49 protein-coding genes and 3 pseudogenes (1 of these 52 running past the window's edge) are annotated in these 57,494 nt (G+C 61.2%); 25 read left to right on the plus strand and 27 right to left on the minus strand.

Going from position 1 to position 57,494, the window contains the following annotated elements:
• Together FIV39_RS34055 and mrdA are read left to right on the plus strand one after the other, a co-directional pair.
• Positions 1–127: pseudogene (locus FIV39_RS34055) on the plus strand (exodeoxyribonuclease V subunit gamma); the annotation flags it as partial.
• A gap of 103 nt (positions 128–230) precedes the next feature.
• Positions 231–2,123: a penicillin-binding protein 2 gene (mrdA, locus tag FIV39_RS28935; protein ID WP_090402027.1), complete on the plus strand. Its 1,893-nt coding sequence runs from the start codon at positions 231–233 to the stop codon at positions 2,121–2,123.
• A gap of 1 nt (position 2,124) precedes the next feature.
• On the opposite strand, the gene FIV39_RS28940 is transcribed toward mrdA, so the two are convergent.
• A complete protein-coding gene (locus FIV39_RS28940) occupies positions 2,125–2,526 on the minus strand; it encodes a GFA family protein (protein WP_090409870.1) in 402 nt (133 codons plus the stop codon).
• A gap of 99 nt (positions 2,527–2,625) precedes the next feature.
• Between FIV39_RS28940 and FIV39_RS28945 the strand changes: the two genes are divergently transcribed.
• Positions 2,626–3,093: an SRPBCC family protein gene (locus FIV39_RS28945; RefSeq protein ID WP_090402029.1), complete on the plus strand. Its 468-nt coding sequence runs from the start codon at positions 2,626–2,628 to the stop codon at positions 3,091–3,093.
• Between the two features lie 142 nt (positions 3,094–3,235).
• Here the strand turns inward: FIV39_RS28945 and FIV39_RS28950 are convergent.
• Positions 3,236–3,670: pseudogene (locus FIV39_RS28950) on the minus strand (TonB-dependent siderophore receptor); the annotation flags it as partial.
• Positions 3,671–3,758: 88 nt separating this feature from the next.
• On the opposite strand from FIV39_RS28950, the gene FIV39_RS28955 reads away from it, so the two are divergent.
• The 4 genes from FIV39_RS28955 to FIV39_RS28970 all read left to right on the plus strand — a co-directional run bounded on the left by FIV39_RS28955 (position 3,759) and on the right by FIV39_RS28970 (position 8,150).
• A complete protein-coding gene (locus tag FIV39_RS28955) occupies positions 3,759–6,116 on the plus strand; it encodes a DNA polymerase II (RefSeq protein WP_090402031.1) in 2,358 nt (785 codons plus the stop codon).
• A 70-nt stretch (positions 6,117–6,186) separates the two neighbouring features.
• Positions 6,187–6,765: a GNAT family N-acetyltransferase gene (locus tag FIV39_RS28960; RefSeq protein ID WP_090402033.1), complete on the plus strand. Its 579-nt coding sequence runs from the start codon at positions 6,187–6,189 to the stop codon at positions 6,763–6,765.
• A gap of 12 nt (positions 6,766–6,777) precedes the next feature.
• Entirely contained in the window at positions 6,778–7,410 is a 633-nt protein-coding gene (locus FIV39_RS28965) for a glutathione S-transferase N-terminal domain-containing protein (protein WP_090402035.1), read from the plus strand.
• Positions 7,411–7,574: 164 nt separating this feature from the next.
• On the plus strand, positions 7,575–8,150 hold the full coding sequence (locus FIV39_RS28970; RefSeq protein ID WP_090402037.1) for a DUF4174 domain-containing protein: 576 nt from the start codon (positions 7,575–7,577) through the stop codon (positions 8,148–8,150).
• Positions 8,151–8,186: 36 nt separating this feature from the next.
• On the opposite strand, the gene FIV39_RS28975 is transcribed toward FIV39_RS28970, so the two are convergent.
• The 15 genes from FIV39_RS28975 to FIV39_RS29045 all read right to left on the minus strand — a co-directional run bounded on the left by FIV39_RS28975 (position 8,187) and on the right by FIV39_RS29045 (position 28,022).
• A complete protein-coding gene (locus tag FIV39_RS28975; RefSeq protein WP_090402039.1) occupies positions 8,187–9,221 on the minus strand; it encodes an acyltransferase family protein in 1,035 nt (344 codons plus the stop codon).
• A gap of 22 nt (positions 9,222–9,243) precedes the next feature.
• Entirely contained in the window at positions 9,244–10,653 is a 1,410-nt protein-coding gene (locus FIV39_RS28980) for a lipid II flippase MurJ (protein ID WP_090402041.1), read from the minus strand.
• The gene (locus tag FIV39_RS28985) at positions 10,653–12,080 is read right to left on the minus strand and encodes an O-antigen ligase family protein (RefSeq protein WP_090402044.1); all 1,428 of its coding nucleotides are present in this window, start codon (positions 12,078–12,080) and stop codon (positions 10,653–10,655) included. The genes FIV39_RS28980 and FIV39_RS28985 overlap by 1 nt, the downstream gene beginning before the upstream one ends.
• A 2-nt stretch (positions 12,081–12,082) precedes the next feature.
• A complete protein-coding gene (locus FIV39_RS28990) occupies positions 12,083–13,186 on the minus strand; it encodes a glycosyltransferase family 4 protein (RefSeq protein ID WP_090402046.1) in 1,104 nt (367 codons plus the stop codon).
• The gene (locus FIV39_RS28995) at positions 13,177–14,394 is read right to left on the minus strand and encodes a glycosyltransferase family 4 protein (protein WP_090402048.1); all 1,218 of its coding nucleotides are present in this window, start codon (positions 14,392–14,394) and stop codon (positions 13,177–13,179) included. The genes FIV39_RS28990 and FIV39_RS28995 overlap by 10 nt, the downstream gene beginning before the upstream one ends.
• A gap of 8 nt (positions 14,395–14,402) precedes the next feature.
• Complete coding sequence (locus FIV39_RS29000) at positions 14,403–15,731, minus strand: GH39 family glycosyl hydrolase (RefSeq protein WP_090402051.1); 1,329 nt, start codon at positions 15,729–15,731, stop codon at positions 14,403–14,405.
• Positions 15,721–16,911 (minus strand): glycosyltransferase, encoded by a 1,191-nt coding sequence (locus tag FIV39_RS29005; RefSeq protein WP_090402053.1) that lies wholly within the window; start codon positions 16,909–16,911, stop codon positions 15,721–15,723. Before FIV39_RS29005 ends, FIV39_RS29000 begins: the two co-directional genes overlap by 11 nt.
• Positions 16,911–18,902 (minus strand): GumC family protein, encoded by a 1,992-nt coding sequence (locus tag FIV39_RS29010; protein WP_090402056.1) that lies wholly within the window; start codon positions 18,900–18,902, stop codon positions 16,911–16,913. The genes FIV39_RS29005 and FIV39_RS29010 overlap by 1 nt, the downstream gene beginning before the upstream one ends.
• Before the next feature lie 14 nt (positions 18,903–18,916).
• Complete coding sequence (locus FIV39_RS29015) at positions 18,917–19,693, minus strand: polysaccharide biosynthesis/export family protein (protein WP_090402058.1); 777 nt, start codon at positions 19,691–19,693, stop codon at positions 18,917–18,919.
• Between the two features lie 29 nt (positions 19,694–19,722).
• Complete coding sequence (locus tag FIV39_RS29020; protein ID WP_090402060.1) at positions 19,723–20,634, minus strand: glycosyltransferase family 2 protein; 912 nt, start codon at positions 20,632–20,634, stop codon at positions 19,723–19,725.
• 1 nt (position 20,635) lies between these two features.
• Complete coding sequence (locus tag FIV39_RS29025; protein ID WP_090402062.1) at positions 20,636–22,096, minus strand: mannose-1-phosphate guanylyltransferase/mannose-6-phosphate isomerase; 1,461 nt, start codon at positions 22,094–22,096, stop codon at positions 20,636–20,638.
• Entirely contained in the window at positions 22,096–23,535 is a 1,440-nt protein-coding gene (locus FIV39_RS29030; protein WP_090402064.1) for an undecaprenyl-phosphate glucose phosphotransferase, read from the minus strand. Before FIV39_RS29030 ends, FIV39_RS29025 begins: the two co-directional genes overlap by 1 nt.
• A gap of 442 nt (positions 23,536–23,977) precedes the next feature.
• Complete coding sequence (locus tag FIV39_RS29035; RefSeq protein ID WP_090402066.1) at positions 23,978–26,464, minus strand: TonB-dependent siderophore receptor; 2,487 nt, start codon at positions 26,462–26,464, stop codon at positions 23,978–23,980.
• Positions 26,465–26,569: 105 nt separating this feature from the next.
• Positions 26,570–27,520 carry a FecR domain-containing protein gene (locus FIV39_RS29040; RefSeq protein ID WP_090402068.1) on the minus strand — a complete coding sequence of 317 codons (951 nt, stop codon included), beginning with the start codon at positions 27,518–27,520 and terminating at the stop codon, positions 26,570–26,572.
• On the minus strand, positions 27,507–28,022 hold the full coding sequence (locus FIV39_RS29045; RefSeq protein ID WP_090402070.1) for a sigma-70 family RNA polymerase sigma factor: 516 nt from the start codon (positions 28,020–28,022) through the stop codon (positions 27,507–27,509). Before FIV39_RS29045 ends, FIV39_RS29040 begins: the two co-directional genes overlap by 14 nt.
• Before the next feature lie 160 nt (positions 28,023–28,182).
• On the opposite strand from FIV39_RS29045, the gene FIV39_RS29050 reads away from it, so the two are divergent.
• Positions 28,183–28,812: a LysE family translocator gene (locus tag FIV39_RS29050; protein ID WP_090402072.1), complete on the plus strand. Its 630-nt coding sequence runs from the start codon at positions 28,183–28,185 to the stop codon at positions 28,810–28,812.
• A gap of 57 nt (positions 28,813–28,869) precedes the next feature.
• Here FIV39_RS29050 and inhA read toward each other — a convergent pair whose 3' ends face one another.
• Positions 28,870–29,550: an isonitrile hydratase gene (gene inhA / locus FIV39_RS29055; RefSeq protein WP_090402074.1), complete on the minus strand. Its 681-nt coding sequence runs from the start codon at positions 29,548–29,550 to the stop codon at positions 28,870–28,872.
• Positions 29,551–29,639: 89 nt separating this feature from the next.
• Between inhA and FIV39_RS29060 the strand changes: the two genes are divergently transcribed.
• Complete coding sequence (locus FIV39_RS29060) at positions 29,640–30,608, plus strand: GlxA family transcriptional regulator (protein WP_090402076.1); 969 nt, start codon at positions 29,640–29,642, stop codon at positions 30,606–30,608.
• Here the strand turns inward: FIV39_RS29060 and FIV39_RS29065 are convergent.
• The 3 genes from FIV39_RS29065 to FIV39_RS29075 form a co-directional block, all read right to left on the minus strand.
• The gene (locus tag FIV39_RS29065; RefSeq protein ID WP_090402078.1) at positions 30,605–31,504 is read right to left on the minus strand and encodes an alpha/beta fold hydrolase; all 900 of its coding nucleotides are present in this window, start codon (positions 31,502–31,504) and stop codon (positions 30,605–30,607) included. The two genes, FIV39_RS29060 and FIV39_RS29065, sit on opposite strands and share 4 nt — an antisense overlap.
• A gap of 102 nt (positions 31,505–31,606) precedes the next feature.
• Positions 31,607–33,433, minus strand: coding sequence for a glycoside hydrolase family 15 protein (locus FIV39_RS29070; RefSeq protein ID WP_090402080.1), 1,827 nt, complete (start codon positions 33,431–33,433; stop codon positions 31,607–31,609).
• Complete coding sequence (locus tag FIV39_RS29075; RefSeq protein ID WP_090402082.1) at positions 33,426–34,226, minus strand: glucose 1-dehydrogenase; 801 nt, start codon at positions 34,224–34,226, stop codon at positions 33,426–33,428. Before FIV39_RS29075 ends, FIV39_RS29070 begins: the two co-directional genes overlap by 8 nt.
• Positions 34,227–34,479: 253 nt before the next feature.
• Here FIV39_RS29075 and FIV39_RS33780 point away from each other — a divergent pair.
• The 9 genes and pseudogenes from FIV39_RS33780 to FIV39_RS29120 form a co-directional block, all read left to right on the plus strand.
• A pseudogene (locus FIV39_RS33780) lies at positions 34,480–35,070 on the plus strand (HAD family hydrolase); the annotation flags it as partial.
• A 123-nt stretch (positions 35,071–35,193) separates the two neighbouring features.
• Complete coding sequence (locus tag FIV39_RS33785) at positions 35,194–36,417, plus strand: transaldolase family protein (protein ID WP_090409872.1); 1,224 nt, start codon at positions 35,194–35,196, stop codon at positions 36,415–36,417.
• Positions 36,414–37,142 carry a sulfotransferase-like domain-containing protein gene (locus tag FIV39_RS29090; RefSeq protein ID WP_090402084.1) on the plus strand — a complete coding sequence of 243 codons (729 nt, stop codon included), beginning with the start codon at positions 36,414–36,416 and terminating at the stop codon, positions 37,140–37,142. Before FIV39_RS33785 ends, FIV39_RS29090 begins: the two co-directional genes overlap by 4 nt.
• Before the next feature lie 10 nt (positions 37,143–37,152).
• On the plus strand, positions 37,153–37,878 hold the full coding sequence (locus tag FIV39_RS29095) for an SDR family NAD(P)-dependent oxidoreductase (RefSeq protein WP_090402086.1): 726 nt from the start codon (positions 37,153–37,155) through the stop codon (positions 37,876–37,878).
• A complete protein-coding gene (locus FIV39_RS29100; RefSeq protein ID WP_090402088.1) occupies positions 37,875–39,011 on the plus strand; it encodes a nucleoside-diphosphate sugar epimerase/dehydratase in 1,137 nt (378 codons plus the stop codon). Before FIV39_RS29095 ends, FIV39_RS29100 begins: the two co-directional genes overlap by 4 nt.
• Positions 39,012–39,018: 7 nt before the next feature.
• Positions 39,019–39,789: a class I SAM-dependent methyltransferase gene (locus tag FIV39_RS29105; RefSeq protein ID WP_090402090.1), complete on the plus strand. Its 771-nt coding sequence runs from the start codon at positions 39,019–39,021 to the stop codon at positions 39,787–39,789.
• Between the two features lie 10 nt (positions 39,790–39,799).
• Entirely contained in the window at positions 39,800–41,029 is a 1,230-nt protein-coding gene (locus tag FIV39_RS29110; RefSeq protein WP_090402092.1) for an MFS transporter, read from the plus strand.
• Complete coding sequence (cysC, locus tag FIV39_RS29115) at positions 41,026–41,640, plus strand: adenylyl-sulfate kinase (RefSeq protein ID WP_090402094.1); 615 nt, start codon at positions 41,026–41,028, stop codon at positions 41,638–41,640. Before FIV39_RS29110 ends, cysC begins: the two co-directional genes overlap by 4 nt.
• Before the next feature lie 96 nt (positions 41,641–41,736).
• Positions 41,737–42,435: a CGNR zinc finger domain-containing protein gene (locus FIV39_RS29120; protein ID WP_090402095.1), complete on the plus strand. Its 699-nt coding sequence runs from the start codon at positions 41,737–41,739 to the stop codon at positions 42,433–42,435.
• Between the two features lie 416 nt (positions 42,436–42,851).
• Here FIV39_RS29120 and FIV39_RS33635 read toward each other — a convergent pair whose 3' ends face one another.
• Complete coding sequence (locus FIV39_RS33635) at positions 42,852–43,046, minus strand: hypothetical protein (RefSeq protein ID WP_143513857.1); 195 nt, start codon at positions 43,044–43,046, stop codon at positions 42,852–42,854.
• A 23-nt stretch (positions 43,047–43,069) separates the two neighbouring features.
• Between FIV39_RS33635 and FIV39_RS33640 the strand changes: the two genes are divergently transcribed.
• Both FIV39_RS33640 and FIV39_RS29140 read left to right on the plus strand, forming a co-directional pair.
• A complete protein-coding gene (locus tag FIV39_RS33640; protein ID WP_244176265.1) occupies positions 43,070–43,621 on the plus strand; it encodes a hypothetical protein in 552 nt (183 codons plus the stop codon).
• A gap of 768 nt (positions 43,622–44,389) precedes the next feature.
• A complete protein-coding gene (locus FIV39_RS29140) occupies positions 44,390–45,166 on the plus strand; it encodes a type III secretion effector protein (RefSeq protein WP_244176266.1) in 777 nt (258 codons plus the stop codon).
• A 9-nt stretch (positions 45,167–45,175) separates the two neighbouring features.
• On the opposite strand, the gene FIV39_RS29145 is transcribed toward FIV39_RS29140, so the two are convergent.
• Positions 45,176–46,327, minus strand: coding sequence for an MFS transporter (locus FIV39_RS29145; protein WP_090402101.1), 1,152 nt, complete (start codon positions 46,325–46,327; stop codon positions 45,176–45,178).
• A 21-nt stretch (positions 46,328–46,348) separates the two neighbouring features.
• Positions 46,349–46,672, minus strand: a complete 324-nt coding sequence (locus FIV39_RS29150) for a hypothetical protein (protein ID WP_090402103.1) — start codon at positions 46,670–46,672, stop codon at positions 46,349–46,351.
• Between FIV39_RS29150 and FIV39_RS29155 the strand changes: the two genes are divergently transcribed.
• The 5 genes from FIV39_RS29155 to FIV39_RS29175 all read left to right on the plus strand — a co-directional run bounded on the left by FIV39_RS29155 (position 46,671) and on the right by FIV39_RS29175 (position 53,760).
• Positions 46,671–47,657 carry a diaminopimelate epimerase gene (locus FIV39_RS29155; RefSeq protein ID WP_090402105.1) on the plus strand — a complete coding sequence of 329 codons (987 nt, stop codon included), beginning with the start codon at positions 46,671–46,673 and terminating at the stop codon, positions 47,655–47,657. The two genes, FIV39_RS29150 and FIV39_RS29155, sit on opposite strands and share 2 nt — an antisense overlap.
• A gap of 310 nt (positions 47,658–47,967) precedes the next feature.
• Positions 47,968–49,986: a type VI secretion system Vgr family protein gene (locus tag FIV39_RS29160; protein ID WP_090402107.1), complete on the plus strand. Its 2,019-nt coding sequence runs from the start codon at positions 47,968–47,970 to the stop codon at positions 49,984–49,986.
• Positions 49,986–50,822, plus strand: a complete 837-nt coding sequence (locus FIV39_RS29165) for a DUF4123 domain-containing protein (RefSeq protein ID WP_090402109.1) — start codon at positions 49,986–49,988, stop codon at positions 50,820–50,822. Before FIV39_RS29160 ends, FIV39_RS29165 begins: the two co-directional genes overlap by 1 nt.
• Positions 50,815–51,597, plus strand: coding sequence for a hypothetical protein (locus FIV39_RS29170; protein ID WP_090402111.1), 783 nt, complete (start codon positions 50,815–50,817; stop codon positions 51,595–51,597). Before FIV39_RS29165 ends, FIV39_RS29170 begins: the two co-directional genes overlap by 8 nt.
• A 12-nt stretch (positions 51,598–51,609) precedes the next feature.
• The gene (locus tag FIV39_RS29175; RefSeq protein ID WP_090402113.1) at positions 51,610–53,760 is read left to right on the plus strand and encodes a lipase family protein; all 2,151 of its coding nucleotides are present in this window, start codon (positions 51,610–51,612) and stop codon (positions 53,758–53,760) included.
• A gap of 9 nt (positions 53,761–53,769) precedes the next feature.
• On the opposite strand, the gene codA is transcribed toward FIV39_RS29175, so the two are convergent.
• The 3 genes in view from codA to codB are tightly spaced (at most 27 nt apart) and all read right to left on the minus strand, a layout consistent with a single transcriptional unit that may run on beyond the window.
• A complete protein-coding gene (gene codA / locus FIV39_RS29180; protein WP_090402115.1) occupies positions 53,770–55,005 on the minus strand; it encodes a cytosine deaminase in 1,236 nt (411 codons plus the stop codon).
• 27 nt (positions 55,006–55,032) lie between these two features.
• The gene (locus FIV39_RS29185) at positions 55,033–56,238 is read right to left on the minus strand and encodes a PucR family transcriptional regulator (RefSeq protein ID WP_090402117.1); all 1,206 of its coding nucleotides are present in this window, start codon (positions 56,236–56,238) and stop codon (positions 55,033–55,035) included.
• Positions 56,235–57,494: the 3' portion of a cytosine permease gene (gene codB, locus FIV39_RS29190; protein ID WP_090402118.1), read on the minus strand. It continues 3 nt past the right edge of the window; only the last 1,260 of its 1,263 coding nucleotides appear in the window; the start codon falls outside the window, past its right edge — the gene reads right to left on this strand; the stop codon is at positions 56,235–56,237. Before codB ends, FIV39_RS29185 begins: the two co-directional genes overlap by 4 nt.

Raw genomic sequence — 57,494 nt, forward strand, 5'->3', positions numbered from 1 at the left:
GCTCCCTGGCAGCTTCATGTGGCAGCTTTACCGCATGGTACTGGGACGTGACGAAATCCCTCCAAAATCCCTGCTCGATAAAGCCCCGCTCACTTGGCGCCTGATGCGCCTGCTCCCGGAACTCATCCCGAAGTGTTTCTGCATTTTTGGTATGGTGCAGCACATTTCCCAAGGACTGATCTTTCATCGCAGGATGCGGCGTCGACCTTCTTCAACGAGATGCTGTAGAAATGCCCGAACCTATACCGATTAAAGATCACGAAAAAGAGAATCGGCTGGTCAACAAGCGCCTGCTCGCTTGTGCGTTGTTGGTGATCGGCATTACGTGTGCCCTGGTGGGGCGCATGTATTTCCTTCAAGTCATACAGTTCGACTACCACTCCACGATTTCTGAAAACAACCGCGTCCACGTGCTGCCCATCACGCCGACGCGTGGCCTCATCTATGACCGTAATGGCGTGGTCCTGGCCGATAACCGGCCCAGCTACAACCTGACCATCACCCGCGAGCGCACCACCGACCTCAAGGGCGAGCTCGACGCCATCGTCAACTTGCTGCACCTGCCTGTCGAAGATCGCGCACTGTTCGACAAGGCCCTGAAGCAGGCACGCCACCCATTCGTCCCCGTAACGTTGTTTTACGAGTTGACCGAAGAGCAAATTGCATTGCTGGCGGTGAATGAGTTCCGTCTGCCAGGAGTAGATGTAGAACCGCAATTCGTCCGTCACTACCCACTGGGTGCGCATTTTGCCCACTCCATCGGCTATGTAGGACGGATCAATGAGAAAGAATCCAAAGCCCTCGACTCGGTGGAATACCGCGGCACGCAGTCCATCGGCAAAACCGGTATCGAGCGTTTCTACGAATCTGAACTGCATGGCCATGTCGGCTACGAAGAGGTCGAGACCAATGCCCAGGGCCGTGTGCTACGTGTGCTCAAGCACACAGACCCGATCCCTGGCAAAAACATCGTCCTGAGCCTCGACGTGAAGCTCCAGGAAGCTGCGGAAGAGGCCCTGGGCGATCGCCGCGGTTCGGTGGTTGCCCTCGATCCGCAAACCGGCGAAGTGCTTGCCATGGTCAGCAAGCCGAGCTTTGACCCGAACCTCTTCGTCACCGGCATCAGTTTCAAGGAATATGCCGCGCTGCACGACTCCATCGACCGGCCGCTGTTCAACCGCGTACTGCGGGGGCTCTACGCGCCAGGTTCGACCATCAAGCCGGAAGTGGCCATCGCCGGCCTCGATAGCGGTGTCGTCACCGCACAGACCCGGGTGTTCGACCCTGGTTACTACCAACTTCCCGACTTTGACCACAAATACCGCAATTGGAACCACAGCGGCGATGGCTGGGTAGACATGGATGCCGCCATCATGCGTTCCAATGACACTTACTTTTACGACCTTGCCCACAAGTTGGGCATCGACCGCCTGCACGACTACCTGACGGAGTTCGGCCTTGGCCAGAAAGTCTCCCTGGACATGTTCGAAGAGTCCGCTGGCTTGATGCCATCCCAGGCTTGGAAGCGCGCCACACGGCGCCAACCCTGGTTCCCGGGCGAAACCGTGATCCTCGGCATTGGCCAGGGTTATATGCAAGTCACACCGCTGCAATTGGCCCAGGCCACGGCGTTGATCGCCAACAAGGGCGTGTGGAATCGACCGCACTTGGCCAAGACCATCAATGGCGAGCCGCCGGTGGACGAGAACCCGATGCCCAACGTCGTCCTCAAGGATCCGCGTGATTGGGAACAGGTGAACCACGGTATGCAACTGGTGATGCATGACCCACGCGGTATCGCCCGGGCCGCCGCACAAGGGGCGCAATATCGTATTGCCGGCAAGAGCGGTACCGCGCAAGTGGTTGCGATCAAGCAGGGTGAGCGCTACAACCGTGAGAAGACCCTGGAGCGCCACCGTGACAATGCGTTGTTCGTTGGCTTCGCCCCGGCCGAACACCCGAAAATCGTGATTTCGGTGATGATCGAAAACGGTGAGGCCGGTGGTCGCGTCGCGGGTCCGGTGGTGCGGCAAATCATGGATGCCTGGCTACTTGACCAGGCAGGTCACCTGAAGCCGCAATATGCGACGCCGGCTAAAGCGCCAGGTGACCCGCACGTCTAAGTCATGCCTTCCACTCGTCCCATTGCTCTATGCCTTGATGGGCAAGCCAGGGCACATCATGGGCCGTCCAGATGTGCGAGGTGGGCCTGGCGCCTGGATCATCGTCCAACGTCGCCACCCGCACGATCACATGGGGCTGATGTCCACGCTCTGCTATCAGATGTGAGCCACAGCGCGAGCAGAAATGCCTGAGCTTGGCCGGCGACGATTCAAAGGACGCCAGCAGTTCCTCCCCCTGCGTCCAGCGAAAATGTTCGCGCATTACTCCAGCAGTGGCGACAAACGGGGCCGCGTGTATTTTGCGGCAGCTCGCGCAGTGGCAATGGCTGATGGGCATGTCCAGTTGATCCACCTGATAGCGAACACCTTTGCAGAAGCAACTTCCATTCAATGGGTTAGTCATAAACATATTGCCGGTTCAAGGACGGGGTCATCATGATTGCTTACAACCTGAGGTTGCGCATTGTTTGATGTCGCCTACTGTCAACGGAGGAGGTGACTTATGCACGTATTAGATCGCATCGAGCGAAAAGTTCTACTGAACGCTTCACGCAAACAGGTCTGGGAAGCGCTCACCAATGCCGAGCAATTCGGTAACTGGTTTGGTATCGCCCTCATGGGCAAAGCCTTTATGGCAGGGGAAACCATAGAGGCGCCGATTACCTACCCAGGTTACGAACACGTGATCTGGAAAGCCAAAATCGAACGCATCCTGCCGCAGACGCTGTTCTCTTTCTGGTGGCACCCCTTTGCGGTGGAAGAGGGCGTCGACTACGACAAGGAAACCCCGACACTGGTGGAATTCACCATTGAGGATCGGGCGCCCGGCATTTTGCTACGGGTGGTTGAATCCGGTTTCGATACGGTGCCAGAGAAGCGTAGGCAAAAAGCCTTCAAGATGAACTCCCGTGGCTGGGACGAGCAGATGGGCAATATCGAAAACTATTTGAGCAAAGCCCGTCGGGCGTAAACCGGATAACGGGCATCATCACTGATGCCCGTCCTTGTCGTTCTCAGCTTCCATGAGTCGTGATGCAGGGCAACTGGCCTTGCGGCTAGAAGTCCACCGTCGCCGACAACTTGGCTACGCGAGGATCGCCCTGGCTCAAGAACCCACCGTTGATGCGCTGCTTTTGATAGACAAAATCACTCGATACGCGCAACGCATCGCCTCGGTAGTCCAGGCCGAGCGCAAACAGTTTCGACCGCTGGGTTTCCTCATCAATACCAGTAGTACCTTCGCGCTGGGACAGGTTTATCCGTGCACCAAAACGATTGTCTTCCAGCCGCCGGTCTATATCCAAATGCTCGCCTACGCGGCCATCGCCGCCGATCCCCGAGCCTCCCGGGGGCACGCCGTTGATAAACGCGTTGCGCCCCTTAAACACTTCCACGCGCTCCAGCGCGTCGGTAGAGATGATCTGACGCGGCAGGATGCCGTACAAACCATGGTAGGAAATATCATCGCCGTTCAGCGGCAGGCCACGGGTCATGAAGGTCTGCGCCTGGTTCGCATACCCCCGACGCCTTGCAACAAATTTGTCAGATTGCGGCCCGCGTGCGCGTTTACCTGCCGCGTTTGGGCGGATGCCGCGTAGAATCAACGCCTGAAAGCTATTCCTGAGGTGCGGTACGGTGGATTTACAGCAGGGTTTTGTCCTGACCCGGCATTGGCGCGATACCCCGACGGGCACAGAGGTCAGTTTCTGGCTGGCCACAGACCATGGCCCACGGTTTATCCGCCTACCCGTGCAGACCTCGGTGATGTTCATCCCCGAGGCCCACCGTAAGCCGCTGGATTGGCTGCTCAAGGGCGAACGCGATATCGAATTGCGCCCGCTGCAACTCTGCGACTTCCATCACCGCCCGGTTTTGGGCCTGTACACCCGCCAGCACCGCCAGTTGATGGACGTGGAAAAACGCCTGCGCGCCGCCGGTGTCGACGTCTACGAAGCCGACGTACGCCCACCCGAACGCTACATGATGGAGCGTTTCATCACCGCGCCGGTGTGGTTCGGCGGTACACCCGATGCCAGTGGTGCCCTGTGCGACGCGCAGATGAAGCCCGCGCCCGACTACCGCCCGCCGCTCAAGCTGGTGTCCCTGGACATCGAGACCACCGCCCAGGGCGACCTCTATTCCATCGCCCTCGAAGGCTGCGGCGAACGCCAGGTGTACATGCTCGGGCCGCCCAACAAAACCGACGCGGTGGACTTCAAGCTCGACTACTGCGACACCCGCGCCCAATTGCTCGAATGCCTCAACCAATGGCTCGCCACCCATGACCCCGATGCAATCATCGGCTGGAATGTGGTGCAGTTCGACCTACGGGTCCTGCACGAACATGCCCAGCGCCTCAACGTGCCGCTGATGCTCGGTCGCGGCGATGAGCCCATGGCCTGGCGCGAGCACGGCAGCCGCAACCATTACTTCGCTGCAGCGGCGGGTCGCTTGATCATCGACGGTATCGAGGCCCTGCGTTCGGCCACCTGGAGCTTTGAATCCTTCAGCCTGGAAAACGTCGCGCAAACCCTGCTCGGCGAAGGCAAGGACATCTCCACGCCGTATCAGCGCATGGACGAAATCAACCGTATGTTCGCCGAGGACAAGCCTGCCCTGGCGCGCTACAACCTCAAGGACTGCGAGCTGGTCACGCGGATTTTCGCGAAAACCGAGCTGCTCAAGTTCTTGCTCGAACGTGCCAGCGTCACCGGGTTGCCAGCCGACCGCAACGGCGGCTCGGTGGCGGCGTTTACGCACCTGTACATGCCGCTGATGCACCGCCAGGGCTTCGTTGCGCCGAACCTGGGCGATAAACCGCCCCAGGCCAGTCCCGGCGGGTTTGTCATGGACTCGCGCCCCGGCCTCTACGAATCGGTGCTGGTACTCGATTACAAAAGTCTCTACCCGTCGATCATCCGCAGCTTCCTGATCGATCCGGTGGGTCTGATCGAAGGCCTCAAGCACCCCGACGACAGCGACTCTGTGGAAGGCTTTCGCGGCGCACGGTTTTCTCGCACCCGGCACTGCCTGCCCTCCATCGTCGCGCGCGTCTCCGAGGGCCGTGAAGAGGCCAAGCGTGAACACAACGCACCGCTTTCCCAGGCGCTGAAAATCATCATGAACGCCTTCTACGGCGTACTCGGTTCCAGCGGTTGCCGCTTCTTCGATACACGGCTGGCTTCCTCGATCACGATGCGCGGCCACCAAATCATGCGCCAAACCCGCGAGCTGGTTGAAGCCCAGGGTTATGAGGTGATCTACGGCGACACCGACTCCACCTTCGTGTGGCTCGGCAGCGCGCATTCCCAGGAAGACGCCAGCCGTATCGGCCAGGCGCTGGTCAAGCATGTCAACACGTGGTGGCGTGAGCACCTGCACAGCGCGTTCGGCCTGCAAAGCGCCTTGGAGCTGCAATACGAAACTCACTTCAGCCGCTTCCTGATGCCGACCATTCGCGGCGCGGAGGAGGGCAGCAAAAAACGCTACGCTGGCCTGGTCACCCGTGCCGACGGCAGCGAAGAGATGATCTACAAAGGCCTGGAGACCGTGCGCAGCGACTGGTCGCCCCTGGCCCGTCGGTTCCAGCAGGAACTCTACCAGCGCATCTTCCACCGCCAGCCCCATCAGAACTACATACGCGACTACGTGCGCCGCACCCTGAGCGGCGAATTCGATGAACTGCTGATCTACCGCAAGCGCCTGCGCCGCCAGCTGGACGACTACGAGCGTAACGTGCCGCCCCATGTGCGCGCTGCGCGGCTCGCCGATGAATACAACGACCGCCTGGGGCGCCCGCGCCAGTACCAGCGCGGCGGTTGGATCAGCTACGTGATCAGCGTCAACGGCCCCGAACCGCTGGAAGTCCGCCAGACGCCGATTGATTACGACCACTACGTCACCCGGCAATTGCAACCCGTCGCGGATGCCATCCTGCCGTTCGTGAATGACGATTTCAGCACCCTGGTCGGCGGGCAAATGGGCCTGTTCTAAAACGCTTGATTCACTCCGGTGAGAGCCTGCACTCTTGGCCTCTGATGATCACCAGACGGCGTAGCGCTCCATGACCCTGCTCACCCTGACCGGCACCGCGGTCGAACTCCAACCCCTGCAACGCGAACACGCGGCCGCCTTGCTTGATGCTGCTGCCGATGGCGAGCTGTGGAACCTCAAGGTCACCCACGTGCCGGGTCCGGACACCGTAGATCAATACATCGAAACCGCCCTGGCCGGGCGTGACGCGGGCACCATGATTCCGTTCACCCTCGTGCGTCGCGACACCGGCCTGGTGGTCGGCAGCACGCGGTTCTGGAAGGTCGACCGGGTCAACCGCAAGCTGGAGATCGGCCACACCTGGCTGGCGCAATCCACGCAAAACAGCGCCATCAACACCGAAGCCAAGCTTCTGCTGCTGACCTACGCGTTTGAAGTGCTGGACTGCGTGCGCGTGCAATTCACCACCGACGAACTCAATGAAAAATCCCGCGCTGCGATCCTGCGCCTGGGCGCCGTACAGGAAGGCATTGTGCGTCACGAACGCATCATGCGCGACGGGCGCAAGCGCAACTCGGTGCGTTTCAGCATCATCGATTCAGAATGGCCGCAGGTGAAGGCCAACTTGCTGGCGAAACTGCAACGATAGGAGGAAAGGTCCATGTACACGCTCTATGGCATCGACGAATCTGGCTCCTGCATGATCGAAATCGCGCTGCAGCGGTGCGCGGCGCCGTGGCGACGGGTGGACGCCGCCTCTTGGGCCGACGGCGAGGGTAGCGACGAGCTCGCCCGTATCAACCCGCTCAAACAGGTGCCCACCCTGGTCACTCCCGATGGCCAGGTGCTGACGGAAAGTGCCGCGATCCTGATCCATCTGGGCCTGGCGTTTCCCGACGCGTATCTGTTGAGCGGCGACCGCGCCCAGATCATTCGGGGCCTGGTGTACATCGCGGCCAATTGTTATTCGGCGATCGGCATCATCGACTACCCGCAACGCTGGCTGGGCAATGCCGATGAAGCGCTGCAGGCGCAATTGGCGGCGGGCACGCGCCGTTATCTGCATCAGGCCTGGGTGGTGTTTGCCGAACAATTTGCCGGCCAGTTGTTCGCGCCCAACGGCGAGCCGAATGCGCTCGGTATCATGGCGGCGGCGGTGTCGCGTTGGGATCAGGCACGCGAAGCGTTGAGCGCCCTTGCGCCAGGCTTTGCCCAGACCTTGGCGCAGGTGGATGTCGACCCCATCGTGGCACCCGTGTTTGCTCGGCATTGGCCGGACTGGGAGGTCTCGTAATGTTTCCGCAATCAAAGGAAACAATGCTGGATGTCGCCTCCAAACCCTTGCGGAGCGGGCATCCTGGCCTACGCTTTCTTAAAGTGGCGTAGGAATCATCCTTGAATTTGACTGTCGCAGACATGAAACTCAAGAACCCTGCATGGAATTCAAAGGAGGTGCGCATGCTCATCCGGTCGCTGACCCTGGCTACCTTGATGGCTTTTACGGGGCCGCTGTTGGCTGCTGATGATATCAACCCGCTCAAGCAGGACCTGGGCAAAGCCCGGCCACTGGTGGTGGTGGAGCTTGATTCCGGCAACGACACACTGGCGACGCTCAAGAAACAACTGGACGAGCCTGCTACCAAGCAGTCCTTTGAAGAGCGCAGCATGGTGTTCTACACCGTGAAATTCGGCAGCATCGGTGCCGAAGGGGAGAAGTTCGCCAAGGACCCCAAGGACAACAAGAAGCTCACGCCACCTGAGACCAACGCGCTGATTCGCGCGCTCAAACTGGGTGCCGGCAGCGGCACCAAAGTGATCCTGGTGGGCAAGGATGGCGAGAAGAAAGTCGAGAAGACCGTGCCACCGGATACCCTCGATTTGAAAGAGTTTTTCAGCGCCATCGACCAGATGCCGATGGCTGAGAAAGAAACCGCCGCCGCACCGGAACCAGAACCCGCTGCACCGGCCCCGGCCAAGGGCGCCAAGCCTGCGAAACATGCCGGCAAGCCCGCTGCGCAACAACTGGATGACTGAACCCAATAGCCGGTAGGAGCACGCTCGCTCCTACCGTTATTTGGCCGCCTTGCGCAGCGGAAACGGAAAGTAGAAAAACCGCAGGAACGCCATCCGCTTGATCACTTCCCAGATCAACAACGGCACCACCACCGCCACGACAAAACCGATACACGCCGCGACAAACGCATGCAGCCCAAGACGCTCCATCAAATCAAACGTCTTGTGCTGGATCTCCCCATGGAAGATCAGCAGGACCAGGGTCGACTGGCCGATGTAGGTCATGGCACGGGTGATCAACGCCGAGGCCATCAGCACCCGCGCCAGCGCCCAGCACAGGTACACCCCAATCACCGCCAGCAGGCTGGTCCATAGCCAGTGGTCGTAGCGACGCTGCGCCAGGTCCATAGTGTCGTGGCTATAGATGAACACTGCCGCGAACAGCACCACCGAAACCAGCAAAGTCAGCAGTGACCCCGCATGGGTACGCAGCCAGTTCCGCAGCAGGTAGCCGTAGACGAAACACGCGCTGCTGATCAGGGTGATGTCCAGGCTGAACGGCAAGCCGGGCAGCACCCAGGTTTGCCCGCCGAGGGTCACCGGCAATTGCCAGAACCAGGGCAGCATCCAGATGCCGAGCAGCAGCGGTACCAGCATCACTGTGCAACTCACCGCCAGCGGCAGGCGCTGGATCAGCCGCAGTACCACCCAACTGAACAGGATCGCCACCCAGAAGTGCGGCAAAAACCACAGCGCCTGCCACGGGATGGTGTCCACCGAGGCGTACAGCACGCCGCCTATGTCCGGCAGCAGCGGTTGGCCGCGCAGTACATCACGCACGATCACATACACCAGCAGGGTGAAGAAAAACGGCTTGAGCAGGCCATCCGCCTTGCGCACCGCCATCTCGACAAACGGCTGCTCAGGCTTGAAAAACACCCCCGACAAAAAGAAGAACAACGGCAACACGAACGACGCCAGGATCGGGTACATCAAGTCCAGGGACGTGGCGACAAACCAGCTGTGGGCATACACGATCACCAGGATGCCGATGCCTTTGGCGATGTCCATTTGAATCCAGCGATTTTTCACCTGAGTGCTCCCGATCGATCATTCATGCCTTGCGCCACGGCTTGAGCCACAGCCCCATGCCGAGCAACACCACGGCGCCCGCCAGGGTGCTCAGCCCCAGTTGCAGCCACACGCCTTCAATGCGAAACAACGCCAGCGCAGCCAACCCCATCAGCAGCGCATTGAGCCACCAGTGCCGGGCCCAGGGCAGGGCGCCGAGCAAGGCCTGGCGCTGCATCAGCAACAGCGCGGTGCAGATCACGCCGGCCAGGGCGGCCAAGGGGATGCCGGCCAGGCCAAACACAAAGGGCAGGGCGGCCAACAGCAGCACGTTGACCAGGCTGCCGAGCAACTCGCAGCGCAGCGGCTGGCGCGTATCGCCGGCGGCGTAGGCATAGCGCGCGAGCAAGGCGTTCCAGGCGCCGAACACCAACGGCACGGCAAACCAGGCCAGCAGCAGCGGCAACGGCGAATCCGCCGATTGCTTGGGCAGCAGCACTGCCACCAGGCTCGGGGCTGCCGCCACCAGACCGACGCCGGCGGGCAGGGTCAGCACGCTGGCGGTTTCCAGGCCGCGCTTGAGCAGGGCCAGGCGCTCATCGCCCTGGCGGCGACTCATCATGCCCAGCAGCACCTGGTTGAGGCTCATCATCGCAATCAGCGGCAGGTTCATCAGCTTGCGCGCCAGGTTGACCCAGGTCACCGCACCTTCGCCCAGCAACGACGCCACCAGCCGTTCGATCAGCGCCAAGCCTTGGCTGGCGCCATTGCTCAACAACAGTGGGCCGATACGCTGGGCCAGCTCCCGCAAGGGCGCGACGGTCAGTTGCCAGCGCCATGGCCGCCAGCCTTGGCGCCACACCGAGGGCAACAGCGCTAGCGGCATCAACAGGCTGCCGGCCAGGCAGGCCAGGGCCAGCGAGTGCGGTTGGCTGGCGGTGCCCGCGAGGGCGAGGTACGTCACTGGCGGCAGGTTGAACAGCAACGAGCCCAGCCCCGCGAGGACAAAACGTTCGCTGGCTTGCAAGGGAACGCTGAACAGCGCATGCAGCATCAAGCCCGGCACACACCAGGCGACGATCTGCAGGTTGCGGCTGGCCAATGCCGTGGCGGTGGCGGCCAACCCCGGGCCGAGCACTTGCACCAGCCACGGCGCCAACAGTGTCAGCAGCAGGCTGGTGACCAACGCGATCAGCAGCAACGTCGGGAACAACACCGCCAGCCAGTCCAGGCGCTCGCCGTCCTTGCGCTGCTGGTACAGCGGCAGCGCGGCGGCGCTCAGCACACCGCCGGCCAATGACATGCGCAGCGCTTCCGGCAAAAACAGCGCGATCAGGAAGGCGTCACTGCGTTCTCCGGCCCCCCAGGCCGCCACCAGCAACCATTCACGCGCGAACCCCAGGCACAGGCCCAACAGGGTTGCCAGGGTCAGCCAGGCGGCAGAGCCAAGCATCAGGGACGTGCCTCATCAAGCAAGGGTTTGCGGTAGGCCACGGACTTCACCTGCGGCAGCCGCGTCGGAAACAACCGCCGCGCCTCCAGCACATTGATGCCCACCATCAGCCAGAACAACGCCACCATCACCACCGCAAAGCTGAAGTAGTGGTCGAACAGGCCGCTGACCAGCGCCGACAGAATCCCGCCGGTGGTGCCCAGCCACAGGGCATTGTCCTTGGTCAGGCGGATCGGGCCTTTTTCCGGGCGCGCTTCACGCCACCAGCGCACGGTCACCGCCACAAAGAACAGCATGCCGACCATGCCGGTCTTGTAGATGAAGTTCAGCCACAGGTTGGAGATACCCAGCAGGTGGGTGCCCGGCACCGGTGGGTCAACCTTGAAACCGATGCCAAACGGATAAGACACCACGGCCTGCGGAAACATGCGGTACTCGTCGAACCGCACTTCGGTACTGGCGTTGTCCGACGAGAAAATCGTCGCCAGGCGTTCCTGCAACGGTGGGTAGGCAATCACCAGCGCCACGGTCAACGCTGCGCCGATCATCAACAGGCGCCCGGTGTAGGGCACGCGGCGCGTGGCCATCCACAGCAGCACCAACGCCAGGCTGACCATCGCGCCGCGGCTGCTGGCCAGCAGCAACGCCGCCGCGCCCAGGCAGGCGACGCCCAGGCCCAGCGCGCGTTTCCAGCCTTGCTCGGTCACGCCGAAGCAGAAAGCCAGGGGCAGCAGCAATGCCATGATCCCGCCGATGGCATTCGGGTGCATCCACGGCGAGCCCATGCGCGAAGACATGGCCTCCAGGCCGAATTTCAACATGTCGAAGTTGCCGTAGTTGAACAGCGCCAGAATCGGCGCAATGCCGGCCCCGGAGCGTGTGCGCACGAACACCGCAATCGACAGCGCCAGCATCGCCAGGCTACCCAGCAACAGGGCGATCACCACGGATTCGCGCTGCTTGCGGTCCACCAGCAATTTGGCGCAGAGGAACACCGCCGACAGGCTCAGCAGCCAGCGTAGCCAGTTGGCCACGCCGCTGGTGTCGGCGTGGATGGTGACCTGGCCGACGAGGAACGGGAACACGCTGAACAGCATCAGCCACAACAGCATCTGGTCGGTGGGGCGACGGGTGAGGCTGGGCGTGTCGGGCAGGCGCGCCAGGAAGTTGTGCCACAGCACCGCGCCCCAGGTCAGGGCCAGGATCGCCTCGCTCACGGTACTGCGAATTCCCAGGTTGATGGTCGAGTACGGCATGAGCGTGGCGATCATGGCGAACAACAATAGCCCCCACAACGGGAAGCGCAGGATGGTCACCGCCCCCGCCAGGCCGATCACGGCGAGGAACGCCTTGGCCGGCGACAGCAACAGGGCGAGGGCGCCGAACAGCAGGCCGAAGAGGATCGCGACGAGGCTTGCCAGGTTCACTCTCACTTGAGTTCCTCGATCAGTTCGGCCAGGCGCCGGCGATAAGCGTGATGATTAAAGCGTTGCGCCCACAGCCGCCGTTGCTCGGCGGACCCTTCATCCGGGTGCATGCCCAGGCTGAGCATCAATTGCACCAGCGTCGGGCCATCGGTGGGGGAAAAGCGCGGTGCCGACGGCGGGGTGATTTCATCCAGTGACGTGCCGCTGGCCACCGCCACCGGCGTGCCGACGCTCAGGGCCTCGATCACCGGCAGGCCGAAGCCTTCGGCATAGGACGGCTGCCACAGGCGTGACGCCTGGCGGTACAGCGTATGCAGCTCGGCGTCCGACACGCCACTCAGCGCGCGAATCCCCGGCAATGTGCGCTGGGCTTCGGGCAAATGATCAAGGCTGCCCACCAGCACCAACTCCGGCACGCTGGGGGATTGGCGCCGCGCCTGCTGCCAGGCGTCCACCAGGAACGGCACGTTCTTGCGCAGCTCGCGGGTGCCCACCAGCAGCCAGTAGCGCTGCGGCAGTTGACGTGCGGACAGGTCTGCCGCCCGTTCGGCAAAGCCGTCGACTTGGTTGGGCAACACGCGAATCTTGCCCGCCGCCTTGGGAAACAGCCGCGCGGTTTCATCGGCGCTGTACTGCGACGGGGTCCACACACGGTCGGCGCTGTGCACTGCGTAGGCAATCGACAGGCGATCGCTGGTCTTGTAGATCAGCGCCTTCAAGCGGTTGGCGTGGTAGTTGTTCAGGGTGATCTGGAACAGGTCATGCAGCAGCACCACGGTGCGCAATCCCGTCGGCTTGGGTGGCAGCGGCAGGCCCATATTGAAGGTGCTGATGTACAGGTCGATGTGCTGCTCACGCAAAGCGCGTGGCAGGAAGCCGGCCTCGAAACGCAGGCGATGGTGCGGCTGGTGCATGGCGGTCTTGGCACAGCCCCACGCCGGGCAATGGGCCTGCAAGCGGGTCTCATCGTCCAGCGGCGCCACGGTAAACCGCTCAAGCTCGATGCCCGGCAAGGCGTGCAGAGCGCTTTCCAGTGCGTACACCTGGCGGCTGATGCCCGATTGCGGCGAGGTGCCGACGGTGCGGTAATCCAGGCCTACACGCATGCGGCTTCCCTCTGGCTCAGCGGCACGAGGGTGGCGTACACCTGCTCCAGTTGGCTGGCGGCGACGCTCCAGTCATGGGCGCGGCGCACATAGGCGCGGCCGGCCTCGCCCATGGGCGCAGCGGCTTTCGGACATTGCAGCAGGCGTACCACGGCATCGGCCAATTCGTCGGCGCTTTGCCCGCCGAGGTAGTCCAGGCCTTCCACCAGGTCCAGCCCCGACACGCCTTGTTCGGTGCTGGCCAGCGGCAGGCCGGCGGCCAGGGCTTCGAGCACCTTGAGCTTGGAGCCGCCGCCATGGCGCAACGGCGCCAGGAACACTGAACAGCTCGATTGCAGGTCGAGCAGGTTGGGTACGAAGCCTTGCCACTCGATACGCGGGTCTTTCCAACGCTCGCGCCAGCTGCCGGGCATGCCGAAGCCGCACACGCTCATGCGCGCCTCCGCACAGCGCGCCCAGACCTTCGGCAGGATTTCATCCAGGGCCCATTCGATGGCGTCGACGTTCGGCGCGTATTCATAGTTGCCGAGGAACAGCACGCGGCGTGTCGACGGGTCGGGATGGGCCGCAGCGAAGTGATCGCAGTCCACGCCATTGACCACCACCGGCACGGGTTTGCCGGCGATCTTTTCCAGGATGTGCGCATCGCCTTGAGTGACCGCCACCACCTGCGTGGCCTGGCGCATCACCCGGCGTTCCCAGCGGGTATAGCGCCATTGGTCATAGCGAATGAACGGCAGCGACCAACGCGGCAAACGGTCGTAGGTGGCCGCGCCCAGGGCCGACTCCACATTGTGTTCGGTCAGCACAAATGGCTGGGATTTACGCGCCAGCGCATCTTCGTAAGGCTGGAAACTGTAGCTGTGCTCGATCTGCACCACGTCCCAATGTTCACCCAACAACCCCGTGAAGGTGTCCTGCAATCCAGCCGACAGGCCATTCACACTGGCCAGCAGCGGGTAGGGGGCAAACAGCCCTGCCACCAGGGTCTTGAGGCTGCGCAAGGGGCGGCGCGGCAGGATGATCAACTGTTCGACAAACGCCTCCAGCACCTGGCGGTCGGCGAGGGATACCGGGTGCTTGTCATGCAGCAGCAGGGTGATCCGATGCCCGCGCGCGGCCAGGCTGCGCAGCAGGTGGAACTGGCGCGTCTTGCCGCCGCTGGTGGCGGGCCAGGGCGAGTAGGGCAGGATCCATAAAATGCGCATGGCGGGCCTCAGTCCCATAACAGGATTTGCAAGTTCGTTTTGACCGGCACGGTCAGGCCGTCGGTACCGGTTACCGGGGTTTGCGTACCGCGCAGCGGGTCATACAGCGTGGCGCTGGCCAGGTTGGGCAAGTGTGCGTTGCCGCCCTCGGCCGACCAGAAGAACCATAGCTTGCGCCCGTCGGCGCGGGTCCAGCCGATGCTGAACAGGCCGTCGGGCAATTGGTCGGCGCTGGGCGGGTCGCCGGGAATGAGCGTCGGACCGCTGACCTCGAGGAAATTTTTCAGCGCGGTGTAGACCGGCTTGGGATTGGCGTCGATGTCGAGCAAGCCGTAAGACTGGTCCCGCACACTGGCGCGCTGGTCCAGGTCGCTGAGGGTGAACAGGAAGACCCTGTCGTAATCCAGTGCACTCATCAGCGCCAGGCGGCGCACCACGTAATCGGCCTGGGCCTGTGGGGTGATGATGTCCTGGGCGTCTTTGGGACCGGTGTAGGTCGACCAGCCCCATTCGGTGCTCCACAGGGTCTGCACGCCGCCGTTGCGCAGGGCCTGGTTGAGCGCGGTGGCCCTGGCGATAAAGTCCAGGTTGGCCGGGTCGTTGCCTTCGGGCAATTGGGTATAGGGGTGGTACGAGACGAAGGTATTCAGGCTGGCCACGCCCAGGGCGCCGAGGGCATCGAACATGCTCTGGCCGTTGGGCATTTCGCTGAAGAACGCCATGCCGGCGGCCACCACCGGTTTGCTCGGGCTCATGGCGCGCAACGCGGCGGCGCTGGCAGTCAGCAACGCGGCGTAGCCGGCCGGGTCGGCCACCGGGCGCCAGAAGCCCAGCAGGTTCGGTTCGTTCCACACCTGCCAGGCGTCGACACTGGGGTAGCGCTGGGCCAACAGCGCCATGCGGTTGGCGAACACGTTCGGGTCTTTCGGCGGGTACTGGTCCTGATAGGGCGCACCCACCGGCGCCGTGGTGGCGAACGGGGCCGACCCCACCAGGTAGAACACCGACTTGAGCTGGTTGTCCTGCAGTTTGCCCACCAACTGATCCAGCGTCGCCACCTGGTACTGCCCTTCGACCGGCTCCAGTTGGTCCCAATGCAAATCCAGGCGTACCCACTCCAGGCCCAGCGCCTTGAGACGGTCGATCTGCTTTTGATAGCGCTCTGGGGCGAACCACAGGAACTGCGCGTTCACCCCGAGGAAATCCTTCCACGCCAGGGTTTTGTTGCCCTTGAGCACATGGCTTTCGGCATCGGCCTGGCGCCCCCACAAAAACGCGCTCAGGCCCAGGGCGGCGACCACCACCAGGGCAGCGACGTAGGTGCGTTTACGTGGCATGGCGGCTGTCCTCGATGACGTGTTCAAACAGCGCCTTGAACGTCTGCGCGGTCAACGGCCACAAGCGCTCGCGGCCGATTTCGCCGGCACGTTCGGCCCAGTCCCTGGCCAGCAGCGGCGTGCGTGCCAGGCGCAGCAGTTGCGCGCTGAGCGCGTCAACATCGCCTTCGGGGTAGATGGCGCCATTGCCGCTGGCGACTTCCTCGGCAAACGCGCGAGCGTCGGACGTGATCGCGCCGCGCCCGCACGCGGCGGCCCAGGACAGCGCGCCACTGGTGCCGCGCTGGCGCCCGAGCAGGCCGAGTTTTTTCGATTCGCGATAGGGCAGCACCATCACATGGTGGGCCTGGATGGTCTGGGCAATCTCTTCAGCCGGCAGGTTCAGCCGCCAGTCGATGGCATCCGTCAGCCCGAGCTCGGCGATTTGCTTGTTCAACTGTTCCAGGTAATTACCGCCTGCGCCGAACGCCATTTCGGCGGCGGTGCCACCGGCCAGCGTCAGGCGCACACGCCCACGCAATTGGGGGGCTTGCTTGAAAACAGCGGCCAGGGCCTGCAACAGGTCTTCGATGCCTTTGCCCCGGTAGATAAAACCGAAGTACAGCAGGTGCAGCGTATCCAGGGGCGGTAACGGCGCCGACGGAATCGCCAGGTTGGCATGGTGGATCACCGCCACTTTACCCGCCGGCAGTTGCATGCGTTGGCCCAGGCACTCGGCGCCCAGGCGGGTGAGGGTGATCAAGCGCGTCACACCGGCGGCGACCTGGCGCTCTTCACGCAAGGTCAGCGGATCGGCCAGCACCACCGCCGCCTGTGGCATTGGGCTGGGCAAGCGCTCCAGCAGGTTCAGCGGGAATGGCAACCGCTCGCGGCGCCAGACGATGCGTTCCGGATCATGCACCGTGGCGGTCAAGGGCAGTGCCGGGTAGGCCCTGCGCAACTCGCGCAGGGTCAGGAATTCCCCCAGCCGTCCGCCGCCCAGCTCGGCGTGGACGAGGTCTACGCTGTGCCAGTCGAACCCGCCGATGGCCTGTTTGATCGCCTGGTTATTGCCTGCCACACCGGCCAACGGCGTCAGCACCGTCACGCCGAGTTGTTCCAGGGCCGTGCGGAAATGGTTCGCGTAGTCGGCGATGCCGTTTTTCTCCGGCGGCAAAGGGGCGAGCAAGGCGATACGCATCAAAACGCCCCCCGGTACTTGGCGATGGTTTTAAGCACCTTGGCCGGCACCTCGAACTTGCGTCGGTTGATGATGATGCCATCCACTTTGCCGAACGCCGTGTTGAGGATCGACAGCGCGTGTTCAACCACCGGCACCGTGCTTTTGCGGGCTTCCACCACCAGGGCGATCAGATCGGCACGACGCAGGTTGATAAACGCATCGCGGTTATCCAGCAGCGCCGAGGCGTCCAGCAGCACCACTTCGCCCGGCGCTGCGGGTGCGACCCCGCCGACGCGCACCGTGATGCCGTTTTCCTGCAGCAACTGGCGCAGTTGTTCCACCACGAAGGTCACGCCCTCACCATGGCGCGCCGAGGTCAGGCCAAGGATCAGGCCCTGTTCGGCGATACGGTCCAACTGCAGCAAACCGTACAGGCGGTAGATGCTCGCGTTGAATGCGTTGGTGCCCTGGGCGGTGCTGGTGTCCAGCTCCGGCAGGGTGGTCCACAGCGGCAAGCCGAACTTGCGTTCTGCCAGGCCGCCGTCGTGGATGCGCTGGTCGAGCAGGTAGCACAAGTAGATCACCAGCAGGCCGACAACGAGCGCAAACGGGAGCGCCAGCACCAGCATCACCAGGGTTTTCGGGAAGATGCGGCCGGGGTTCAGGGTGGCTTCTTCGATCACCGCGATGTTGCTGATCTGGCTGTTATCCAGTTCACGGTCGATGCGCGATTTTTCCAGGTTGTCCACGTACAGCGCGTAGTTGCGTTCGGTGGCGCTCAACTCGCGGGCAAGGCGGGTCAGCTCCGGTTCAATCTCCAGGGCCTGCTTGCGCTGGGCTTCAAGGTTGGCCAGTTGTTTTTGCTGTTGAGTCAGTTGGGTACGTAGCGCCAGGTTGTTGCTCGACTCATCCAGCAGCACCCGCTGCAAGTGGATTTCGAGGGTGTTGGGGGCACGGTTTTCCGAGCTTTGCACGGTGTTGCTTTCATTGGCGACCTGGGCCTGCATCGCGCGGATCGATGCGTCCAGGGCTTTGACTGGCGGCGCGTTGTCCGTGTAGGTGCGCATCATGTCGGCCTTTTCCAGCAGCTTCTGGTTCAGCAGGCGACGCAGATCCTGCTGCTGCGGGTTCAGTGCGATCTGGCGCACTGTGGTCACTTCCTTGGGCTGGCTCTTGAGCTGGGTGCGGGTGCTCTGGATGGCACTGTCGGAGGAAGCGATCAGGCGCGTGGTATTGAACGTTTCGCCACGCAGCACGTTGATGCGCTCGGACAAGTCTTCCAGGCGATCAGTGATGCTCGCCGCGCCGATCTGGTTCAGGTGCGTGAGGATCTGCTCTTTATAACTCTTGATTTCAGTAGCGCTGTTCGATACCTGCCCTTCATAGAAGGCATACAGGCTTTTGCGGCCCAGGGCTTGAGTCCGTTCGTTGATATAGGTTTCAACCCAGTCCTTGACCACCGCCTGGGCAATCTTCGGGTCGCCCCACGTGAAGCTGATGTCCATCACCGTGGAGCCGGCGGCGTGGCTCACCTCGAAGCTCTTCTCCAGGCCCGCTGCCAGGCGTTCGACCGGCGTGGTTTTTTCAATCACGCCGAGGGTTTCCAGCACCGCGCGAATGCCTTCGAACACCGCGCCGACGCCACTCTTCACATAAACCTTGGTGCGCTTCCAGAAGCCTTCCGGCGGCGGTGCGTTGTTGATCACTTCCAGGTAGTGCTCCGCCACCGCGCGTACAATCGGGCGCCCGGTCAGCAGGCGCTCTTCATCGACAATCGGGTCGCGCTGGGTACTGGGCATCACCAGCGCCTGGCGGTTGCCGATCTCGATGGGCAGCGTCGAATCACGCCCCGGCTTGACCAGCAGGCGCGCGGTAGATTCGTACTTGGCAGGCAGCAAAAAGGCCCCCAGCAGCATGATCACCAGCGCAGCAATAGCGGCCAGTTTGAATTCGTGCTGGAAGATAAAAAACAGGCGTAGCAGATCACGAAAAGAACGGATCTCGATCATGGGATGTCGCTCCTTTAGTTACTGCCGCCGCTGGTGCGCGTGTAGTTGTAGCCGACCCCGACGGACTTGGTGAACGGGATCAGTTGGTTCATGTAGGTATCCACGCCCTGGATGCGCTCGCCCACGTTGGATTTGGGCACGAACACCACATCGCCGCGTTGCAGGTGCACCGGTTTGCGTCCGTTGGCGCCGGTCTTGAGGAGCTGGCTGAAGTCGAGGAAGTAGGCACGATAGGCGCCCTGGGCATCTTCGCGCAGCAGCGCGACCATGCTTGCATTGCCCGCCGGGCTGACCCCTCCGGCGCCGAGAATCGCCTGTTCCAGGGTGTTGGCCGTGGCAATCTGCACCGCCGTCGGGTTATTCACCGCGCCGCCGACGATCACCGAGTTGCCCGGCGCCTGGTTGATGTTCACCGTCACCCGGGGTTCGCGGTAGGTCGCCGCGAGCGCGTGGGTCAACTGGGTGGCCAGCTCCGATGGCTGGCGCCCGGCAACCGGGATCGGTCCCAGGAACGGGTAGTTGATCTTGCCGTCGGTCTGCACCGTGTACAGCGTCAGCTCGTAGATCGTGCTGACGTTGAACGCCGACAGTGTCGGCATCTCGCCGGCATCGCGGACGATGCGCAACTGGTCGCCGATACGGATGCGTTCCACAGCAGGAGGCAGCTGGGCCAATTGGTCGAGGGCGCGCTTGCCGTCCTCGACGGTGTTGCTGTCCGGCGGCTCGATGCGCGCCGGGGTATTGCAGGCGGCCAGGGCCAGCATGGCCAGGACGAGCACGCTTCGCTGCATCAAGGGGGGCTTCCTGTGGGTCATGCTGCTCACCTCCAATAACCGGGAAACATGCTGATGCGCCGCTTGAGGGCCAGGGGCAGGCGGCGCTCAAGATGGCCCAGGCGGTAGCCGAGCCATTTGAACGCACTGCGCACCAGCACTTCGGGCACGCGGTGCAAGGCGCCGGCTTTGCGCAGGGCCGTGAGTTCGGCCAGCACATAGCGTTTGCCTTCGCCCCCCGCGTCGCCAAAGGCCTGCTTGATCCACGGCTCGCGGCCGTAGAACACGCCAATGTCGAAGTAGCGGTGAAACTCGTCCATGAGTTTGTAATCGTGGGAGTGGTGTACCCGCGCGGTGGCGGCGTAGCGCACCTTGTAGCCCTCGAGCAGCATGCGTGCGGCCACAAAGGCGTCTTCGCTGCCGATCACGTCGGCAGGGAAACCACCCACTGCTTGCAACACGCTGCGCCGGTACACGGAAAACGAGTCGGAGCTGAAGCAGGTCTTGATCCCAAGCTCCGGTGCATCGGCCAGGCTTTTGCTGCGGCTGTGTTCCGGGTAGTTGAAGTACCGCGATTGCGCACCCAGCACACCCGCGTCGGGGTGGGGCAATTGCCGTCCGTAGGCGACGCCGTTGAGTGGGTCCTGCTGCAATTCAGCGAGCAGGTTGGCAAAGGTCTCGGGGGTTGCCGGGATGGCGTCCTGGGTCATCACGATCAGCGCGTCGCCGCCCACCTGTTCGCTGGCCCAGCGCCGAGTGCCGCCGTGGTTGAAGTCATGGGCATCGATCACCTCGACCCGCGCACCGAACGCGCGAAAGCGCGCCACGGTGTCATCGCTGGAGGCGCTGTCCACCACCAGCATCTCGTCAGGTTGCAGGGTTTGCATCTTCAGTGCCGGCAGCAGGCGTGCCAGGTGGCTGGAGGCGTTACGGGTGGGGATGATCAGTGAAGTGCGCATGTCATTTTTTCACCTCGGCAGGCGCGCGGCCGTAGATGTCGTCGAAGCGCACGATGTCGTCTTCGCCCAGGTACTCGCCGCTCTGCACTTCGATCATCACCAGGTCGATGATGCCGGGGTTGGTCAGCCGGTGTTTGTGCCCGGCCGGAATGTAGGTGGACTCGTTGGCGTTGATCAGGAACTCGCGGTCGCCATTGGTGATCTGTGCCGCGCCGCTGACCACCACCCAGTGTTCGCTGCGGTGGTGGTGCATCTGCAACGACAGCGAGGCCAGGGGCTTGACCACGATGCGCTTGATCTTGAAGCGGGTGCTTTCCTCCAGCACGGTGTAGGTGCCCCACGGCCGCGTGACGGTGCGGTGCAGGCTGTACGCCGGATGGTTCTGGCGCTTGAGCTCGGCGACGATGTAGCGCACATCCTGGCTGCGGTGGGCGTCGGCGATCAGCAGCGCGTCGGGGGTGTCGACGATGATCAGGTCGCGCACCCCCACGGCGCCCAGCACGCGCTTGGGTGAGTCGATGTAGCAGTTGTGCACGTCATGCAAAATCGCTTCGCCATTGACCTGGTTACCATGGGCGTCGCTGGGGGTGAGCTGGCGCAGCGCTTCCCAGGAACCGATGTCGCTCCAGCCAATGTCGCAAGGCACCACGGCCACTTGCCTGGACTTTTCCATCAGCGCCACGTCGATGGAAATATCCGGCGCGCTGCCGAACGCATCCGCATCCAGTTCACGTTGGCGCGACGTTGTGTTTTGCAGGCTCTGGCTGTGTTCCAGCGCAGCGCGCGCGGCTTCCAGCACGTCGGGTGCATGGGCGGCCAGTTCGTCCACCAGGGTGCTGGCCTTGAAGCAGAACATGCCGGCGTTCCACAGGTGTTTGCCGCCGTCCAGGTAGGCCTGGGCGGTGACCAGGTCGGGTTTCTCGACGAAGCGTTTGACCCGGTAGCCATGGCTCAGCGGCTCGCCTTGTTCGATATAGCCAAAACCGGTTTCCGGGTGGTCGGGCTGGATGCCGAACGTCACCAGGTAGCCGGCTTCGGCCAAGTCGCGGGCCTGGGTCACGGCCTCGGCGAACGCGACTTCATTGAGGATCAGATGGTCGGCGGGCATCACCAGCAACTGCGCGTCGCCGCCGAAATGCTCCTGCACATGCAGGGCCGCCACGGCGATGGCAGCCGCCGTGTTGCGCCCGAACGGTTCCAGCAGCAGGTCCAGGGGCAGGCGGGATTTGTTCACCCCGCGGTAGTCGTCGAGGGTACGAAACAACAGATCGCGGTTGGTCACCGTGAGCACGCTTTCCACGCCGGGCAGTTTGGCGGCGCGCAGGAAGGTTTTTTGCAGCAGGCTCTGGCCATCGCGCATGCGCATGAAGGGCTTGGGCATGTTCTGCCGGGACACCGGCCACAGTCGGGTGCCCGAACCACCGGAAACAATGCAGGGAATTAATCCGTTGAGGGTATTCATCAATAGACTTCCTTGGTGGAAAGGACGGCCGGGACCGTCATGAAAACGATGTACAGGTCAAACCACACCGACCACTTGGAGATGTACTCCAGGTCGTACTCGACACGTTTCTGGATCTTGAACAGGGTGTCGGTCTCACCCCGGTAACCGTTGATCTGCGCCCAGCCGGTAATCCCCGGCTTCACGCGGTGGCGCGAACTGTACTCGCTCACCGCCACTTCGAAGGGGATACCGGCGGCTTTGGTCGCCGTGGCATGGGGGCGCGGGCCGACCATGGACATGTTGCCCAGCAGCACGTTGAGCAACTGTGGCAGCTCGTCGATGCTGGTCTTGCGGATGATGCGCCCCACCCGGGTGATGCGCGGATCTGCGCGAGTGGTCTGGCGCTCGGCCGTGAAGTCGCTCTGGTCGGTGTACATCGAGCGGAACTTGAACACGCGGATTTCGTTGTCGTTGTAGCCAAAGCGGTTCTGGCGAAACAGTATCGGCCCTTTGGAGTCGAGCTTGATCGCAAGCGCCGTCGCGACCATCACCGGGGCCAGTGCCACCAGCGCCAGGCTGGCCAGCAGCAAATCCTCCAGGCGCTTGATTACCGGCGACCAGCCACGCAACGGCAATTGCGAGGTGTTGAACATCAGGATGCCGCCCACGTCGGTGATGCGGCTATGGCCGTAGCGCAGGGCGGCCATGTCGGGCACCAGCATCACGCTCACCGACATTTGCCGCAGGCGATTGACCAGCCCGTGGATGCGCTGCTCGGCGGCCCAGGGCAGGCAGATCATCACTTGGTTGACCTGCTCGGCGCGGATGAGTTTTTCCAGGTCGCGGGTGTTGCCCAGCAAGGGCAGGTTGCTCAATTCCTTGGGGATCCGCTCGGTGCGATCGTCGATGAAGCCGATCAGGCCGGAGCGGATGTCACCGTTGCGTTGCAGGTGATCGGCGACGTGCATCGCGGTGTCGGTAAAGCCCAGGATCACCGTGCGTTGCAGGTATTTGCCGGCGCGCATCAACTTGCGGTACAGGCGCAGCATCAGCAGGCGCTCAAGGCAGAACAAGCCCAGGCTGGCGACGTACCACGCCACCAGGTTGCGCGGAGTCAATTGCGGGAAAAACTGCAGGATCTGGTACATGAACAACAGGATGCAAAACGCCGCCGACCAGGCCTTGATCTTGGTTTTCAGGCGCAACCGGTTGCTGAACAGTTCTTCGGAATAGATGCCCAGGGCCTGGAACAGAATGATCGTCAGCACCGCGAAAAATACCAGCAGGCCGAGGAAATGACCGCGCAGCTCAGGGGCCATCGGGTCGATGAACATCACCAGGACCAGTGGGGGTAAAATGGCACTCAGGCCATGTATGAACTTGACGAAAACAACAAAGAATTCAACAAAACCGGCGCGCGTTAAAAACAGGCTGTCGACGGACGACTTTTCTCGCATAAGACATCCCTCATTGCACTCCAGAGGCAGTTGTACGGTGAGTGGTTCAATAAAGCAGCGGCGGCTTTAAAGGGCACTTCGAACTGCGGAAACTCTGGGTAATACGCAACTATCAATCCAAATGCATAATCCAGAATTGGCTATTCATTTGAATGGTCTTGCGGGGGTGGCGACTAAAGGCGTGTTCCCTTTATGTGTTAGTCAATTAATTGACAGTGCTGCGGAGAAGGCATTCCAGACAGGTTTATCAGTGATATTATCGGCATTTTATTGACATTCCTTGTCGAGGCATTCGGTGAAGGGGGTGTGTTTTTGAGTGTAGAAATAAATGTGGGATTTTTCCTGTTTAATGGAAAAACCTTTTCGGAAGGCAGTAGGAAAGGGGGACAAGGAGAGGCTGGCAGGGCGCACTAAGTGCCCTGCCAGCGGGACTTTCGCGGGATTAGAAGTTGCCTTTCAAACTCACCGTAAAATTACGCGGCTCGCCATAAAAGTTGCCCCAGGAGGCTGTGCCGACAGTGTTGTAGTAGGTTTTGTCAAACAGGTTGTTGCCATTGAGCGCCACGGTCCAGGTGTCATCCACGCGGTAGGCCAGGCGTGCATTCCACGTCGCGTAACCGGCCTGTTCGAGCTTGATGGTCTGCACGCGATAATTGCTGCTCTGGGCATTGACCCCGGCGCCCACGCTCCATTTCGACAGTGCGCCGTCGAGTGGGTAGTCGCCCCACATGCGCAGCATGTGTCGAGGTACGTAGGTGTTGGACGTGCCGCCCTCCACGGCGCTGTCGATGTTCTTCAGTGACTCGGTCTGGGTGTACGTGTAGCCGCCGAACAGTTGCAGGCGCTCGAGGACTTCACCGCTGATTTCCACCTCCACGCCCTGGGCGCGCACCTTGCCGGTGTCGGTGTAGCAATAGCCGTCGGCGGAGGTCGGGCACTGTGCGATGTAGTCGGATTCGGCCGCGTTTTTCTCGATGGCGCGGAACAGAGCCAGGGAACTGTTGAGACGCCCGTCGAACCATTCGCCCTTGATACCCAGCTCGTAGTTGTCGCCGATCTTGGGCTTGAGCGCGGCGCCGTCGACGGTGGCGTAGGAGCTTTGCGGCTGGAAAATATCCGCGTAGCTGGCGTACACCGACAGGTGCTCGTTGAGGTCGTAGATCAGCGCGGCAAACGGTGTCACTTCACCGGTTTCCCGGGTGCGAGCGTCCTGCAAGGCCCATTCGCCCCACGCCAGGTTGTTGGACTGGCGACGGTTCTCGTACCAGCTTACGCGGCTGCCCACGATAAACATCAACGGCTCGGCCAGGCGCAGGCGCAGGGTGGTGTAGGCGCCATACTGGGTGGCGGTTTCTTTGACCGTGCCGCCGCGATACATATTTGGCCAGAAGGTGCTGTTGGCCGGTTCCGGGAAGTGGTGGTCGGGTTGGTAGATGCCCTGGCGTTTGGGCAGGTTCTGGATCGCGTACACATCGTCCTGGGTACCACGGCTGCCACTCGCACCGAGGATCAGTTCGTGTTCCAGGCCGAAGGCTTCGAACTTGCCGTCTACATAGGCATCGAGGCCGAAGTCCTTGTGGTCGTAGTCCATCAATGCCGCGTAGGAGTTGGCCGTAGGCGTTGGGTTGTCGTAGGCGATGGTGCCTTCGCTGGCGGCGTATTTGGTGTCTTGCAGGTTGCGGCTGTGCACCGCTGCGACCTTGAGTTTCCAGTCATCGTTGAAGTGGTGGGTGAGGTCGGCGAAGAAGGTCGTGCGCCGGCTTTGCCAGTCGTTCCAGGACTGACCCAGGCAGGTGGAGCGGCTGAGGTTGGCGCTTTTGCCGTCGGCGTAGCGCGGCAGGCCGCCCCAGCATGGGCTGGCGTCGACGTCTTCATAGCTGGCGCCGAAACCCAGGGTGGTGTCGGCGCTGAGATCGACATCCAGGGCACCGTAGAACGCCTGGTCCTGGCGCTTGGAAATGTCCATGTAGGAACCGCGATTCTGTTGGCTGATCGCCGCGCGGCCGCGCACCGTACCGCTGTCATTCAGCGGGCCGCCGGTGTCGACGTCGGCGCGGTAGTTGTCCCAGGTGCCGGCGGACAGCGACAGGCTGGTGGTGGGCTTGGCCTGGGGCCGCTTGCGCACGAAGTTCACCGCACCGCTGGCAGTGCCGGCGCCCTTGAGCATGCCGGCGGCTCCCTTGAGCACTTCCACGCGGTCGTAGATCGCCATGTTTGCGCTGAAGCTGTCGGCCTGGACGTAGTCCTTGCCCATGTCCAGGGGCACGCCGTCGTACTGGTACTGGCCGAGCATCTTGAAGCCACGGGAATAGAAATACTTGCCGCCCATGGGCGATTCGTAGGTGGTGATCCCGGGGGTGCGTTCCATTACGTCATCGATGGTGGTGAGGTTTTGGTCATCCATCAATTGGCGGGTTAATACGCTTACCGATTGCGGCGTTTCCCGCAGGCTGTGTTCGCCTTTGCCGATGGTCACCGCACCCGTGGTGTAGGAACCGGTGCCATCGGTGGTGGCGCCCAACCGCTCACCGGTGACCGTGGTGGCGCCCAGGTTCAGCGCGCCGCTGTCGGCCACTTGCGGCAACAGCAGCCAGGTGCTGTCGCCCTGGCGCTGGGCTTGCAGGCCCTGGCCACGCAGCAACTGGCCGAGCGCCTGCTCGCGGTCCAGGCGACCACTCAGGCCCGGACTGGTCTTGCCGGCGACGCTGGTGGCGTCGTACGACAGGCTGATGCCGGCCTGGCGGGCGAACTGGTCCAGTGCCGTGGCCAGGGTGCTGGCGGCGATGTTCCAGTCGCGGGCCTGGGTGTCGCTGGCCGGCGTTTCGGCCCGTGCGAACAGCGGCGCGGCTGCGCAGTTCAGGCAGGCGCCGAGCAAGGCTGCGTGCACCGCGTGCTTGAGGGGTGAACGTTGGGAGGGGAACGCTTGCATGACCGCGGGATGCTCCTGAAGGAAGTGGACAGAACCGGCCTGTTGATCGGCCTTTCCTTACAGGTCGAGCGGCAATGAGAATTCACCTCATTTATTTTTGAGAAATCACACGCGCGGTGAAACGGTCACCCAATAGCGGCTGCGGTAAGTGACGTCGAGCTTGAGTGATTGCGCGACCAGGCCCAGCACTTGATCGGTGTCGTCCAACTGATAAGTGCCTGACACCCGCAACCCGGCCACTGCTTCGCTGCAGCGCAACAGGCCGTTGCGGTAGCGGCCCAGCTCGGTGAGGAAAGCGTCAAGGCGCATGTTGTGGGCGCTGATCACGCCGTCGCTCCAGGCCCAAGGGTCGAGGCCATTGGCGACGGGGGAATGAATGCCACTGCGGTCGAACAGCACCTGTTCGCCCGGGTGAATCACTTGGCGCGCGCTGGCGGCGTGGTTGTCGGCAAACACCGCCACCGTGCCTTGTTGCACAGCGAGCATTGTGCCTTGGGCGTCTTCGCGCACCAGCAAGCGCGTGCCGAGCGCGCGCAGGTAACCGTCGCGGGTCTGTACCCAGAAGGGCCGGTTGTCGGCACCGGTATTGACCAGTATTTCACCCTGGCGCAACTGCACCAGGCGCCGCTCCTGATTGAATGCCGTATCGAATGCGCTGGCGCTGTTAAGTTGGATCCGGCTGCCATCGTTCAACGCCACCCAACGCCGTTCGCCGGTGGCAGTGCGGTAGTCGGCCATCAAGGCGGGCAGCGGGGTGTAGTCGCGGCCGAGCCAGGTCAGGCCGGCCGTACCGGCCACCAGGCCGAGCAATTTCAACCCTTCGCGACGGCTGATACGTTGCCGCGCCCCGCGCAGGGCGTGGCGGCCAACCTGCGCGGGCAACTGGTTGAAATCATCATTCATCGTCGCCACCCGCTTCCAGACCTGCTGGTGTTCGGCGCTGGTGTGCAACCAGCGCTCGAACGCAGCGGTGCTGGCGTCGTCGGCCACATTGAAGCGCAGCGTGATCATCCACTGGATGGCCTGGTCTATCAGGCGCGGGTCAGAGGTCGGCATAGCGCAACCGATAGCAGGCGTGGAGCGCCTTGGACAGGTCGCGCTCCACCGTGGCTTTGGACACGCCCAGGCGCTGGGCGATTTGCGCACAGGTCAGGCCGTCCAGTTGCGCCAGCAGAAAGGCTTCTCGCACTCGCGGCTTGAGCTGGTCGAGCAGACGGTCGATGCGTTCCAGGCTGTCCAGAATCAGCAGTCGGGTTTCTTCCGACGGCACTTCGGCTTGGGGGAAATGCGCAAGGCTTTCGAGGTAGGCGCGCTCCAGTTCGCGGCGCCGGTATTGGTCGATCATCAAGCTGCGGGCGATGCTGCTCAGGTACGCGCGTGGCTGCTGCACGGCCTGCTGTTTGCGTGCGTTGAGCAGGCGCACAAAGGTTTCCTGCGCCAGGTCGGCGGCATGTTCACGGCAACCGGTGCGTCGGCTCAACCAGCCGCGCAGCCAGGAGTGATGGGCGTGGTAAAGCTGGCCGATGGCGGCATGGTCCAGTGGGTGGTCGCTCGACATGGGCATCCTGGCGCAGCAGTCTTAATTGATAATGTTTCGCATTCTAGACGCTGATCGTAGCCATTCGCAATTACCGGGGAGCAATGTATCCAGCACAATTTTTTGTTCACCCCAGGCGCAGGCACTAATCTCCAGGCTTTTCCCGGTGGAAGGCGCGAACATGATCGATCTTGCGACCCTGGCGATTTTTTCAGGTGCGGTGCTGTTGCTGCTGTTATCCCCGGGGCCGAACATGGCCTTTGTGATCAGCCATGGCGTCACCCATGGCTGGCGCGGGGGCGTGGCCTCGGCCTTGGGTATCGGTGTGGCCGACGTGCTGCTCACCGCATTGACCGCTACCGGGGTGACGGCATTGGTCGCCAGTTGGCCGCCATCCTTTGACGTGATCCGCTATGCGGGTGTGGTTTACCTGCTGTGGCTGGTGTTCAAAACAGTGCAGAAAAAACCTGGGCTGGACACTGCACACCTGCACCGCATGCCCCTTGGCCGGGTGTTTGTGCAGGCGATGCTTAACAGCCTGCTCAACCCCAAGGCGTTGCTGTTTTTTGTGGTGTTTTTGCCGCAGTTCGTACGGCCGGAAGCGGGCTCCATCGCCGTGCAGTTGATGCTGTTGGGGGGCGTGCTTACCCTGATCGCGGGGGTGTTTCACGCACTCCTGGGGATTTTTGGTGGTGCGCTGAGCCGCTTCTTCGCCAGTCGCTCAAAAGGCGCCTGGCTACAGAAATGGGGCTTGGCGACGGTGCTGACCGCGCTGGCGGTGCGCTTGGCGGTGATGTCTCGCCCGGCGTGATCCCTCAATGGGATGAGCTTTATGTGGCGAGCAGGCTCGCTCGCCACAGGTATAGGGTCAGCCCAGTCGTGCAGCCGCGCGCGCCACTATCTCACCCCGCGTCTTGCGCGACTCGGCGGTGCGCTTTTGGGCTTCTTCCAGCACATGCGTAGGCGCTGTATCCGGGCTACCCGAATCGAACGGCGGCGCCGGCGCGTATTCAATCTGCAACTGCACCAGTTGCGCCGCCGCTTCGCTGTATAACTCCGCCGCCAGCACCAGCGCAAAGTCGATACCTGCGGTAATGCCGCCACCGGTAAACAGGTTGCCGTCACGCACCACTCGCTCCTGTACCGGGATGGCGCCGAGCGGGGCGAGCATGTCGTGGTAGGCCCAGTGCGTCGTCGCCTTGCGACCGCGCAGCAACCCCGCCGCGCCGAGCACCAGCGAGCCGGTGCACACCGACGTCACGTAGCGCGCGGTCTGCGCCTGGGCCTTGAGGAAGTCCAGGGTCTGCGGGTCTTCCATCAAGGCGCCCACGCCGGAACCGCCGGGCACGCAGATCACATCCAGATTCGGGCAGTCGGCATAGGTCATGGTCGGGGTGAACACCAGGCCCGTGCTGGAGGTGACCGGCGCCAGGTCCTTCCAGACCAGGTGCAGCTTCACATCCGGCAGCGACCCCAATACGTCATAGGGGCCAGTCAGGTCCAGTTGCTGAATGCCGGGGAACAACAGAAAGCCGATCTGCAAAGTCATGAATGAAGCTCCGATCAAGGGGTAGACGGCTTCACTCTAGAGGCCTAGGCTTTGGCGAATACGCCATTGAGCCCACGAATCACGCCAATATGCCCAGAATTGTCCACGTACTCGCTTTCGATAATGCCCAGGTGCTCGACGTCACCGGGCCGTTGCAGGTGTTTGCATCGGCCAATGACCTGGCACGCCAGCGCGGCTTGCCGGTGCCTTACGCCGTCACGGTGATCGCCGACCAGGCCGGACCGGTGATGACCTCCGCCGGCCTGGCGCTGGTGGCCGAGCCGCTGCCCGCGGTCGACCAACCCTGCGACACGTTGGTGATCGCAGGTGGCTGGGGCGTGTACGGCGCCGCCGAAGGCCCGGCGCTGGTGGACTGGGTGCGCGAAAAAGCCCGGCATACCCGACGCATGGCCTCGGTGTGCACAGGCGCGTTTTTGCTGGCGGCCAGTGGCTTGCTCGATGGTTGCCGTGTCGCGACCCACTGGACCCGTTGCGAAGAACTGGCGCGCAAGTTTCCTGCGTTGACCGTGGAGTCCAACCCGATCTTTATCCAACAAGGTGCCGTGTGGACCTCTGCTGGCGTGACCGCCGGTATCGACCTGTGCCTGGCGCTGGTCGAACAAGACCTGGGTCGCGCGGTGGCCCTGGAAGTGGCGCGGCACCTGGTGGTGTTCCTGAAACGCCCTGGCGGCCAGTCGCAATTCAGCGTGACCCTGTCCCTGCAAAAGGGCGGCAGCCGTTTCACCGAACTGCATGCGTGGATGGCCGAGCATCTGAGCCTCGACCTGAATATCCCGACCCTGGCCGCCCAGGCCGGTATGAGCGAGCGCAGTTTCGTGCGCCACTACCGCGCCGAAACCGGGCAGACGCCCGCGCGCGCCGTCGAACTGATCCGCGTTGAAACCGCGCGCCGGCAATTGGCCGACAGCACGGCGTCGATCAAGCGCATTGCCGTGCAGTGTGGTTTTGGCTGCGAAGAAACCTTGCGCCGCAGCTTTATGCGAGTCTTGTCGGTGACGCCCCAGGCCTACCGCGAGCGGTTCTCGCCAGTGGCCTAGGCGAGCAATTCAAACAAGGCGGCGAGTGTGGCTTGCGGCGCTTCCTGGGGAATATTGTGGCCCACGCCGGGCAACACCTGGCGCCGGTAAAAAGCGCTGAAATGCCCCACATCGTCATCCTCTTCCGGCGGTGGGCCCACGCCGTCATCGGCACCGCACAGCGAAATGCTCGGCACCGCAATCGCCGGTTGCCGCGCCAGGGCCTGCTCGATGGCTTCCAGCGCCGGATCGCCAGGTGCATACATGAAACGGTGGCGATAGGAGTGAATCACCACCTCGACAAAATCCGGGTTATCGAACGACGGTGCGGTCTGCCCATACAGCCCCGGCCCCTCGGCCCAGGATGGCGACCACAAAGACCAGAGCAACTCACAGAGTTCGCGGCGATTGGCCGTCAGCCCATCCACACCGCGCTGGGTGTGAAAGTAGAACTGGTACCACAACCGATGCTCCGTCGCTGGCGCCCGTGGCGAGAGCGACCTGGCAATGTCCTGGATGTTATAGCCATCGCCGGTCACCAGCCCGCGCACCCGTTCGGGCCACAGCGCCGCGACGATACACGCAGCACGTCCACCCCAGTCATACCCCGCCAATGTGGCACGCGGGATCGACAGCGCATCCATGAAATCCAGCAGATCCTTGCCCAGCGCCGCCTGTTGGCCGGAACGCATCACCTGCGCGTCGATAAACCGCGTAGGGCCATAACCGCGCAGGTACGGCACCAGCACCCGGTAGCCGCGTTCGGCCAGCGCTGGCGCGATCTCGTCATAGCCGCGTGGGTCGTAAGGGAAGCCATGCAGCAGGATCACAGGCTCGCCGTCGGTGGGGCCGTGGGCTTCATAAGCCACGTCGAGCATGGAGGTGCGCACGTAGAGCAGGGAGGGAACGATGGTCATGATGGGCTCCTGTCAGGTGTTGAAACTCTAGTCGAAAGACGTGACGGGATGCCCTGCCTTTGAAGACAGGGCGCTGACGTGTCCAGGGCAATGGACTGGATCTCAGGGCTGCCAGGTAGTCTTCTCCCCACTGAGCTTGCGGTCCAGGAAGGTCGCCGCGCTGATCAACGCCAGATGGCTCAACGCCTGGGGCGTATTGCCCAGGTGGCGGGCCTGGCTGTCGAACTCTTCGGCGTACAGACCCAGCGGGTTGGCGTAGCGCAGCAGTTGTTCGAATTCCAGGTGGGCCTTCTCGACTTGCCCGGCGCGGGCCAGGCATTCGACGTACCAGAACGAGCAGGCGGCAAACGCGCCTTCGGTGCCTGGCAGGCCGTCGATCGCGTTGTCGTCGTTGCGGTAGCGGTAGACCATGCCGTCGCGCACCAGGCTTTTCTGGATCGCCTCAAGCGTGCTCAGCCAGCGTGGGTCGGTGGCGGCGACAAAGCGTACCAGCGGCATCAGCAGCATCGAACCGTCCAGCGCGGTGCTGCCGGTATGCTGCACAAAATGCCCGCGCTCTTCGTTCCAGAAGTTGCTCCAGATGTCGGCGTAGATCGCCTGGCGTGTCTGGTCCCAGCGTGCAAACGGCGCCGGCAACGAGCGCTTGGAGGCCAGGCGGATCGCACGGTCCAGGGCCACCCAGCACATCAGTCGCGAATGCAGGAAGTGATGCTGCTCGCCGCGCATCTCCCAGATGCCCACGTCTTTCTGGTTCCAGATTTCGCAGACCTGGTCGGCGACTTCCACCGTGTGTTTCCAGCCCTCGTGGGAGATGGCTTCGCCGTACTTGTTGACCAGGTAGACCGCGTCCATCAACTCGCCATAAATATCCAGCTGGACTTGGTCGACCGCGCCATTGCCGACGCGCACCGGCTTGGCACCGCCGTGGCCGCCGAGGTGCTCCAGCTCGGTTTCCGGCAGCTCCTGGCGGCCGTCGATGCCGTACAGGATATTGATCTTGGTCGGCTGGCCACAGCAATCGCTGACCCGGCCCTTGAGCCAACGCATATAGGCGTTGGCCTCCTCGACAAAGCCCAGGCGCATAAAGGCGTAGACGGTAAACGAGGCGTCGCGGATCCAGGTGTAGCGGTAATCCCAGTTGCGTTCGCCCGCGGGCGTTTCCGGCAAGCCGAAGGTGGCGGCGGCGATGATTGCGCCGTGTTTGCGCGAGGTCAGCAGTTTGAGGGCCAGGGCCGAGCGGTTGACCATTTCGCGCCAGCGCCCGCGGTAGTTCGACTGCGCGATCCAGCCGCGCCAGAACGTCAAGGTGTGGGCCAGCGCCAGGTCGGTGCAGCCACTGTCGACACGTTCATCGTCCTGGCCGCCGAGTACGAACTCGGCACCTTCTTCCTGATCCAGGGTGAAGCGGGCCACGGCGGCGTTATCTTCGATCTGCAACGGCTGGCTGCCGGACAGGCGCAGGCCCGGCTGGCCGTCGGCGTTGAAGCACACCGTGCCGTCATCGATGCTCGCGTGGGTGGGCGCGCGTGCATAGTCATGGCGTACGGCGCAGCGCAGGTGAAGGGTGGCCTTGCCGCTGACCACGCGTACGCGGCGAATCAGCAAGGGCAGGTCATCGATTTCTTCGCTGATGGCCAGCAGGTCAGTGATTTCCACCACGGCTTCATCGCTGAGCCAGCGGGTTTGCAGCACATTGGTGTCGGGCAGGTAGATCTGTTCGCGGCGGGCGTTGGGCAAGTTCGGGGTGAGCTGGAAAATACCGGCATCGGGGGTGTCCAGCAGCGAGCAGAAGATCGACGGGCTGTCGAATTCCGGCCAGCAGAAGAAATCGATGCTGCCTTTATCGTTCACCAGCGCCGCGCTGCGCATGTCGCCGATGATGCCGTGGGCATCGATGGCGCTTTGGGGTTCGTTTTTCAAATCAACCATTGTCACGAAACTCCGGGTAAAGGCTCATGCCGCCATCAATGAACAGGGTGCTGCCGACTACGTAATCCGAGGCATCACTAGCCAGCCACACCACGGCGTTGGCCACGTCTTCCACGTCGCCGACCCGGCCATAAGGGATCAACTTGAGCAGCGCCTGTTCCGCCGCGCCTTCGGTGGCGGCACGGTTGATTGCCGTACGAATCGCCCCCGGCGCAATGCCGTTGATGCGAATGCGCTGTTCACTGACTTCCTGGGCGAGGGTGCGCATCAGCATGTCCACGCCGCCCTTGGACGCCGCGTAATTCACATGCCCGGCCCATGGGATCAACTGGTGCACCGAGCTCATGTGGATGATTTTGCCGGCCGCACGGGATACGCCTTCACGAATGCCCTGGCGCTTGAAGAGGCGCACGGCCGCACGGGCACAGAGGAACTGGCCCGTGAGGTTGACGCCGATCACGGCGTTCCAGTCGTCGAGGGTCATGTCGACCACGGCGGCGTCCTTCTGCATACCGGAGTTGGCCACCAGGATGTCCAAGTGGCCGAAGGCATCCAGGGTCTGGGCGAACAAGCGTTCTACATCGGCTTCTTTAGACACGTCGGCGCCGATGGCAATCGCTCGGCCACCCTCGGCGTTGATCTGCTCCGCCAAGGCCTCGGCGGGCGCGGCCTGGCTGTTGTAATTGAGCACCACCGCAGCGCCGGCTTGCGCCAGAGCCTTGGCCGCACCGGCGCCTATACCGGAACTGGCGCCCGTCACCAGCGCCACCTGTTGCTCCAATGAGATACGCATTGCCCACCCGGCCTTAAATTCGTGAGTTCAAGTAGCTGACTGACGGCGCGCAACGGAAGTTCAGCCAGGTGAAATTAGCGACTACAACCATGGTGGAAAATGGAATAACAGAAGAATAAAAAATAACCATAAGATACTAAAAAACCGCTAAAAATCGTTTGACAGGTTTTTTTGCCCCGTGTCTTATAAGCACATCTCAACCCGTTCCGCTGGTAGTTCGTAAGTCATGCGGAGTCACCTATAAGAGATGCCTATGTGTTTATCGGCAGCTATAGGGGAACTACCAGAGCAGGGAGCTACGACGTTGCCTAAGTTAGTTATTTTCGATTGCGACGGTGTACTCGTCCAAAGCGAAGAGATCACCCTGTCTGTATTGATCGGCATGCTTAATGCTCACGTGCAGGACGGCAAGACACTTGATAGTGCGCATTTCATTGAGCACTTTCGCGGAAGAAAGATTGCCGATTGTCTGCGCGAGGCAGAGCAGTTATTGGGTACTTGTTTGCCCCGTGAGTTTGAACAGGACTTCCGAATTCGAGCGCTGCAAGCATTGACGCTTAATGTGAAAGCGACGGATGGAATACTTGACGTATTGGAAGTGCTGGAAATTCCCTATTGCGTAGCCTCGAGTGCGCCACGCAATAAGATCGAGCAGTGTCTGCGCCTGGTGGGGTTGTTGCCCTATTTCGAGGGGCGAATATTCAGTTGTTATGAGTTGGGGCGTTGGAAGCCCGATCCTCTGGTGTTTTTAACGGCGTGTGAAACTTACAACGTTGAGCCCTGTGATGCGCTGGTGATTGAAGACAGTGTCACCGGGATTCAAGCCGCTGTTGCAGCCACTATAAAAGTTTTGGGTTTTGGTCCGGTGTCTCGACATCGAATATTGGCCGAAGCCGGCGCGTTACCTTTTGCCGATATGCGTGAGTTACCGACCCTTATTGATAAAGTTACTCAAGGAGCAAGTGTTGTGGGCACACTGGGTTATATAGAGCGACTTAAACGCAATGATGCCGGTTCGGAAGTGTGGTGGGATTCGTCGCCCGTGGTGTACGCGCCGTATAAAAAACATTTGTTGGATAAGTACCCGGCAGCCGCCGCCCATATCGAACAGTTGATGCCGCAGGATTTCTCCCTGCCCTGGGGCTTCAGCAGTGTGACCACCAACCCCCGGCTGGTGACGGCGGCGATCCTCGATAAGAAAGAGTACTGGTCGTCGCGTTTTAATCTGGCGAGCCTGTCTCCCGGGGAATTGCGCAAGCAACTCTACAACGAAGTGATTGCAGAAGGCGCCTCGACGCTCAAGCCGCTGTGGGTCCAATCGGCTCAGGCCGACGGCTGGATCTGCGCCCAGGTCGACCCGTCGGATGTGCGGTGCAGCGAGCGCATGACCGCGCGAGGCGTGGAACTGCATCGCCTGGCGGCAAATGTGATGGTGAAAGTGCCGGGCAGCCTGGAGGGTTTCGCGACGATTGAGCACCTGGTGGCCCAAGGCGTTTCGATCAACATCACGTTCTGCTTCACCGTTTCGCAGTTCCAGGCCGGTATCCAGGCAATAGAGCGGGGCATTGCCAGCGCGCGCCGCAACGGTGTCGACACTTGCCGTTGCAAGTACGTGATCACCTTTATGATCGGGCGTTTTTCCTGCCAACCCGAGTTCGCCTTGCAGGCCGCCGAGCGTGGCCTGGCGCTGGGCCCGGAGGACATGCGTTGGGCCGAGCTGATGATTTACCAGCAGATACAGGCCCTGGTCGCGGCCTCGAAGGTCCCGGTCAAAACCCTGCTTTCCAGTATCAAAGTCGACGTTGACGAACGTGGCCACAAGCACTGCTGGCACCTGGAAAAAACCGGGCTGACCACCACGTGCTACACGCTGACGCCGGATGTGGTGGAGTTTCTGATCGAGCGTGAAAGCCACGGTAAACCCGTGGCACCCGCCCGCGAGCCCCAGCAGGCGCCGGCTGAGACGTTCGCCAGGCTCATCCGCATTCCGTATTTCTGCGAAGCCTATTTCATCGACAGCATCGAGCCCTACGACTTTGGCAATCATGAGGCGTTTATCAACGCCTGCAACGAAGCCAACAGTGCGCATCGGCGCCTGACCGATTACTGCGTGCGCCTGTGTCCGGTGGCGAAGCCTTTCGCACGCTCGCTCAATGCCATCCTGGCCGCTGAATACGGGGTGCTGGCATGAACAAGATGGTCGGGTTATGGGCGCACCCGCGTTCCCGTTCCACGGTGTTGGAGCGTGTGTTTATCGAGCGGGGGGATTTTGAGGTGTTCCACGAGCCGTTTGCGCATATGGCGTTTTCCGCAGATTCAGTGATTCCTTCGGATGAGTGGGATCACAGTTTTCCCACTACGTATCAAGGCATAAAAGAGCAACTGATCAAGGCCCGGGAAAGTGCCAATGTCTTTCACAAAGACATGTGCTACCACTGCCTGGATAACTTGAAAGTTGACCGCGACTTCCTGGCGCAACAACACAATATTTTTATTATTCGCGAGCCCGCCAGCAGCATTGTTTCCCATCATCGGGTACATCCCGATATGCCCGTGCAGGCCATCGGGCATAAAGCCTTGTACGAGATTTTTTGTGTGGTGACCAAACTTATCGGAAAAGTGCCTTATGTGATTAATGCCGATGACCTTGCCGCTGAGCCGGAGCGTGTCATTCGTAAACTGTGTGACTACTTGCAGATTGAATTTTTGCCCCACGCCATGACATGGAAACGCGAATGCCCACCTCAGTGGAAAACCTGGAGGAGTTGGCATGTGGCGGCGCAGAACAGTGAATGCATTACTTCGCCGGATAAACCGCGTATCGACATGGAGGCTTTCGATCAGTCGCCGAAATTAAAAGCCTTTTACGAATACCATCGACCTTTCTACGCGCGCATGAATGAATTTTGCCAATAAGGATTGTTGTATGAAAAAGTTGATTGTCACCGGCGCGGCCAATGGAATTGGTCGGGCTACCGTGGAAAAGGCTATCCAGGCAGGTTATTTCGTTATCGGTGCCGACAAGGATGCTGAAGGCATACGTGCGTTGCAGCGTGCTTACACGGCGGATGTATTGGAAGCGCATGTCGCGGACTTTTCGGATAATGCGGTGATCAAGGGTTTTATACCTGCACTGTACGAGCGCCACGTAACGATTCATGCGTTAGTGAATAACGCCGGCATTTACCACGGCAAAAGCGTCTACGCCTATTCCGATGCAGAAGTGGACGAAATCCTGACGGTGAACCTCAAGGCACTGGTTTATCTCTCCAAAGACTTCGCCGAACGGGAAATGCAACACGAGGCGCCGCGCAGCATCGTCAATATCGCTTCTGTGGCCGGCGAAGTGGGCAGCTGCGATGCCTTGTACGGCGCCACCAAGGCGGCGGTGATCGGCCTGACCAAAGCCAATGCCTGGAATTTCGCGCCGTTCGTGCGGGTTAACGCGGTGTCGCCGGCGCTGATCCATGACACCGCCATCTACGACACCATCCCTGAATACCGCCGCGCCGAGTACGCGCGCCAGGAAATCCTCAAGGATCCGATCCTGCCCGGCGGCGTTGCCGAGGTCATTTTGCTGGTGATCAGCGATGCCATGCGTCATATCACCGGCAAGGTCATTCCGGTGGACAACGGAGCCTACCCACGATGAGCCCGTCAGCCCGCAAAAAGAAACTGCTGCTGGTGGGCGCAGGCAACCTGTGCCTGCAGATCCTGAAGATTCTCGGGCCGAAAAATGCCTTTGAATTCGTGGTGCTGGGACGCAATGAAGACGCGACCTTGCGGCTGTGCAACCTGGTGGCACTGTCGTGTGCACAGTTGGGGCACGACATCGCGATCAAGCCGGTGATCGCTGACCTCACCGATATCGGCCGGGTGACCCAGGTGCTGCGTGCAGAGGCGCCGGACCTGGTGGTGAACTGCGCGTCGTTGCAGTCGTGGCGGGTGATCACCGGATTGCCCAAGCTCTCGTTCGAGCAGCTCGACCAGGCGCAGTTCGGCCCCTGGCTCCCCATGCACCTGACGCTGATGCATCACTTGATGCAGGCGGTAAAAGCTTCCGGCATCGTGACCCGGACGGTCAATGCGGCCTTTCCCGATGCGGTCAACCCGATCCTGGCCAGGGTCGGTCTGGCGCCGGATATTGGCGTTGGCAATGTGGCCAACCTGATCCCGGCGGTGCGTTTTTCCATTGCGCGGTTGCTGGAGTGTGCGCCTGCCGATGTGCAGGTGCGCCTGTATGCCCAGCACTATTTCAGCCACTACGTGCCGCGCGGCGGCTTGCCCCCGCGTGCCAGTTACCGCTTGTTGTATGAGATTCGTGACCGTCCGGCCGTGACCCGCCTGCCGGCCGAAGCGATTTTTTCCACGGTTAAATCCGAGTTCCGCCGCCTGGGCGGTGTCGATGGGCAGTTCCTCACGGCGTGCTCGGCCGTCACCGTGATCGAAGGGCTGTTTTCGCCCACGCCGGTGCGGGTGCACGCGCCCGGCCCGCTGGGGTTGCCGGGCGGGTATCCGGTGTGGTTGCAGGAGGGGCGGATCAACGTGCAGTTCAGCGCAGACTGCCCCCAGGACGAAGCGGTGCGCATCAATACCATCTGCCAGAGCCAGGATGGCATCGATGAAATTCATTGCGATGGCTCGGTCACCTACAACCCGCAATGCATGGCCGTGATGCAGGCGATGCTGGGGTACTCGAAGAAAACCATGTCGATCGAACAGTCCGCCGAGTTCGCGCACGAGCTGTCGAGCAAATACCTGTCTTTCAAACATTCAACCTGGTAGGTGTGTGATGAATCAGATGTCGGGGCACAAGCACAGCGAAGTCGCCAGTTACGCCACGCAATACTCAAAAAAATTCGTTGAACGCTGGGACGACTTAATCGATTGGGACAAAAGAAAGGCGGGGGAGAACGGGTTCTTTGAAAACCTGCTGAAGCAGCACGGCGTGAAGTCGGTGATCGACGTCTCCACGGGCAGTGGTTTTCATGCGGTCCAGCTTAAACAGGCGGGGTTCGATGTCGTCGCCACGGACGGCAGCAGCACGATGTTGACCAAGGCCCGGGAGAATTTTCGGCAACGCGGGTTGACGATCGAATCGCACTACAGGGACTGGCAGTCCCTCGATCCCGCCGAACTGGGGCGCTTCGATGCGGTGGTGTGCCTGGGCAGTTCGCTGTGCCATGTGTTTGCAGCCCATGAACGGTTGGAGGTGCTGGAGAAATTCAGGGCATTGCTCAATCCGGGCGGTTTGCTGATTGTGGATCAACGTAACTTCTTTGCCATTCGCGCAGGCAAGTTCAAATCCAGCGGTAATTACTATTACTGCGGTACGCACGCATCCGTCGGCTTGGGGCAGGTCGATGAACACGTGTGTGAGTTCATCTACTCGTTTGATAACGCCGAGCAGTACCGGTTGCAGGTCTATCCGCTGTTGCCGGGCGAGTTGAAGGGGGAGGTGCTCAAATCCGGATTTTCCACCCATGAGAGTTACGGTGATTTCCAGCGTGACTACGACATGATGAATTGTGATTTTGTCATCCACACGGCGCGTGCCGTTTAAGGAGTGCCTGATGAGCACACTGGTACAGAGTAGCGCCCGCCCGTTGGACAGCGTGGTGCTGGCGGTGGTGTTGACCGGGTTCGTGGCCAGTACCTATGGGTTTGGCGTCTACCTGTTCGCCAACCTGGTGGTGGACATGCGCCGCGACATCGGTTTCGACTACACCACGGTGGGCTTGATCACCGGCGGTGCGCAGATCGGCTTCCTGCTGTTTTCATCGGTCACCAGTTATATCAGCCGTTTTTTCGAAGGCTGGAAAATCAGCCTGGTGTCGACGCTGATGACGTCCCTGGCGTTGCTGGGGCTGAGTGTCAGCAACAGTATCTGGTTGTCCGGGGCACTGTTGATTTTGCTCGGTGGCTGCTCGGCTTCGGTGTATATCCCGCTGGCAGAGATTGTCACCAAGGGCTTCAGTCCGGGTAATCGCTCGCGGGTCATGGGGTTGATTTCCAGTGGTACCAGCTACGGCGTGTTTATCAATGGCTTGCTGGTGTCGTTTCTCACCCTGCAGGGCGGCTGGCGCTCGATCTGGCTCACCGCGGGCCTGATCTCGGTGGCCCTGTGCGGGGTGGCCTGGTTTCTGCTGCGCAACATGGTGGCGGGCAAAGACGCCGGTTTTTCCGGGCAGCGTTCGACGGCCTTCGACAGCCACGCACCTTGGTTGAGTCGCTCGCTGTACCTGACCTGGGCGATTGCCTTTTTGAATGGGATGGCGCTGTTGCCGTTCCAGACGTACCTCGCACCCTTCCTGCGGGATGAGTTGGGGGTGTCGGTGCAAGACGCCGGGTTTGTCTGGACCACCATCGGTGCGGTGGGCATGGCCTCGGGCTTCCTGGTGGGGTGGATCGCCGACAAGGTGGGCGTCAGGACGTCACTGGCAATGTGCTTTCTGAGTGCGGGGCTGGCGGCCACCCTGGTGTTCAGTTTCAACAGCCTCCCGCTGTTCTACCTGGCCGCGTTTTTGTTTGCACTGGCGTTCTACCCCATCTTCGGGCTTGTCCCCAGCTACATCGGGCAAATCGTGCCGGTCAGCCGACTGACCCAGGCATTTGGTATTGCCAATGTGCTGATCGGCTTGGGGGGCGTATGCGGCAACTTCCTGGGCGGCTTTTCCAAGGACCTGACCGGCTCGTTCTCGACCGTCTATTGGGTGGTTGCGCTGTTGTTGTTCGTGCAATGCGTGATGGTGTTCCTGTTGGGTAAACCGCCAGTTTCGGTGACGGAGGGTCAGCGACCATGAGTTATTTTCCGGAGCGTCCAGACCAGAACCTGCATGCGTTTGCGTTCAGCCATCTCAGCGCCGAACGCTCACGTATGCCGCAAAAGCCCTTGGTCATCTGGATGACGGGCATCTCGGCTTCCGGCAAGTCGACGATTGCCGATGCGCTGGATATGGCCTTGCAGGCCCGGGGGCGCCTGACCTGCATCATTGACGGCGACTCGGTGCGCAGCGGCCTGTGCCGCGACCTGGGTTTTACCGACAGCGACCGCGATGAGAATATCCGGCGGGTCGCGGAGGTCGCGCGCTTGATGCTGGACGCGGGGCTGGTGGTGATCGTGGCGCTGATCTCACCGTCGGCGGCCAGTCGACATTACGCACGCGCCATTATCGGCAATGAGCATTTTGTCGAAGTGCACGTGGATGCACCGCTGGAAACCGCCGAAAAGCGTGACCCTAAAGGCTTGTATAAAAAAGCCCGCCTGGGGCTGATCAAACACTTCACCGGTATTGATTCGGACTACGACGTGCCGATCTTTCCGGAAGTGCACGTGGACACCCAGACGCTGTCTGTCGAGCAGTCTGTCGCGACTATTCTCGATTGGGTGGCCCGCAACGACGAGTGCACATAGCCGCTGGTCTTTGCGCCGCGGTGGCGGTGCCTGCACGTTCAAAAAACAAGGTAATCTGCGCCATCGCAGCCATACCGCGTTTTTTCAGGAGCAGGCATGACGCATTTCACCGGCACTGCAAAATCCATCCGCCTGATTGGCGGGGCCCAGGTGTTGGACTTCATCAATACCACCAACGGCCGCCGCCCTGGTTCGCCACTCAAGGTAATGGAAGAGCGGCTCACCAGTTTTCAGTTCTTCTTTGAATGGGCGCTGCACGCCTCGTTGATCTCTGCCCAGGAGTTCGCTGAATACAAGGCCATGGTGTTCGAGTCGCCTATTTCCTACCAACCGGACCTGGACGCCATCATTGCGTTTCGCGAATGCCTGTACGCGGTTTTTTACCCGTTGTCCTTGCGCCAGGTTGCGGCCGATGAAGTTTTGCAGCAGATCAACCTGAATTTCCAGCAAGGCGCCGCCTGGCGGGTGCTGCGCACGGTTGACGGGACGCCGGCCTGGGCGTGGAAAACCTGCACCAACGCCCAGGAATTGACCGCGATGCTGATCGGGCGCCTGGCGATCGAGGCCACGCAATTGCTGGTCTCCGGCGATCTTCGCGCGCTTAAGTGCTGCACGGCCACCGACTGTGATTGGATATTCCTGGATATTTCCAAGAACAAACTGCGCAAATGGTGCCAGATGAGCGTGTGCGGCAGCCGGGAGAAATTGAGCCGCCTTAAAACCCAGGAAACGCGCCGCGAGGTCCACAGCGACGGTTCTGACCTGTATCGGTTGGGAGACGTCACAACTCTGTAGGAGCTGCGATTTTTTTCCCCGTTTCTTACATCCTCGCAGCGCCTATTACTGCTGATTCAGGAACCGTTTCCGACATAAGTGCCACTCATGGGGACGCTGATGGGCTTCGACGATACGTTGGAGCGGCAAGCTGAAGATCGCGCCCACCGTAATGGAGAAAATCATGTCGGTATCGATGTCCGATACACACGGCTCTGTCTCATCAACTTCTGGTTTTTCCCCGGCCACTTCTGCACCTGAGGTCAAAGTCGCTCGCCCGGAGCCGTCCGCCAACGGTCAGACGGCTACAACCGTCAGCTTCCTGTCTCGGCACAGCCAGGGCGGGCCAGTGTTCGCTGATCAGCAGCCGTTGGGAACCCGTCGGCATTCGGCTGATAACGAGGCGCATCACTACAGTGTGCCTGCTTCGCGGGGCTTCATCGATTCGGCCAAACACTGGGTGGGACATTGGTTCGCGGGGCATCGCCCACCCCATCATCCGGGCTGCGGTCACCCACCGCCACGGCCGAATCCTGGCTGTAGTCACCCGCCACCAAGACCGAATCCTGGTTGCGGTCATCCGCCGCCACGCCCCGATCCGTGCATGGGTAAACCGTACCCGACCCCGCCATGCCGGCCTCATCAGCAGTATTCGTTGAAAAACAACGAAGAGTTGGCCCAGCAGTTGCTCAATAACTTCGATGCCTTCAGGGACCGCAAAAATCCCGGATATGTCAGCGTTGACAGTATCCATGCGATGGCAAAAAAGGGCTGGTCTCCCAATCCCGTCACTAACGCCAACATTCGCCTGGCTAATGAGTTGTTGCGTCGTCCGGAGCTGATGAGTGCCCTGGACCGGCACACGTCTACCGGCGCGCTGGATGGCCTGATCGACCGGCAAAATGTGAGTTCGGTGATCAGGGGAGAAAACGGCTTCAAATACAAGTCCGACAAGGAACTGGCCGGTGAAATGCTGGAACATTTCGACGATCTGAAAAGCAATCCCCACGCGCAGGAGCTGAGTTTCAATGACCTGCGCCGGTGGGCGGCCCAGAAGCCGAATGGGCACGCGTCCAGGAATCATCTGATCCAGCTGGCCCAGGAAGTTCTCAAGCGCAGTGACATGTTGACGAAAATGGACAATCTCGCAGGTCGTGACAATGACGGCCGAATCAGTCGGCACGCGCTTCACTACCTTTCCCGCTGACCGAAGCCCAGGCACCGCAACTGAATGCCGGTGCCTGCCTCCCTTTTGTCTGGAACTGTTTAAGCCGATTGACCACCTAGGTCATATGCACCGGCCTTGATCAAACCGGTCGGCTTTCAGATTCAGAGTGGAGGGCTAGCCAATGACGTCAACCTCGTTTCACCCATCCCAGCCTGGCTATCGTGAGCTCTTTCTTAGTAACCGTGATGGCCATCCGAGCGTGTCCAGAGACGACATCACCACGTCAGAGCCCCTGGCCCCAGCGGATGTGCATGCTGTCGAAGCCAGACGCATGAGGGCCTTCGCCGGTCAGCGAAAATTCCGGGCACCCGTCGAGGCAGACTTTTCCAGTGGCATGCTCGCGACCGGACAGGTGCAGGGTGAGGACGCAAAGCCGCTCAAATACTTCAGGTTGATCAATAGCCTGACGAGCTGGTGGCGTCGGTAAAGCGGGCCCCATCGTCGCTTTTTTACATGCTGTCATCGGTCTCCGTCGAACATCCGGAACTGTCGTGTTGGTCCAACCACACATGAGGTACTTGTCTGAGGGAAATCCATTCGTGATGTCGAGCGTCACGGGGGCGATTACCGGGCAGGTATGTATCGGAAGAGTGTTGGAGAAATCCCATGTCAATCGAGGGTGTACTACCCCACGGTCTGCCCTTGGCATCGGGCGAGCCGGTTCTACGACCCACAGCGCCAGAGCCGTTCCCCCACTCTGAAACCTGGGAGGAGGTTCGTCCTGCGCGCCCCGATGGGGTGCCGCGGGTGCCCCTGCTACTGCGCGGGACATTGTCGGCGCTGCATCACCGAGCGCTGCAGAACCTGCCTGTTAAGCGCGAGAGCCTTGCCCTGCCCGGTGTAATGTCCACCGACAGCCAACTGGCGCGAGCCCTGGAAAAAGACTTTGGCAGGCTGCACCCATTCCTGAACGAAGGGCGTTTGACCTGGACGTCATTGCAGCGCGTTGCCGCCGAACGTATGGGGGAAAGCGAGGAGTTGGACCGAACAATTCAGGTGGTCGGCGAAATTCTGAAGCGCCCGCGGTTGAATGATGCGATTTTGAGCCGCGACGGCGATGTCACACGTGACAGTCTTCGGGCTGCTGCCCACAGTTTGCAGGGGAACAGCTCTCCGAGTGTGTTCAGCCAGGACCCGTTCCATGCCCAGGGCAATGCCCAGGTGGTGCAGGCCCTGCAGGGCCAGTTCGAACAATTGAGAGACAGTGCGCAGGATCGGACGTATCTCTTTGAACAGTACCAGTACGTCGAAATCGCCACGCTCAAGGCCGTCATGCAGGATCCATATGCGGTTGATCAACGGGGTGCGCCTGTGTTGGATCTTTCCACTGGCATGCATCAGCCCAAGTACGACGAGCGCTGTGTCTATATCGCAAAGAACATTCTTGAGCGGCCAGGTTTGTTGCCTTCACTGGAACGTGCGAACCGCACGCGACTGTTTGGTCCGCCTCAAAAGGAAGGCTGGCTCAGCAACAAAAGCCTCGATGTTTGGCTGGAGGAGGATCAGGTTCGCAAAGCGCGCTGATGCCCTGGGTCATACCTTGAGGATCTTGCCACTGAGGGACACACCCGCCAGCAACAGTGCGATCAGCACAAAGGCGCTGCTCAGGTTGCTGCCATGGGCAATAAAACCGATCACCGCGGGGCCTGCAAGAATGCCGGCATACCCCAAGGTAGTGATGGCTGGCACGGCGATATGCTCCGGCATTACCGTTTGCTTGCCGACGGCGGTGTACAGCACCGGTACGATATTCGAACAACCGGCACCTACCAGCGCATACCCCAGCAACGCGGTTTCCCAGGCCGGAAACAACGTTGCCAGCAACATGCCGGCAGTGGCCAGTGCGCCACCGATCACGATCACACGGGTTGCGCCCAGGCGCCGCACAATGGCATCGCCGGTCAGGCGTCCGGCAGTCATGGTCAGGGCGAAGGCGGCGTAACCCAGGCCGGCGTAGGCTTCGTCCAGGCCGCGTTCGGCACTGAGGAACACGGCGCTCCAGTCAAGCACTGCGCCTTCGGCCAAAAACACGATAAAGCACAGGCAGCCGATAAACAGCACCACGCCGTGGGGAATCGCAAAGGCCGGGCCCGAACTTTCACTGCCGTAAGGCAACAAATGTGGTCCGGCCTTGAGCAGCGCTACCGCCATGATGACGATCACCACCAGGGTCGCTTGCAGAGGCGACAGACCTAACCCCAGTAACCCGGCAACCCCTGCGGCGCCGACGATCCCTCCCAGGCTGAACAAACCATGGAAGCCCGACATCATGGTTTTGCCACTGGCGCGCTCAACAATCACCGCTTGCAGGTTCACCGTGGAGTCCACCGTGCCGAGGCCCGCTCCAAACAGGAACAACCCGGCGATCAGCAACGGAATCGAGCTGACGGTGGCCAGCATGGGCAAGGCCAGGCAGATCATGATCGTGCCGGCGCTCAGCACGCGTCGGCAACCGTAGCGAGACGCCAACGCACCGGCGGCCGGCATGGCGATGATAGAACCCACCCCCAGGCACAACAGCAGCAGGCCCAGCGTGCCCTCACTCAGTTCTGCGCGCGCTTTGGCGTATGGCACCAATGGCGCCCAGGCAGCAATACCGAAGCCGGCGATAAAAAATGCGATGCGGGTCGACATTTGCTCCAGCCGCCCGGGAACCACGGGTGCTGGGGTGGGGATGGCAGTCATGAAAAATCCTTGGTTTTGCGTTCAACAAACGATGTCCAGCGCGACATCGTTGCACATCAGGCCTTGGGGGGCGAGTCGGGTGCCCTCGAGATAGGCGGCGATGAATTTAATTTTCAAAACCTGGAACGTTATGGCAGTTGGTAACCACACATGGATGGTCTTTGCGGGAGGCGTTCTGGACGGTGCGTCATCCATGTGTGAACTGGTGAACCCCGGGCTCTCGCGGTGGATTACCGTCTTCCAGAACGCCTCCCACAAACCCTGCATTGTGTAATACGCTGCTGGCCAATCCTGTAGGCAACCGAGCGGATGCACCGATGAAGACTGCAAGGCAAACGGCGCCATGACCCAGTTCTATGACGCACGGGGTAACATTTACGGGGTCGCCAGCCCGGCGTTTTTACGACAGCAGGGTATCGAGGTGCCCAACAGCGCGGCGCAGGCCGCGGATACTCGTGAGGTTTGGGCTGCGTCGGCCATAAGCTCCGAATGCGAGTGGGGCTCGACGCCGCGCTCGGTGGATGCCAAGGCCCACCGCTGTGACGGCCTGCTGGTCGGCCCGTTCCAGGCCGAGCCACCGTTTGACCTGTTGATCGTGAATACCGATGGCTCCCTGGCCGAGCGCAGTGGCAATGGGTTGACGATTTTTGCCCAGGCGCTTACTGACCAGGGCTTGATGACTGAGGCCTGTGATTTGCGCGTGCACCATGACAAGCCTGACGTGGTGTCGCCGGTGGTGACTCGGGTCGCGCCTGCCGTCCATGAGCACCGCTCTGGATTCTGGCTGGCATTGGGTTTGCCCGGCTTCGGGCCGTCGGCCGTGGGGGCGCAAGGGGTGGAGCAGGTGTTCCTGGACGGCATTGAACTGAGCCATGTGAAGGCGTTGGCGGCGATTAACCCACAGTGGGCGTACAGTCAGTTTGTGCGTGTGGGCAATCCTCATTGTGTGACCTTGGTCGACCAGGTGTCAGCCTTGCCGGACAATCTGCAGATGCAGCAACCAGCGCTGTTCGAAGCGTTGCAGGCGATCGCCTTCGCCCCTCCGGCAGGAAGCGGCGAGCCCTGTTTGGCTGGCGTCAATTTGCAATGGGTCGCCAGGCAATCCCGCAACCGGGTGGTTGCCCGGGTGTTCGAACGGGGCGAGGGCCCCACGGCGTCCTCCGGGACCAGCGCCAGTGCCGTGGCCTGTGCGGCGTGGCGAGCGGGTTGGGTGGAGGGCGATGAAGTCGCGGTGGTGATGCCGGGCGGCACTGCGCCAGTACGCTTGCATACCCAGCTCGATACACTGCTGAGCGTCAGCCTCTTCGGAACTGCACGGCTCCAGGTATAAAGTCTTTTGGACGGCTGATGCCCTGAGTGGGTGTCAGCTGTTTCGCTATCAATTCATTTATTAGATGAAAGTTGGTGTAGGGCATTTCTGATGCTTAAGAAGTGGCACATTGGCTTGATTTATTATTTTGTAAAAGACATTTCAATTTCAGTCGTACGAAACTTCTTTTTTATTTTTCCGGAGCCGATTTTTTCCTGAGATCGCTAAGCTTTACGGCGTTCAGGCGCTTTTCCTCGGCAACTTATTCCATGTTTGGCGGGGGGAGTATTTCAGTTCGGTAATAACTATAGATATTGGCGGGTAACAACGGATGGTTAACGCGTTTGTTTCGTCACGTTTCAAATTAATCCTTCCAGGCATAAAGACTGACTTTCAAGTACTGGCGTTCAAAGGTCAGGAGGTTCTTGACCAGCCGTTTTTCATTCAGGTGCAGGTGGTCAGCGAAAACCCTTCACTGGATCTGGAGTCACTGCTCCACCAGCCCGCCTACCTGGCTTTCGGCGACGTCAATGAAGGCCTGCACGGGCAGGTTTACGCGATTGGCCGCGACGACCCCGGGCGGCGGCTCACCCGCTATCAACTGACGTTGGCGCCGCGTCTCGCCTACCTTGCCCATCGACGCGACCAGCGGATTTTCCAGCAGCGCAGCGTTCCGCAGATCATCGCGGCAGTCCTCGAACAGCACGGCATTCTGGCCGACCGCTATGCGTTTGAACTGGGACCGGTGGTCTACCCCCCGCTTACGTTCTGCGTGCAATACGCGGAAACCGATCTGCATTTCATCCAGCGGCTGTGTGAAGAGGAGGGCATTCATTACCACTTCCGTCATAGCGAGAGCCAACATGTGCTGGTGTTTGGCGACGACCAGACCGTATTTCTCCGCCTGCCCGCGCAGCGTTATTCACCTGCCGGCGGGCCGCAGGCCGAAATGCGGGTTATCCAGCGTTTCGACTTACGCCTGGCCACCCGCAGCCAGCAAACGGTGCGACGTGATCATGACTTCGAGCATCCGTCCTTGTGTCTGCAAGACGCCGCAGGTTCTGCCTCGGCGCAACCTCTTGAGGACTACCGCTACCCGGCTGGTTTTACCGGCCATGCACGGGGCGCGCGCCTGGCTCGCAGAGGGTTGGAGCGTCTTCAGATCGGCCGATATCGGGCATTGGGCAGGAGCGACCAACCGGTGTTGCGCAGTGGGCATTTCCTTGAGCTACACGATCATCCGGATCCGGCCTGCAATAATTTATGGTTGATCACTTCGGTCCGTCACGAGGGTTATCAACCACAGGTGCTGGAGCAAGCGGCAGGAGAGGTGGGTGCATTCCAGGGGTATCGCAACCGTTTCACTGCGACACCCTGGAGTGCGCCGTATCGACCGCCCCTCAAACATCCCAAGCCGACCCTCCACGGCACCCAGACCGCAACGGTGACCGGGCCTGCCGGTGAGGAGGTGCATTGCGATGCATACGGTCGGGTGAAAGTACGGTTTCACTGGGACCGACTGGACAAGACCGATGACAAAAGCAGTTGTTGGGTACGGGTGGCCTCTGGTTGGGCGGGAGACGGGTTTGGCGCAATGATGATCCCGCGGGTGGGCATGGAAGTGCTGGTGACGTTCCTGGAGGGCGACCCGGACCAACCGTTGATCAACGGTTGCCTGCCCAATGCGTTGCACATGCCGGCCCATTCCTTGCCGCAGCACAAGACCCGCAGTGTCTTGCGCAGTCGCAGCACCCCGGGTGGTGGCGGCTCCAATGAATTGCACCTGGAGGACCTCCGTGGCAAGGAACTCATCTACCTTCGGGCTCAACGGGACCTGGAGCAACAGGTGGGGCATGACAGTCGCCTGGAAGTGGCCGGTGAGCGGCGTGAAATCATCCGAGGGTTAAGTACGGTTCACCTGGAAAGCGATGAGCATCGTCACGTCAGCGGTGACCGCAAGGTTGTGCTCAAAGCCAGCGACCACCTGGACGTGCAAGGCGATAGCCAGACGTATGTCGGGCAGACCCTGGTGATTGAAGCCGGGCAACAGGTGCATCTCAAGGCGGGTGCCAGCCTGGTGATCGACGCGGGTGTACAACTGAGCTTCAAGGCCGGCGGAGAGCACCTGGTGATCCAGGCGGGTGGCATTTTCAGCAGTCGGCCCATCACCCTCGGCGGCACCCCGTCCGCGATCGGGTCGGCGAATGCCCTGTCGGTTGCGCAGAGCCCGAAAATCTCCGCCACACAGGGCGTCATCATGCACGTGGCCAGGCAACTGGATGCGGACTTCTGCCCGGTATGCGAGCGCTGTCGCGAAGGCCTCTGCACTGTCAGCGGGAGGGCAGCCTGATGGAAAACCTGCCAAACCAATGGATGACCCAACAGCTGCAGGCTGGGCACAGGCTGTGCCTGATGCTTGAGGGTAATAACGCAGCCTGCCAGCCAATGCTGGCGGTGCGCGGTTTCCCTGCGTACTGCCGCCTCTACGCACAAACCCCACTGGCGGAAATGGCCACGGCTGGCCCCGTGATGCTGTTGCTGGACCAGGTGGGTGAGCCCGCGCTGCTCGATCTTCTCCAAGAACCTGAGATGAATTGGGGGTGGTTGGGCAGTTTGCCAAACGCGGACCTGACGGACATGTCCCGGCATTGGCGCGACCGGCTGCTGGTCGGGCCGGAGAATAACCGGACGCTGTACCGTCTTCACGACAATCGTACGTTGGCGCGCGCACTGAACCATCTGGGTCGTGAGCAATGGCCAGCATTCCTCGGGCCACTGATCAGTGTGTGCTACTGGCATGAAGGCCGTTGGCACTGTGCTGACAACCCTGCTCCCGGAGCCTATCCGATGCCCGAGCCAGCCCCTTGGCTGAACACGCCCAACCCGAATGCCAGCGCCATCCTGCACGCCAATATCCTGCGTTACCTGCTGGCTGAGCACAGTGAAGACCTGGCGGCATTGGTTGAATTCCAAGACCCCAAGGCCTGGTTGACCCAGGTGCTGGAACAGGCTCGCACTTGGCGATGGAGCAGGCCGGAACAGTTGGAGTTTCTGGTCGTGCGACGGTTGGAAGAGGCCACTCGCATTAGTGTGATTCGGTGGCAGCCGATGGCGGGGGAGGCACCGGGTGATCACTTTGAACGGGTGCTGCAGCAATGGCACATGTTGGAGAACAAGGATGAGTAAGCGTGTATGGGGCGTGCTGCTTGCGCTGGCGACGGCGGGACTTTCGGGGTGTGCGATGAAGCCGGTTGATCGCTTTACGTTGGAGATGGATTTACCGGCGGAATTTAAACTTAAAACAGCCGCCAACTACGGGCCCGCAACGGGTGAGACCTGCACCTTGCCAAGGCGCCGAGGCAAGAGGCCGGAGCGGAAGGTCTTTTTTACCGAGTACAAGCCGGTGGCGAGTCGGGCGAGTTATGAATTGCCGCTGAGTGAAACGGTACAGGGGTGTCCGTTGGTGCTGCGCAGTGTGGACTTTGATCTTTATGCGAAGTGGGGCGAGCGGGATTCTGATGTTGGCGGGGATATTGGGGGGATTTCCATTCGGGATCGCCTGGAGGGGGATAGGCCAGGAATGCTTGATTCTGGAGTTCAGGAGCTGTCTTGGCAATGTCAGTGGTTGTTTCGGACTGCGGGGCCGCAGCACGCAATCATAAAGGTCCTTAAATGCAGATATTCACGCGACAGTGGGGCGCCACCTAAAGCGAGTGCGAGAGGTGGTTTGCTGCGAGATGAACTGGGAGGACAAAAGGTACTGATAAAAGTAGGGCTCAATCCCGAAGAGCGACCTTACATGGGCGATAACTGGATTCGTGTTCCTAGTGGGTGGAAGCGCTGTCTAGGGAAGGATTTTGATGATCTGTATGCGTTCTGTAACGGGAATACTACCGACTTCAAGCCCATCAAGATGCCCGATGGGCGTATATGCGACATATATCCAACTTGTACTGAATAAGGATATCCAGGCATGACGATGGAACAATGGAAGCACCCTTTTTTTAATGAAAGTATGCCCGCTTGCGTATTGCATGGAGGTTGGCTGAGTTTTTGTCTAGTAGACGAATCAGGTGATGGAAAAGCCTATGGTGGGCTGAGATATGAGATTTTTGACAGCTCAGGGCAACGGCACAAAGGGCATTTGAATGGAGAAGGTTTTGCCCGCTTGCAGGGGCAGTGTCGCGGTCCTGTCGTGCTGGTTTTAGATGCTCCATATGAGGCGCAGAGGGGCTACTATTCAACGTTGTTGCAGCGAGACGGCTATCCATTGCCCATCACCGATCTTCAAGTCCGAGCTGAACAAACGCGCTTTTCAAGTTCCAACGGCCGGCGAACCGAAAGCAATCCTCGACGACAGAACGCAGATCGGTTTTACCAGGTTGAAGTGAGCGACTTGGTTCGACATATTGCGCATCTTCCCCCTGTGGAAAAAACGCCCCACCGCCCCCCAAGGCATGCATTGAAAATGATGGCTGACCTGGGGTTTGGCCCGCCCCAGCCCACCTTGTCGGGTATCGTGCTGTTCCCCGGCAACCATACCGTTCTCGAAGTTCGACCGCTGCGAGCCCTGCGTCCAATGCTCTGCACCGACGATAAGTTCTGTGCTTTGAACCTGTATCAGTTAGCCTTATTTGCAGCGTTGAGTTACTGCGATTTTGGACAGGAGCCCTCGGAGAAACCCGTTGATAAAGTCCATTTTCCGCTGGATCCCAGCGTTGGAAACCTGTTTGCCAAGCAACTGTCTGGATACCGTGAAGCCTGGCGAGTTGATCCCGAGCAAACTCAGCGCTTTTACCCTCTTTATGAAGATGTCCCTTACTCCAGACGCTTCGAAATCCTGCCCTTCGATCCTGAGTTGTACCTGCAAAATCGCCCGGAGTTGGGGGAGAAACAGGAGCACCCTGCAAGCTTGCACTTCTTTGATGATGAAAAAGACGGCACTGACACCCAGGCGTTCATCACCCACCACGATGAGGTGATCCTGATTTCCGTGCGCGGGACGTTCAGCACGGCCGACGCACTACGGGACGCAAACGCCCATCAGGTTGCATTCGCCGACGGTATCGGCAACGCACACGAAGGTTTCTATCAGGCTTACCGGGCTATGCGTGACTTCGTACTGCGTTACCTCAGTCAATTTCACATAGGCCAACGAATAGTCATTTGCGGTCATAGCTTGGGCGGCGCAATTGCATTGTTACTGGCAGAAGGGTTGCGTCGTATTCCTGCGCGTAACTACAACATCCTCCTCTACACCTACGGCGCCCCCCGCGCCGCCGATGCAGCGTTCACTACCGGCGCCTCCACGTTGGTCCACCACCGCATCGTCAACCACAACGACCCGGTCCCCAGCGTCCCGGCTCCTTGGATGAACACCACCGCCAAACTCTGGATCCCCGGTGCCGTCACGCTATTCAGCGCCCCCACGACCGGTGGCCTGTTGTTCGCCGCCGGCCTGGTGCGTATCGGTGGCAACCCCTACCGACACCACGGCGATCAACAGCACTTCATGCCGATCGTACTGGCGGACGGTACGCATTCTTCTGTGCTGTGGAAGCCCGGCTGTGAATCCATTGAAGAGGCCGGCCGCAACCGAGCATGGCAAGCGCAGGGTGACATGCCTGATCGCGACGGCCTGATCAAACAGTTGGTGCAATACGAACAGCATTTCATGACCGCCAGCTACATCCCGGCCGCCTGGGCGACGTTGCGTCGCTGGCAACAAGCCGTGGATAGCAACGGTCCTCTGGTGACCCAAAGAGAGTTTGAACTGCTCGACCATGCCCTGGCGACCATGCGCAAACAACTGCAGGACAAGCGGCGTGAACTGACCCGACATCGCCCGGCCAACGACCGTGGCTATGAATACCATGAGCCGCTGAACGCCGAGATCGACCGCTTGCACACCAGTCGCGAACGCCTGCAAACCCTGCGCTGGCGTCGTCTTGAAGCGCGTGATGTGTACGGCAGTCATAGCCACTCTTCCAACCTGCAACCCAGTCTCAAGCGTTGGTTCCGTCATCGCGAAAACCAGCAACTGCCTCAGGTCGCCAGTATCCCTCCCGCCACGCAGAGCGAGTTGGGGAGGGCGCAACCGCTGGATCTCGACTCAATCGTGTGACCGGCGTACTTATACAAACTCCACCTGCGCTGGCTGGCGCTTCATCAACACCTTGCCGTTGCGAATCGAGTACAGCGGCAGCCCTTGGCTGCGGACCATTTCGTAGTCACTGTCTGCCGAGAGGATCAACAGGTTGGCTGGACGCCCGGCCTCAAGGCCATAACGGTCACCCAGGGCCATGGCCTTGGCGCTGTTGTCGGTCACCAGGTCGAGGGCGCTTTGCAGGTTGCGGTAGCCGAGCATATGGCAGATGTGCAAACCGGCTTCCAGCACGCGCAGGATGTTGCCGTTGCCCAGCGGGTACCAGGGATCGACGATGGAATCCTGGCCAAAGCACACGTTCATGCCGGCCTCCAGCAACTCGTTGACCCGGGTGACGCCGCGGCGTTTCGGGAAGCTGTCGAAGCGGCCCTGCAGGTGGATGCTTTCGGTGGGACAAGAGACGAAGCTGATCCCGGAGTGCCCCAGCAGGCGGAAGAGTTTGGCGCAGTAGGCATTGTCGTAGGAGCCCATGGCCGTGGTGTGGCTGGCAGTGACGCGGGCGCCCATGTCGCGGCTGCGGGCTTCTTCGGCGAGTACTTCGAGGAAGCGTGAATGTGGGTCGTCGGTTTCGTCGCAGTGCACATCCACCAGGCAGCCGGTGCGTTCGGCCAGGTCCATCAGGAACTTGACTGAACTCACGCCTTGGTCGCGGGTGTATTCAAAGTGGGGGATGCCGCCGATCACATCGGCGCCCAGGCGAATGGCTTCTTCCATCAGCTCGCGGCCGTTGCGGTACGACTCGATGCCTTCCTGGGGAAAAGCGACGATTTGCAGGTCGATCAGGTGCGTGCTTTCTTCGCGCACTTGCAGCATGGCCTTGAGCGCCGTGAGGTCGGGGTCGGTCACATCGACATGGGTGCGTACATGCTGGATGCCGTGGGCGGCGAGGGCCTGGATGGTTTTTTTGGCGCGGGTCCTGGTGTCTTCCTCGGTGATGGTGGCCTTGCGTTCGCCCCAGCACTCGATGCCTTCGAACAGGGTGCCGCTCATGTTCCAGCGCGGTTCGCCGGCGGTGAGGGTGGCATCAAGGTGAATATGCGGTTCGACGAAGGGCGGTATCACCAGGTTGCCGGCCGCATCCAGGTCATCGGCCGCCATTACCGGCGCTGTTGTTTGTGGGGTGATACTGGCGATCCGGCCGTGTTCCAGGTGCAGATCATGCAGGCCTTCACGGTTGCGCAGGCGGGCGTTGATGATGTGCATGGGCAAGTTCCTCTTGGCTAAAAACAATCAGGCAGACAGCCGCCAGATCATCAGGGCGATACCGATGTCCAGGCGGTCATAGGCATTATCCAGCGTCAGCCCGCACAGGGCTTCGATGCGCTGGACACGGTGTGTCAGGGTATTGCGGTGTACGGCCAGGCGCTGGGCGGCGGCCACAAGGTTACCATTCTCGTGAAACCAGGCTTCCAGGGTCGGCATCAGGCTGGGCCCGTGGTGCAGGTCATGACGCAGCAGCGGGCCCAGGCGTTCATTGAGGAATTGGTCGAGCAGGGCGCGATCACGCACGCCGCTGAGCAGCTTGAGCACGCCCAGTTCGTCATACACGCACAGGCCGGCACGTTCGCTGAACCGTCGCGCGGCGGCCAATGCCTGGCGCGCTTCGTCCTGCGCCTGGGCCAGGCGTGCGGGTGGGTGTGCGGCGGCACTCAGGCCGATAAACAATTTCAGTGGCGCCAGGCGCAGGTTGAGCGGGTTCAGCCAGTTGGCCAATTGCTGGCGGTTGATCAAGGCCGTGACGGCATCCGGTGCCGGCAGCAGCAGGGTCCATTGCCCGGCGCGCCCCAGTACCGGCAATACTGTCGATAGTTGACGCAAGCGCCGGCTGATACCGTCGTGTTGCCGCGCCAACTGCGCCTCCACCTGTGCCGCGTCGCCTTGGGCAAACAGCAGTTCACTGCCTTCCAATTGCAATTGCACAACCTGCCAATGCCCGTTCAGCGGCATACCCAATTGCACGGCCCGATGCAGCAGCAAATCCAGGGATTGATAATCCCCGGTCAGCAAGCGCTCGAGCACGTCGTGCCGCGAGCGCCCCAACTGCTCGGACTGGATCAGCGCCGAACCAATCGCCTGGGTCACCAGCACCATTTTCAGCGAGTAGGGCTGCTCGATCAGCGGCATGCCAGCGGCTTCGGCGGCGTCGAGCAATCGCGGGGGGATCGCCTGGATGTACGTCGCTCCTGTCAGGATCACCAATCCGGCCACTTGGCGCTGGCAGGCTTCGTCCAGCAGTAGCAGGAGATTGGCCTCATCCCGTGGGTGGTTGATGCCGGTGACGAACACCAATTCACCGCCCAGCACCCACTCGGCGATCCCGCTGTTTTCCGCCACATACGGCCAACGCACGACGTTATCCAGGGCGGCTGCGCCGGCGCGCAGGCGCATGGATTCCAGGCCCGGCAACGCCAGTACATCCGCAATCGTCAGGCTCATGCCCGGGCATCAGCCAGAGGCACGCGCAGCACGGCGGTAAGTGCGATGTAGGTCAGCGACGCAGCAGCGATACCCACCAACGGCGCGACCCACGGCGAGTTGAACGCCAGCACGGTACCCACCGCGTACGCCACCAGCCCGGCCCAGTTGAAGGCCGGCAGGCGCGCATCCGCCAGGCGCGGGTAGTGGCCGCGCCAGCGGTAGAAGAAGTCCGCCATGATCACCCCGCCAATCGGCGGAATCACCGTGCCCAGCAGGATCAGGTACGGCACCAGCATGTCGTACATGCCCAGCAACGCCAGCAAGGTGCCGATCACCGCACCCGCCAAGGTCACGGTTTTGCGGCGCTGGGTGCGCAGCAGGTTGCAACCGGCCACGGCGAAGTTGTAGATGGTGTTGTCCTGGGTGCTCCAGATATTGAGCAGCAACATGGCCATTGCCGCCATGGCGAAGCCTTGCAGCAGCAACACTTCGACCACGTCGGGCTGCTGGTAGACGATGGCGCCATAGGCACCGATCAGCACCATCAAGCCATTGCCGATAAAGAACCCGATCAGGCTGGCCAGCACCGCGACCTTGGCCGAGCGGGAAAACCGTGTCCAGTTGGTGGCCTGGGTGGCGCCGCTGACAAAGGTGCCGAACACCAGGGTGATCGCCGTCGACAAGTCCAGCTCGCCGGTCGGCACCACCGCCAGCAGCCCATCCAGCCCGCCGACTTTCACCGTGGCGACCCACATCGACAGAAACAGCAGCAGGCCCATGGCCGGTACCGCGATGTAGGACAGAATCTCCAGCCCGCGATAGCCCACGTAGGCCGTGGCGCAAAACACCAGGCCGAACAGCACCATCAACGCCAGCACGCTGCCCTGGCTCAGCTCGAAATACTTGCCGAGCACCACGGCGGCCGTGGCGGTGCCCCAGGCGTACCAGCCGATCTGGGTGAAACCGAGGATCAAGTCACTGAGCTTGCTGCCCACCTCGCCAAAGCAGAAGCGGCCCATCAACACCGAGTTCAGCCCGCTCTTGAACGCGATGTAACCCAGGCCTGCGGCGTAGATACCCAACAGCAGGTTACCCAAGGCCACCACGCCGAGCATCTGGGTGAAACTGAACGCCACCCCGAGCTTGCCGCCGGCAAACATGGTCGCGGTAAAAAAGGTGAAGCCCAACAGCACCATGGCGGTCGACGCCAGGCCTTTGCGCGCATGCATGGGGACTTCGCTTAAGGGGTAATCGTTGCCCGGTTCTTGCTGCGT

The sequence above is a fragment of the Pseudomonas grimontii genome, assembly GCF_007858185.1.
Classification (GTDB): domain Bacteria; phylum Pseudomonadota; class Gammaproteobacteria; order Pseudomonadales; family Pseudomonadaceae; genus Aquipseudomonas; species Aquipseudomonas grimontii.

Excerpts from the sequence above, each read along its gene's own strand:
- FIV39_RS28970 (WP_090402037.1), top strand. The coding sequence starts at position 7,575 with ATGCTCATCCGGTCGCTGACCCTGGCTACCTTGATGGCTTTTACGGGG.
- mrdA (WP_090402027.1), top strand. The coding sequence starts at position 231 with ATGCCCGAACCTATACCGATTAAAGATCACGAAAAAGAGAATCGGCTG.
- cysC (WP_090402094.1), top strand. The coding sequence starts at position 41,026 with ATGAGTTATTTTCCGGAGCGTCCAGACCAGAACCTGCATGCGTTTGCG.
- FIV39_RS29010 (WP_090402056.1), bottom strand. The coding sequence starts at position 18,902 with ATGATCGAGATCCGTTCTTTTCGTGATCTGCTACGCCTGTTTTTTATC.
- FIV39_RS29005 (WP_090402053.1), bottom strand. The coding sequence starts at position 16,911 with ATGCGTATCGCCTTGCTCGCCCCTTTGCCGCCGGAGAAAAACGGCATC.
- FIV39_RS29175 (WP_090402113.1), top strand. The coding sequence starts at position 51,610 with ATGACGATGGAACAATGGAAGCACCCTTTTTTTAATGAAAGTATGCCC.
- FIV39_RS29160 (WP_090402107.1), top strand. The coding sequence starts at position 47,968 with ATGGTTAACGCGTTTGTTTCGTCACGTTTCAAATTAATCCTTCCAGGC.
- FIV39_RS29150 (WP_090402103.1), bottom strand. The coding sequence starts at position 46,672 with ATGGCGCCGTTTGCCTTGCAGTCTTCATCGGTGCATCCGCTCGGTTGC.
- FIV39_RS33635 (WP_143513857.1), bottom strand. The coding sequence starts at position 43,046 with ATGGCGGGGTCGGGTACGGTTTACCCATGCACGGATCGGGGCGTGGCG.
- FIV39_RS29095 (WP_090402086.1), top strand. The coding sequence starts at position 37,153 with ATGAAAAAGTTGATTGTCACCGGCGCGGCCAATGGAATTGGTCGGGCT.
- FIV39_RS29155 (WP_090402105.1), top strand. The coding sequence starts at position 46,671 with ATGACCCAGTTCTATGACGCACGGGGTAACATTTACGGGGTCGCCAGC.
- FIV39_RS29000 (WP_090402051.1), bottom strand. The coding sequence starts at position 15,731 with ATGCCACGTAAACGCACCTACGTCGCTGCCCTGGTGGTGGTCGCCGCC.
- FIV39_RS29015 (WP_090402058.1), bottom strand. The coding sequence starts at position 19,693 with ATGCAGCGAAGCGTGCTCGTCCTGGCCATGCTGGCCCTGGCCGCCTGC.
- FIV39_RS29145 (WP_090402101.1), bottom strand. The coding sequence starts at position 46,327 with ATGACTGCCATCCCCACCCCAGCACCCGTGGTTCCCGGGCGGCTGGAG.
- FIV39_RS29065 (WP_090402078.1), bottom strand. The coding sequence starts at position 31,504 with ATGACCATCGTTCCCTCCCTGCTCTACGTGCGCACCTCCATGCTCGAC.
- codA (WP_090402115.1), bottom strand. The coding sequence starts at position 55,005 with ATGCACATCATCAACGCCCGCCTGCGCAACCGTGAAGGCCTGCATGAT.
- FIV39_RS29020 (WP_090402060.1), bottom strand. The coding sequence starts at position 20,634 with ATGCGCACTTCACTGATCATCCCCACCCGTAACGCCTCCAGCCACCTG.
- FIV39_RS28940 (WP_090409870.1), bottom strand. The coding sequence starts at position 2,526 with ATGACTAACCCATTGAATGGAAGTTGCTTCTGCAAAGGTGTTCGCTAT.
- FIV39_RS29025 (WP_090402062.1), bottom strand. The coding sequence starts at position 22,096 with ATGAATACCCTCAACGGATTAATTCCCTGCATTGTTTCCGGTGGTTCG.
- FIV39_RS29170 (WP_090402111.1), top strand. The coding sequence starts at position 50,815 with ATGAGTAAGCGTGTATGGGGCGTGCTGCTTGCGCTGGCGACGGCGGGA.
- FIV39_RS29110 (WP_090402092.1), top strand. The coding sequence starts at position 39,800 with ATGAGCACACTGGTACAGAGTAGCGCCCGCCCGTTGGACAGCGTGGTG.
- FIV39_RS28995 (WP_090402048.1), bottom strand. The coding sequence starts at position 14,394 with ATGCGCATTTTATGGATCCTGCCCTACTCGCCCTGGCCCGCCACCAGC.
- FIV39_RS29060 (WP_090402076.1), top strand. The coding sequence starts at position 29,640 with ATGCCCAGAATTGTCCACGTACTCGCTTTCGATAATGCCCAGGTGCTC.
- FIV39_RS28965 (WP_090402035.1), top strand. The coding sequence starts at position 6,778 with ATGTACACGCTCTATGGCATCGACGAATCTGGCTCCTGCATGATCGAA.
- FIV39_RS29165 (WP_090402109.1), top strand. The coding sequence starts at position 49,986 with ATGGAAAACCTGCCAAACCAATGGATGACCCAACAGCTGCAGGCTGGG.
- FIV39_RS28960 (WP_090402033.1), top strand. The coding sequence starts at position 6,187 with ATGACCCTGCTCACCCTGACCGGCACCGCGGTCGAACTCCAACCCCTG.
- FIV39_RS29105 (WP_090402090.1), top strand. The coding sequence starts at position 39,019 with ATGAATCAGATGTCGGGGCACAAGCACAGCGAAGTCGCCAGTTACGCC.
- FIV39_RS29030 (WP_090402064.1), bottom strand. The coding sequence starts at position 23,535 with ATGCGAGAAAAGTCGTCCGTCGACAGCCTGTTTTTAACGCGCGCCGGT.
- FIV39_RS28945 (WP_090402029.1), top strand. The coding sequence starts at position 2,626 with ATGCACGTATTAGATCGCATCGAGCGAAAAGTTCTACTGAACGCTTCA.
- FIV39_RS29090 (WP_090402084.1), top strand. The coding sequence starts at position 36,414 with ATGAACAAGATGGTCGGGTTATGGGCGCACCCGCGTTCCCGTTCCACG.
- FIV39_RS29100 (WP_090402088.1), top strand. The coding sequence starts at position 37,875 with ATGAGCCCGTCAGCCCGCAAAAAGAAACTGCTGCTGGTGGGCGCAGGC.
- FIV39_RS29075 (WP_090402082.1), bottom strand. The coding sequence starts at position 34,226 with ATGCGTATCTCATTGGAGCAACAGGTGGCGCTGGTGACGGGCGCCAGT.
- FIV39_RS29040 (WP_090402068.1), bottom strand. The coding sequence starts at position 27,520 with ATGCCGACCTCTGACCCGCGCCTGATAGACCAGGCCATCCAGTGGATG.
- FIV39_RS29045 (WP_090402070.1), bottom strand. The coding sequence starts at position 28,022 with ATGTCGAGCGACCACCCACTGGACCATGCCGCCATCGGCCAGCTTTAC.
- FIV39_RS29185 (WP_090402117.1), bottom strand. The coding sequence starts at position 56,238 with ATGAGCCTGACGATTGCGGATGTACTGGCGTTGCCGGGCCTGGAATCC.
- inhA (WP_090402074.1), bottom strand. The coding sequence starts at position 29,550 with ATGACTTTGCAGATCGGCTTTCTGTTGTTCCCCGGCATTCAGCAACTG.
- FIV39_RS29070 (WP_090402080.1), bottom strand. The coding sequence starts at position 33,433 with ATGGTTGATTTGAAAAACGAACCCCAAAGCGCCATCGATGCCCACGGC.
- FIV39_RS29050 (WP_090402072.1), top strand. The coding sequence starts at position 28,183 with ATGATCGATCTTGCGACCCTGGCGATTTTTTCAGGTGCGGTGCTGTTG.
- FIV39_RS28990 (WP_090402046.1), bottom strand. The coding sequence starts at position 13,186 with ATGCGTGTAGGCCTGGATTACCGCACCGTCGGCACCTCGCCGCAATCG.
- FIV39_RS29035 (WP_090402066.1), bottom strand. The coding sequence starts at position 26,464 with ATGCAAGCGTTCCCCTCCCAACGTTCACCCCTCAAGCACGCGGTGCAC.
- FIV39_RS29120 (WP_090402095.1), top strand. The coding sequence starts at position 41,737 with ATGACGCATTTCACCGGCACTGCAAAATCCATCCGCCTGATTGGCGGG.
- FIV39_RS28980 (WP_090402041.1), bottom strand. The coding sequence starts at position 10,653 with ATGCTTGGCTCTGCCGCCTGGCTGACCCTGGCAACCCTGTTGGGCCTG.